Raw genomic sequence first — 50,065 nt, 5'->3', positions numbered from 1 at the left:
CCATACATTGCCTTTTGCCAACCATTAGCTTTTCTATATCAAATCTAGCCGATGAGCTTTGCTCAAACTTCGACATGCAACCCAGAATGGGGCATTTTCTTGCTAGCTGCTCTCCTAATAAGTGGTTTTGAAACGTTTAAAATGACTCCCCGAAAAATTTCATCGTTTATCCCTATCGATTCTATTGTTGTTTCCCATTAAACAAACTTAACCATTGAAGATATAGTGTTTTTGGGCAGAAAAGGGCTTTTGAGTAGCCGTTGACTACTTTATTGGTCAAAGGGTTAGCATGCATTGGAGAGCAGCCATGCAGATGTCAAAAATATCGTTATTAATTACAGTGGGCGCATTTAGCGCGTCGATACAAGCACAAACTCTAACAAGAGACAATGGTGCACCGGTTGGCGACAACCAAAATTCGCTCGTTGCTGGAGAAAACGGCAGCGTATTATTGCAAGACGTTCACCTTATCCAAAAATTGCAGCGCTTTGCTAGAGAACGTATTCCCGAACGAGTAGTGCATGCGCGAGGAACAGGAGTTCATGGTGAGTTTGTTGCCTCTGGAGATTTCAGTGACTTAACGTCTTCAGTGCCTTTTGCGGACAGTGGCAAGGTGACGCCAGTATTTGTTCGTTTCTCCACGGTTGTTCACTCAAAAGGCTCTCCTGAAACCCTTCGCGACCCACGTGGTTTTGCTACTAAGTTTTATACTGAGCAGGGCAACTGGGACCTGGTGGGTAACAACCTACCGGTATTTTTCATCCGTGATTCGATTAAATTTCCGGATATGGTGCATTCTCTGAAACCTTCACCTGTGACTAATGTTCAGGATCCAAACCGATTTTTTGATTTCTTTAGTCATGAGCCAAGCTCAACCAATATGCTGACATGGGTATATAGCAACCTAGGCACCCCAGCTAGCTACCGCACCATGAATGGCTTTGGTGTCCACGCCTATAAGTGGATTAATAAACAAGGTGATGTTAACTACGTAAAATTTGAGTGGAAGAGCAAGCAAGGGGTTGAAAGTCTTCGCCCGAAAGAGGTTGCTAAAAAGCAAAGTCAGGATTTTAATCACCTAACTAACGATCTCTATACTGAGATTAGTCGTGGTAATTACCCTCAGTGGGACTTGTACGTCAAAATACTCTCACCGCAAGAGCTTAGTCAGTTAGATTACAACGGCCTTGATGCGACTAAAGTGTGGCTCAATATTGCTGACAAGAAAGTCGGTACCATGACACTAAACCGGATACCCGAAAATTTCTTTTTAGAAACCGAGCAGTCAGCCTTTGCACCGTCGAATTTAATCCCAGGCATTGAACCATCAGAAGATCGCTTGCTGCAGGGACGTTTGTTTGCCTACTCTGATACCCAGCTGTACCGCTTAGGCTCAAACCTTTTTCAATTGCCAGTAAACCGGCCGTTGGCGCAGGTCAATAACCATAACCAAAACGGTGTCAGCAATAACGCTCTAAAGGCTAATGGCGATGTGAATTATGAGCCTAGCCGTCAGCTAGATTTGGCTGAGGACAAGCAATTTAAAGCAGTTGAAACCAAGCTAGCAGGCACTGTGATACAAAAGGCAATCAGTAACCCCCGTGATTTTTATCAAGCTGGCGTTTTGTATCGCAGCATGAGTTATCAAGATCAAAGTGACCTGATTGCAAACCTAGCGGGTGATTTAAATCAGGTTTTAGATAAGGAGACTAAGGAATCTATGGTCAGCTTCTTTTATCGCGCGGATAAAGACTACGGTACTCGCCTTGTCAAAGCGACTCACACCGATCTTGCGAGTGTAAAAAGTAAAGCCATGATGTAGCCAATAAATTTTGGCCTGCGGGAGATGTAACTGCTCTTTTCTGCCCGAAAACCAGGGTTCCCGTAGGCCACTTTTAACTAAGGTAGATAAATGAAAGCGTTAATATTACTTAGTTCAGTTGTTTTCTCGCTCAGCTTGTCGTTTAACTTGCTGGCAGCTAATGCCAATATCGAACAGGAATACCAATCTTTGGTTGGGCTATTTTTTGACGCGGCGAGGGTTGGCGACAATGAAGTACTTGAGACGTTTGTATCACAAGGCTTTCCAATCGATCAGCGCAATAATCAAAGTTACACCGCTTTGATGGTTGCGGCCTATCAAGGCAATAAAGACAGCGTTCGACTATTGCTTGATTCAGGTGCAAATGCCTGCTTGCAAGACAAGCGTGGTAATACAGCCTTGATGGGGGCACTAATTAAGCGTGAAATCAGTATTGCAAGAGACCTCTACCAAGCCGAGTGCTCGCCAGAGCTTCGTAACAAGGCAGGCTTAAATTTGCAAGAGTTTGCTCAAGTTTTTGGCCAATCTAAGGTACTGCAGTCTTTGCACAACTAACCCTCTATTGTTAATAATAACTTTAGCTGTACTTTTTCAAGCATATCATACGACACTGTTTGCCTGAGTCTCCGGATATTTTATGTATGATGAGGCACTGACAGTCGAGCAGTTAATCGCTTGTGCTTTGTTCTTGGTCGGTATTGGTTTGATCGTTAAGCCTGAATTTACTCTGAGTCGGACCAAGTGATCAGAATTATGGAGATAAAAGGATAGCAAGCGGGCACTTAGCCCGCTTGAGTGTTATGTATCTGGTTGGGAATGTGTTAGCGTTTAGGTTTAAAGTAACCTTGCGTGTAAGCATCAAAAATGCAATCACCTATTTCATTTCTAGGGCAAACATGAAAGTCATCTCTCTAAATTGCTGCTGTTTTACCAGATAGCAAACAGTCCTTATCGTCTTCTGAAATATATCAACTCTTCAATGATGTATTGTTGATAGCTGTGTCTTGAGCTCCAGCACTTATTTTTTTGTTTACACTGATTTCAATGCGCTTAGATTTCATAGCTTCAGATTTTTCTAGAGCGCACAGTCAGTAGTCCGTCTTTCATATTAAGTACTAGTTACTTCTGTACTCAGCGAGATTAAAACGTCGTTCAAATGAGCAATTTACTATGCCTTGTTACAAAAGCTTGTAGTGCTAGTGCTCATTCTTTAGATTTTTTACTGAGTATAAACTTATAAATTAGTTTTAAAATCAATCATTTGATGTTTTTATCATCCAATCGGTCGTTTGGTTGAGTACAAGCTCTAATTGGTAAATTGTCACGAGTAATAAATATTCTCTTTTTATCCAAGTAATTTATATAACTAATAATTATGATTTGGGCATGGTCGTCTAGACAGAAAGAGAGAATCAGTTTCAAGGAATTTCCTGTTACTAGACACAGAAACAATTCGGCCCTGAGCAATCATGAAGGAGGCCGATGGTTATCACATGTTGACTTTGTAACGAGGTAAAAATGGCAATGAATTACAATTCAATTGGAAATATTCACAGTTCTCTTGGACAAGCTAAAAGTGCGAGTCAAGAGGTCAGAGTTAAGAATGGAAAGGTCTATCTTAAAGATAAAAAAGCGTCTTTTCCCTTTGCTGTTTCACGGGTAAGAAACCGCCACATAAACGATTGTAAAAAATTACTTATCAGTACACTAACTAAACACCATAAGATGACAGAGCAGGATGCCAAAACAGTATTGAAAAGTGTTTTAGCTGATCCAAAAACAGTCCGAGCGGGCGATATCATGGCTCTAAATGAATACGTTAAGACAGCTAGTCTATCTGGATTGTTCGATCAGCAAAAAGAGCAACTACAGAAAGAGAAAAATAATTTGGTATCTCAGAGTGCTGTAGCAACTGCAAAAAACGAATTAGATAAAGATACTTTCACAAAATCTATGCTGGCTAAGTATCCACTGACGCAAACTGATTTTGACTCTTTAGTGAAGCAGTCTATCGGAGATAAAGCGCTATGGAAAGCAGAAGACAAAGGTCGAATTGAGCAAGCAATTAGTCGCTTTGTAAATATGGATAAGCTCTACAGTGCGAGAAAAGAGTCGACTAAGGCAGAAATTGATGGGTTGGCTTTTGCACGAAAGTCATCATTAGACCAAGCAAGTTTAAGACAAAAAAACACGTTAACTAACTTCTTTGTTAAAATTGGCCTAGCTAAAGTGGGTGAAGAGATTACATTAAACTCTTTGCATGAAACCAATCAAAAAAGAAAGGCAAGGAATGCGGAGCGCAACGCAAATAACCCTCAAAAGCCCGCTAAAAAAGAAGCGCAGAAAACCCATACTGACGATCCTACTATACCGAAAAGAACCAACTTTAGTAAGGCACTAGAAAAATTAGCAAATGCAGCATCTAAGGAGCTGAGAGGAGATCAGCCCGCCCAACTAGATGAAATGAGAGAGCTGTTTATCAGTGGGTTACACTCTTCTTCTGGTGAATCAATGCTTAAGAAGAGCTATGGTGCAACAGGGCTAACACCTTGGACTCAAAATGGTATTTTAGAGAAGATGTTAATTAATAAAGGTGGTATTTGCTTTGGCTTGGCTGCTAAGTGGGGCAAAGATACTGCAATTAATGATTCTTTCTTTCAAAGTATGGGTTTAAATAATGGCCATAGAGAAGGCTTGGATGAAGCAGTCTGTGTGTATGAAGGTCAACGTGTTGGTAAAGAGGAAATGATCGTCCGCCTCGGTCTTATCGGAATTAATACTGATAACATCGAAAGCAGAGGATTAAACTTCGACCAAGGTGAACTAAAAATACATGCTTTAAGGCATAATTTTGCAGAGAGTGGTTTAGCGAGTGGACATGCTGTAGCAACCTATTCTTGTTCCGAGCAAGGAAAGGAAAAGTATGCTTTCTTTGACCCAAATTTTGGGGAAGTCACCTTTAAAGATAAAGAAAGATTAGAGGTTTTCTCTAGAGACTTTATCAATATTGTCTATCCACATTTACCCGCTCAAGGTAGCATCAATTGTGATGTATTTATCCGTTAAACACTAAGTGCCAGTGGTAGCGGCACTCCTTTCATAACAGTAATATTATGCAAGGAGTGCTTATGCGTTATTTGATGATGCTATAGAAAATTACTCAATATGGCATCGTCCTTCTTAGATATTAAAATACCTTTTTAATTGCGCTTTCAGCACAGGCTGTATCTAAGTGACCACCCGGTGCGCCGCCAACACCTATAGCACCTATCATGACATTATTAACCTGAACCGGTACGCCACCAGCCAAAAATAGTAGGTTGTCATCCATGTTTTGCAGTGGTTGTAACAAAGGTTTGTCGGCAATCAGATTCATTAGGTTGCCAGATGGCTGTTTCATACTTGCTACTGTGAAAGCTTTTTTGCGCGAGCTTTCTAGAGTGTGAACACCTGCGCCATCGGAACGGAGCTGAGCAAGTACATTTCCTGATACATCCACTACAGTAGCGGTGACTTTATATCCATCTACTTCACATTTATGTACGGCTTCCTCTACGAGTGAAAAAGCTGCTTTCGATGAGATTTGGTTAATGGACACGGTTTGAGTCTGGTTCGCTGCTACGGAGCCAAAAGACAATGTGGCAGAGAATAGGCTCAGACTTGTGACTAGTGTGTTTTGTGTTAAGTTTTTCATAGAGACTCCATCTAGAACATTGTTGTTATCAACACAGTCAGATTACCAAGTGCACCATTACCATAAGCTTGCTCAAAGATTACAAAAATGTAATCTTAATTAAATTAGCCATCTATTGTTGATAAAGTAGATTGATATAAGGACTTTCTTTAAGTGAAGGGTAAATGAAGATACTTTTAATTGAGGATGATGTGCATATTGCCCGTTTTTTGCTTAATGGGTTTCAGCAAGAGGGATACTCAGTCACGCATACTTTAAACGGCGTGGACGGACTGCATGAGGCGAGTACGGAATCTTATGACGTTATTATCTTGGATCTTATGTTGCCCCTTAAAACGGGTTTTGAAGTGCTAGAACAATATCGAGGTCAAGGCCACGTTACACCTATTATCATTCTAAGTGCCAAACATTCGGTTGAGGAAAAGGTGCTGGGTTTAAGAGCGGGAGCGGATGATTACTTAGTTAAGCCGTTTGCTTTTCCAGAGCTTTTAGCACGCTGCCAATCTCTTTTTCGTAGAGGGAAACACAGTTTAACCCAATCTTATGAGCTGAAATATCAAGATCTTGCTTTGGACTTAATGAAGCATTCTCTAACGAGAGGGGGCGTAGTTATTGGTCTAAATCAACGCGAGTTTGTTCTGATAAAGCTCTTACTTGAAAACCCTGAAGTCGTATTGTCGAAAACCGCGATCTTAGAACAAGTCTGGGGACATCAATTTGATCCTCAAACCAATGTAGTGGATGTCCTTGTTTGCCGTTTAAGAAGTAAGGTTGATAAAGGATTTGAAAGCCAGCTTATCCATACATTGAGAGGAGTTGGATATGTCCTCAAATCCCAACATTAGGCAGGCTCTAGGTAGTGCGGAGAAGAAACTACTACTGCGTTTTATGGCGCTACTTTTGTTTTGTCTATTGTTAGTCGAATTGGCGGTGGGGATGCTTTTTTTCTATGACCTTTATCGTTCGGAGAGCAAAATACTTTCTTCCATGGCCTCAGAGTATCAGCGCATATTGCGATTTGACTCTGCTCAGCGCTTAGTCCATGTTCTTGAAGCTAATCCTGAGCGCTTAATCGATAATAATATTACCGCGTTTGTAACTAAGCCCAATGATCCCAGTAGCGCTAAGTTTGTTGCGGGTGATAGCCACCTTTCAGTTGATATGAGTACTATGCCCCATCTGAATAGTGGCAGCTGGATCAGTCGTTTTATTCTCAACCCTTACCTTGCCTTGCGAATTGGAGATGATACTCAGGATTTTTGGTTAGTTCTTGATAACCAAAAGCGCTATGTCATTGCATTTGAGAACTGGTTGACGACAGTGTATGCCATGGTTGTTATGGTGCTGATAACATCAATATTTACACAGCGGATTATTCGTAACTCAATGATCCCACTCGTGACATTAGGTAATTTATTGGAGAAGCTTCAGCAAGGCAAATTGGATGTTATTCAACCATCTGAGGCTCCACAAGGGCTGAGCCTTGTCAGTGCTACCGTCCAAGATACGATTGCTAGTTTGCATCATACAACAACGGTACTTAATACCACAGTTGATGCAATCGCCCATGATGTTAGAACCCCTTTATCCCGAATTATACTGTCTTCTCAAACGTCACTTATAAATGAAGACGGTAGTGAGAAAATGAAAGAGGCCTTAGCCTATTGTGCAGAACATGCAATGCAGGCGAGTAATATGCTCACTACCTTGATGAAGCTGAATGATGAACTGGTTGGGAAGCGAGAAATACAAAAGGTCACAACCAATGTAGGCGAGGTGGTAAAGAATGTATTGAGTTGGTTTGAAGATGTTGCTGACCAAAAAAATATTGAGTTTACTGCAGAGCCCAAAGAAGAGATCGTGATTAAATCAGATCCAGATAAACTGACCCAAGTGTTAGTCAATCTAGTCGATAATGCTATTAAATATACCCCCGAAGGTGGCCAAATTTCAGTGAATGTAGAACAGTGCGAGAGTGAAGGAGCGATTATTCATGTGATTGATTCTGGGATAGGTATTGATCCAAAATTTCAGACACTTATTTTTGAAAGATTGTATCGCATTGATACCAGTCGTAGTAATACTGAGGGCTATGGGTTAGGACTCAGTATTGCCGTTGCTATGATAGAAAATCTTGGTGGGAAAATTGAGGTAACTTCACGACTTGGTGAAGGGAGTCGATTTAGTATTTTCTTGTAACTAGCCTACTTTGTGGTGATGTTGATCTGTCTTTCACTTTCATTTAAATAGCGGGTGATGTCTAATTTTTATAATATATTAACCGCATTATTACCCTTAAAATAACTATTCTTTTTTTATGAATTAATCATCATGATTGATAATTTAAATATGATATCCATTGACTTATTCTGTTCATTTAAGAACATAATTCTACGTTATATTTAAATTTTTAATTTGATAGATTTTTATTTGGTGTATATTTTTATTTTAAAAGGGGAGGCTTGGTTAATTATTATTTACTTGGTTAGGATTGCATTTGGTTATTAATGTTAATCAATTATTTAAAGGGTGTTTTATGTTTAAGAAGCTATTATTAATTTCTTTTTTATATCCATGTTTAGCTTTTGCAAACGAAAACGTAGTTGCTAATTCAAATGTAGATAATATTGAATCCTCTGCGACTTCAATTCCTGGTGATTGGACAGAGTATCGTACGACTTTTAGTAGAAATGAATATAATGCCTTTTATCAAGCATTAGATAGTTTGGTCGGTGTATCTTATACCCCTTTTGCGGTTTCAACTAGTGTAACGGCAGGAATGAGCTATAAGTTTATGTGCAGCGTTCAACCCACATACCCAGATGCACCAAGCTATTCAGTGGTTATTGAGGTGTATCAGCCAATAAATGGTAGTTCAGAACTCATCTCTATTAACGAAATTAATTAAATTTAAATTTTAATATACAACATATTGAGTGATTATTATGAATAAAGTTATTATATCTCTATTGTCGATATTTTTATTAATTCCATCTATGGTTATGGCCTCCAATGGCACACTAGATAAAATTTCTAAAAGTTCAGAAGTGAATAATTTGATAGGTAATAGCTTCCTTATCCATGTTAAATACCTCAGCTCTGATTTTAGTAATGGTTACCATACTTATTACGAGTTAAAATATCAGGGGATGGATTCACCTAATTATTTTTGTGCAAACCTTAAGGTTAATGAAAGTGCCAATGGTGGAGTGGAAGTGGTCAACTATGCAAGTTGTGCTCAATAAATATTTTACCTGACAATTGTCTACACTTTAAAGTACTTTATAAACGGAAGAGTACTTATTCTTCCGTTTAATTGGTTAATCTAGTTTATAGAAGTGATGGTTAGTTCTGCATTGGTGAAACCAAGCATTTCAAGCTCTTGTTTGTTAAAGTTGCTTGACACATCAAGGTGGTCCACTTGCTGAGAGTGTGTATCTATATTTGAGTTGTGTTGGCTGTCACTCTTTATCGGTATAGCTTGACCTATCTCTATACTTCCCGCGAATTGAGATTCAGCGTAAAAGTCTCCAGATACATATGAGTGAAATGGTCGCAAGCTTGCTCCAGTCACATATTGCATGTTGCTAAGGCCATGTTCATTGATTGCCCAGCTCCAATCCCACCATTTTACTTCACCTAGAATGTAGCGATGATCCCACTGATAACGTAGATCGGCTGAGTTGTTACTGGCTCGGCCTATAGTGAAAGTATGTGTATGGTCAGGACGGTTTTCCAGATGAGTAGACCAAGCGTTGCCACTCCAGCGTAAAAATCCATTAAATTCGATGTCATAGCTTATATTAGCGCCAAAGCGATAGGGATAAGAGATAGTTGAGCGATATAGTTCAACTCGAATTGGGACTTCAGAGTTTGCAGGAATGGTTGGCCTCGCTTGAAGCATAACATGCTCACTAGTTGACCCACCATTGGTGCTGGAAAAGCTTTGATTGGCTTCAAGACTAATCGTTAATTTTGTATCACCAACTAAAGGCCATTTAAAGGTGTTTTCTGTGGCAACTTTTTGAGCAAAACCGAAACTATGAGACTTTGACCAATTGGTGGTTTCGTCAACTTTCAAGTCGACAACCACTTGTTGAGGAATATCGGTATAATTGCGTGCAACAGCCGTGATTGTTTTGACTAATTCTTGCTCCGATTCTGTTACCTGACCATGCCAAAAATTATTATCGTTCAGGGTATAGGCAAAATTTCCAATAGTGATTTTAGTTTTTTCATCACAGCGATAACCATTACATGTGCCGTCATTATTTCCTTGAATGACCCAGTGTTCATCCTCACGTCTGATGTTCATGTCTTCACCGATAAACTGACTATGGTTACCACCAACCCACGCATAACCTAAGTAATGAGCAAGGTAACTAATTGGCCTGACAAATTGTTCTTGATTGGTCACGAGTTGATGTTGGATATCAAGTTCATTGCCTTCACTGATAGACTTTGAAGCGTAGCGCGGGATTTCAGATATCGCTTGTTTGGGGTAGCACCAAGTTTGATGGTTTGGTAGGTCTTGCTTAATTTGACCATAGTAATTAGGCCCCATAATGACCCAATTATCCTCTAGGCCAGTGATTTGCCATTGACCCATCCGAGTCATTAGATAGTCCTTTTGTTGCGCTGCTTCAAAGCGATCAATGGGACGATAACCCGAGCGGCAGGTATCTTCACCAAGTGTATCGATAATGAGTTGATCAGGATAAATTTTTGCTTGCACGCTTGTAGTCAAGCCAGCGAGGACGATAGTCGCTAACATAGGCACGTTCACGAAAGACATAGATATTCCCCTTTATGTCTGGTGTTTGGGAGGTTGTGCTTTATTGTTGAATTTTTGTTAATACAACTTAGCTACCTTTCCACACTCATAAATAACGAGGTATTGAAAAGAATTGAATTTTATTCCTTAAATAAATCAATATCTTGTTTGGGTATTTTTGTTGATACTAAGACCATGGTGGAAGATGTGTTCTCAGCGATTGGCTAATAGTTTGACTCTGCCACTAAGCTTTTCACGAATGATGATGTAATCTTCCGCTGTGTAGAGGATGTCTATATCGAGCGTATAGGGGTCATTATTGAGCAGCAGGTAGGGTGAAATTATCGCATCATCTATAACAGGCCTTAGGCTTTGTATTGAAACTAGGTTAAGACTCCCTGCAAGAGAGAAACCGAATTGGTTGAACGACTTTGCTGTTCCGGTGAAGCGAATTACAATGGGTTTTTCCATAGCGCTGTCTTGTAATGATGCTAAGTGGACTACATGGTTATTTTTGATGCGAGTGATGCCATCAGAACGAAGGGTGCTGTGATCATCTTGGAGATAAATTTCAGTGTGTTGATAGTGGTTACCTTCAATTTGGCTGGACCAAGGTAGAGATAATACAAAAGCAAACACTATTATAGATAAAGTGATTGTGAAATAAGGGGTCATAACTGACTTTCTTTCATGAAAGCTGTTATGTACCCGGAAACTAACTTGAGCTGTCCCTTGGAGTAAAAAATATTTATTGAGCGATGATTGTTTCTATCCATCCATGATAGCTCTGAGTATCGGTCGTTTTGTTCTAGGTACACCACACAGTGGCATTGGTGTTGGGATAAAAATTGAGCAATTGGGGGTGATAGAGGCGTATTTTGCGCGCGAATAACTTCAATTTTTCCTACGGTTGTTATTGTAAGTGAGTACTTGCTATTTACATTATCCCAATGCCAGCCATATGATTTGCTCAATGCTAGTAGAACCGCAGCAAATAATAGGCTGAAAGTGGTTAGATAGCAGATAGTGGCTTTATAGTGATAAAGGGTAGCTCTTGATTCATGTGCAGCTGCTGTTGTTATTACTGGTGCTGATACTTTACATCCCACCTCCATCTGAGCTTGTGCCTGTTTGGGTTCTGGCATGTCATAGTCAATATGGTTAGCGACAAGTCGATAACCCACTTTTGGCACTGTGACTATCGGTGAGTCTTTTGTGCCGAGTTTTAGCAATGCATGTCGTAATGCACTAATACTTTTAGCAAGAGAGGTTTCGCCAATATATTGATTGCCCCAAGCATGTTGAATTATATCATCTTTTTTCACTACATTTGGAGAGTGCTGGATCAAGAGATCAAGGACCTGTGCCTCTCGATAGCCAATCTTAGCTGTTAAATGGTCATTTGAGAGTCTGTTATTAATGGAATTAAATAAAATCATATCATCAGGTTTACGCAGTGATTCCAACTTTCATTGATCATCACCAATGAAATGCTAACACAAGGTAAGTACATGAATGCATTTTGATCAATTGACGAATACTCGCTTTGAATGGGCATTGATCATTTGTGAGAACCCTACCAACAATATGAATTTAATTGCTTACCTGTTGCTATGTTGTTTCAGCATGAGGTGCCTGACTAATGGATCTCTCGGGTTATTTCTGTCCTATATTTAATGAGGAAGATGTTGTTTACGGAGGGAATACATGAGCTATAAAACCCTGATCTCAAGAATCAATGAACTGCCAAGGATCGAAAGTGTCCTTCAGGAACTTCTTGAGATGGTCAATAGTGATCAGATTGATTTTAGCGAGTTAGCAAAAAAAATGGCTATGGATCAAGTTTTGTTGGCTCGTGTATTGAGAATGGCTAATTCGGCCCAGTTTGGAGGCGTGAAGGGTGTCTCTAATATTAATGATGCCATTGTCCGGATCGGAATTGGAGCAATTCGTAATCTTATTTCTTCTTCAATTCTTGCCTCGACGTTTCCCAAGCTAGAGACATTAAATCTTAAGGACTACTGGGCGAGCACCTTTGAAGTGGCAACGATTGCCGGTGCAATAGCGAAAGATGTCAAAGTAGACCCTAACGAAGCATTTATTGCAGGTATTTTACACAATATTGGTGAGCTTATGATTCACTCGCTTGAGCCTGAAAAAGCTTTGGAAATTAACCGCCGAGTTGAAAAAGGAAGTAATCCCATCGAGGTGCAAAGAGATATTCTCGGTGCTGATGCTCAACAGCTTGGAGCCGTTCTAGCTGAGAGTTGGAAGTTTCCTGCGGAGTTGATTGATGCAATTGCAAATGTTAATCATCCTAGTAAAGCCATTGCATCCAAGAAGCTAGCTTGTTTGGTTTTTCTAGCTCGAGATATAGACAAGCAATGGGATTCTATGGCTAATGACAAAGAAAAACAAAGCTACTTGAGTAAACATAAAGCAGCCGTGGCACTAAATGTTACCTCTAACCTGACTGAAAAAATTGAGTCAGTGCGTGGTCAAGGGAGTGAAATGGCCCACCAGATGTTTTAATTTGGTTAGGGCGTGTTGACCTTTTGAGGAGATTGATATTGCTCCTTTTTCTTGAACTTTATCTGCTGGATCACTAGGCCAAAGACAATCAACATAAGTCCTATTAATGTTGTCGGATGTATTTGCTCTCCGATGATATTGGCTAGCAATACCAAAGAAATAAATGGTGAAGCAAAAATAAGATTACTGATTCGAGCGGTATTTTGAGTGAGCTTTAATGCACTAAGCCATAGTACAAAAGTTATGCCCATTTCAAATAAACCCACATAAGTAGCAGCAAGCCATCCTTGTGACGAAATACCGCTCCAGCTATTTCCTTCAATCCAGCTTAAAATAATTGTACATGGAGTCGCTACAATAAAGCCGAGTAAAATACTAACGATGGGGTCGGCTTTATTTCTAGTATTGAGGATCCAATAACCTGCCCACAATAATGTCGATAGTAGTGCTAGACCAACACCTAATGGGCTATCAAAGTTAATGCTTAAAATATCGCCTTTAGTCGCAATTACTATTACCCCAAAATAGCTTAAACAGCATGCCACCCAATCTTGTTTACGTATTTTTTGTTTGAGGAATATAGCGGCCATAAAAGTTAATGTAATAGCCCAACTATAATTGATCGCTTGAGCTTGAGAAGCAGGAAGAAGGTCATAGGCCTTAAATAAAATGAGATAATAAGATAGTGGGTTGATAGCCCCGAGCACTACATAGTAGAAAGGGTTAGCACAAAACACATTGCCGAGAGATGACAGTTTTTTCTGATAGGTACATACAAGAGTTAATGCGAGTGTCGATACTATACTGGCGACAGTTAGCATTTGGATTGGAGATAGCTCGGCTAATGTTAATTTAAAGGCAGTCGCCACGGTAGACCATAGAAGTACAGCAGATAGACCTAGACAAATAGCGCGACGTTCGTTCATGACATTTCCTTGCGTCAAAATATGTAACTCGTCACGCTAGTCTATCGGTTTGATATCTGACCGACAAACTGGACATTTATCCAGTAGTAAAATACCATTTAACTAATATCAAAAATATGAGTTAACTCCCTATTATGCAATGGATTCTAGATAACGCTGCTTTTTTTATGGCCACATTAAGTTGTATGGCTTTGAGTGGTATCTTGGTTGGCTGGTGGGTTCGGCAACAGATGCACTTTGAACATAAACTCTTAAAACAACAACTGGAATCGAGTCAGCAACTTTTGAACGGCCAAATTAGTCAGTTGCAAAAAGAGCTGACTCAGGCGAACCAAGAGCTAGAGATTCTAGATAGTGAGCGTGATAAGGCGGCATATGAACTACAACAATCGCACGGTCAACTTATGACGGCACTTGAAAAACTACGCTATCTAGAAACAATTAAGCAAGAACGCCAACATTATTCGACTCAGCTAGATCTTAGTCGAGAACAAAAGGCTCAACTTGATGCTCAATTAAGAGAGCAAGATGCTCGACATAAAGAAGCAAATAAATCTAATCAGGAAAAGCTGCAAATACTTGAGCAGGCAGAATCTAGATTAAAACAACAATTTGAACATTTAGCGCATCAATTGTTTGATGATAAAACAGCAAAAGTTGATCAACAGAATCGGCAAAGTTTGGAAGGGCTTTTGTCACCACTTAAAGAACAGTTGGAAAGCTTTAAAAAACAGGTTAATGACAGTTTTACCCTAGAAGCAAAAGAGCGCCATACTCTAGTTCATGAACTAAAGGGTCTTCAGAGATTAAATGAACAGATGACTCAAGAAGCTGTTAACTTAACTCAAGCTCTTAAGGGAGATAATAAGCAGCAAGGAAATTGGGGTGAAGTTGTACTAGCGCGTGTATTGGCTGAATCTGGCTTGCGGGAAGGGCATGAATACCAAACTCAGGTTAGTTTACAAGACGAAGCAGGTAAACGCTTTCAGCCAGATGTGATTGTCTATTTGCCACAAAATAAACAGGTTGTTGTGGATTCAAAAATGGCTTTGGTGGCTTATGAGCGATATTTTAACGCACAATCAGACCAAGTAAGAGACAAAGCATTAAGTGAGCACATACTATCAATCAGAGCTCATATTAAAGGACTGTCACAGAAAGATTACCAAAATCTTAAAGGGATACAAAGTCTTGATTATGTATTGATGTTTATTCCTGTAGAGCCTGCTTTTCAGATTGCAATTCAGGCTGACCCAAGTCTGATTAAAGATGCGCTAGAACAAAACATTATTGTAGTTAGCCCGACAACTTTATTGGTGGCACTGCGTACAATAGATAATTTATGGCGTAACGAACGTCAAAACCAAAATGCTCAAGTTATCGCAGATAAGGCCAGCAAATTGTACGATAAGTTACGTTTATTTGTCGATGATATGCAAAACTTAGGCGGTGCGTTAGATAAAGCCAATCAAAGTTATCAAGGTGCTATGAATAAGCTGGTTAGTGGGCGAGGTAACCTTATTCGGCAAGCTGAAAGCTTTAAGCAACTTGGTGTTGAGGTGAAAAGACCAATATCTCAAAATATCACTAGCTTGGCTCAATACGATAGCCCTACAGAAAATAACGTCATGAGTGAAAATGATTCTATCGCGCAAAGACAACAAGCAGAGGATAAAGTAAACTAATCTCTCGCAACACTGAGCTCGTATTTATTCATAGCGTTGCTTGAAGAGGAATCAGCATGACAGATAAAGGCGTGAAGTCGAACGCAGCTTTAGAATCAAATGAAACCACGCATTTTGGTTTCACCACAGTGGCAAAAGAGGAAAAAGTCGCCAAGGTAGCACAAGTTTTTCATTCTGTGGCTACTAAGTACGATATCATGAATGACCTAATGTCGGTGGGAGTTCATCGACTTTGGAAGCGATTTACGATCAATTGTAGTGGTGTTCGACCAGGGCATCGTGTTCTTGATCTTGGGGGGGGGACCGGTGATTTGACGGCTAAGTTTTCACGTATTGTTGGTGAAAAAGGGCACGTTATTTTAGCCGATATAAACAACTCAATGCTCAATGTCGGCCGTGATAAACTGCGTGATAGTGGTATTGTTGGTAATGTTCACTATGTTCAGGCAAATGCAGAAGAATTACCCTTCCCAGATAACTATTTTGATGCTATCACCATCAGCTTCTGTCTGCGCAATGTGACCGATAAAGATAAAGCACTAGCATCGATGTTTCGTGTGTTGAAGCCCGGTGGCCGGTTATTAGTGTTGGAGTTTTCTAAACCAATATTTGAGCCATTATCTAAGTTGTACGATGCGTATTCTTTCCATTTATTACCTAAAATAGGTGAGTTAGTGGCTGATGATGCGGAGAGTTACCGTTACTTAGCAGAATCTATTCGTATGCACCCTGATCAAGGTACATTGAAAGATATGATGGAAGAGGTTGGTTTTGAAAATACCAGTTACCACAATCTGACAGGTGGTATTGTGGCCCTTCATCGTGGTTACAAGTTCTGAGGTAAAAAGACTGCTATGCCATTTGAGCCACTTGTGACTGCATCAATAGAGTCCACTCTTAACACTTTGATTAATGATGACCCTGAGCTCGTAGTTCGCTTACATAGACTGAAAGGTCAGGTAATCCAAGTTCATTTAAAAGAACTCAACAAAACCATTACCTTTGTATTTAGTCAGCAAATCGACGTGCTATCTGGTTACGAAGGTAAACCTGATTGTTACCTCTCCCTCAATCTTGCCATTTTACCCGAGCTGCGTGAGCAATCGAATATAACTAAGCTGATTAAGCAAGATAAATTGACGCTGGAGGGAGATATTAAGTTAGCACAACAATTCTCCCAACTCATAATTGACTGTAAGCCTGATATTGAAGAGTGGTTATCGAAAATGACGGGTGATGTGGTCGCGCATAGTTTAGTTCAAAGCGCATCTGACCTAGGTCGATTTATCAAGACAAAAGCAGAAAAACATCGCCTCCATCTTTCTCAGGCCATGACTGAAGAGTGGAAGTTGGTTCCGGCACCTTTGGAGCTAGCGCATTTCTGTGATCAAGTGGATGATGTAGTCAGTTGGGCGGCTCGTATTGAAATGAAATTGAATAAATTGACGGAACGATTATGACTCGAGCCGAATTAAGACGTCTATACCGAATTATCAAGGTTCAGCTTGAATATGGTTTAGATGAACTCCTTCCTGATCATCAATTAACTAAAGCCCCATTGATTGCCAGAAAGGCCTTGTTCTGGATTAAAAATAAACATGTCGATAAAGAATTGGGGGAAAGGCTACGTTTAGCTCTGCAAGAATTGGGTCCGGTATGGATAAAGTTTGGCCAGATGATGTCTACACGACGCGATTTGTTTCCTGCCAATATCGCCGATCCCTTATCGCTTCTTCAAGATCAGGTGTCACCTTTTGACGGTCAGCTCGCCAAGGGACAGATTGAGCTGGCACTGGGTGGTCCGGTTGAAAACTGGTTTACAGAATTTGATATCGAACCTCTTGCTTCTGCGTCAATTGCCCAAGTGCACACGGCAAAACTTAAGTCAACTGGTCAACCAGTCGTGTTAAAAGTTATTAGGCCAGATATTCGTCCAATTATTGATGCTGATCTAAAGCTCATGTACCGAATGGCACGTACAGTCGCGAAATCGTTACCTGAAGCGCGGCGTTTAAAGCCGGTAGAAGTTGTTCGGGAATATGAAAAAACGCTACTTGATGAATTGGATCTGCAGCGCGAAGCAGCGAATGCCATTCAGTTAAGAAGAAACTTCGAAAACAGCAAAGAACTTTATATTCCTGAAGTTTTTACTGACTTTAGTAATAAAAATGTCATGGTTTCTGAGCGAATATATGGCATTCAAGTGTCGGACATTGATGGTTTAAAAGCGAATGGCACTAATATGAAGCTGTTAGCTGAGCGCGGTGTTAGTGTGTTTTTTACTCAAGTGTTCCGGGACAGTTTTTTTCATGCGGATATGCACCCAGGTAATGTATTTGTTAACCCAGAGCATCCTGAAGATCCACAATGGATTGGTTTAGATTGTGGCATAGTGGGTACATTAAACACGGAAGATAAGCGTTATTTAGCAGAGAACTTTTTGGCCTTTTTTAATCGTGATTACCGCCGAGTTGCTGAGTTACACGTAGAGTCGGGTTGGGTGCCGCAACAGACGAATCTGGATGAGTTTGAATGTGCCATCAGAGTGGTATGTGAACCTATTTTTGCTAAGCCATTGTGTGACATTTCTTTTGGCCATGTATTACTGAATTTGTTCAATACTGCCCGTCGTTTCAATATGGAAGTTCAACCGCAATTGGTTTTGTTGCAGAAGACCTTATTGTATGTTGAAGGGCTAGGCCGTCAATTGTATCCCCGACTTGACTTGTGGCAAACCGCTAAGCCATTTCTTGAGAAGTGGATGATGAATCAAGTTGGGCCTAAAGCTTTATTGAATGCAGTGAGAGACCGGGCGCCATTTTGGGCTGAAAAATTACCAGAGTTGCCTGAATTATTGTATGACAGTTTGCGCCAAGGAAAAATGATTAATCAGCGGATAGATCAGATGTATCATGGCTATCGTGCTAGTAAGCGGAGCCAGATGACAGGAAAGTTTTTATTTGGGGTTGGAGCGACATTGGTCGTATGCTCAGCCATATTGGTAACCAGCCCATACGAGCAGCTATCATTGGTCACGGCCAGTGGGGGTGTATTATTTTGGTTATTTAGTTGGAAAGCCTATCGTCAATAGGCAGTAGACTTTATTGGTTTGGATTAGCCTGAGGTATAGAAAATGGGTGGTATTAGTATTTGGCAACTTCTTATTGTTGCAGTCATTGTGGTTCTTTTGTTCGGTACCAAGAAACTACGAGGCATGGGAGGGGACTTAGGCAGTGCTGTTAAAGGTTTTAAGAAAGCCATGAGTGAAGATGAATCAGCGAAGAAAGATGCAGATTTTGAGCCTAAACATATCGATCAGCAGAAAGCAGATGCTACTGCCGAAAGTAAAAAAGATAAAGAGCAGGTATAACCAGTGTTTGATATCGGTTTTTGGGAGCTGGTATTAATCTCTGTCGTTGGACTAGTCGTTCTGGGACCTGAGCGTCTGCCCCATGCTATTCGTAGTGTATCTCGCTTTGTGAGCTCTGCGAAAAAAATGGCCAATAATGTTAAAGACGAAATATCACATGAGCTCAAAGTGCAAGAATTACAAGAAAACTTGCGCAAAGCTGAAAAAATGGGAATGGAAGATTTATCTCCAGAACTTAAGTCATCAGTTGATGAGCTCAAACAGGCTGCTCAAGATGTTCAGCGTCCATACTCTAAGACAAGGGAAGTGATGACAGAAGATGGAGATACGGAAGAAGTAGAGAATATACGGACATCTGATGCCAAGGAGCCTCATAGTCACGATCATTTAAGTGGTGAATCATTACCATTGGCAGATAAAAAAATTGAATAGTATTACTCTTAATGGGAGTTTTTGTAAGCGACTCCTATTGATATTTTCCAGTAGGGGTTTTCATGCCATCTGTTGAGCAAGCGCAGCCTTTGATTAGTCATCTTTTGGAACTGCGTAGCCGTTTGCTTCGCGCACTCATCGCTGTATTAATTGTATTTCTTGGATTGATCTATTTCGCAAATAATATTTATGAGTTTGTCTCTGCACCACTGATAGAGCGTCTGCCCGAAGGGGCGACCATGATAGCGACAGATGTTGCATCACCTTTCTTTACCCCACTCAAACTGACTCTAATAGCATCAATTTTTGTTGCGGTGCCTTTTATCCTATATCAAGTGTGGGCCTTTGTTGCACCGGGATTATATAAACATGAGCGCCGCTTAATTATGCCACTTTTGTTTTCCAGTTCCTTGCTGTTTTACTGTGGTGTTGCTTTTGCTTACTTTGTGGTTTTTCCATTGGTATTTGGTTTTTTTACTGCAATTTCATTGGGTGGAGTCGAATTTGCGACTGATATTTCTAGCTATTTGGATTTTGTGCTGGCTCTATTTCTTGCGTTTGGAATTGCTTTTGAAGTCCCTGTAGCGATTATTTTATTATGCTGGACAGGTGCAACTGATCCTAAAAGCTTAAGTGAAAAAAGGCCCTATATTATTGTGGGAGCCTTTGTGGTTGGTATGATGCTAACGCCCCCAGATATTATTTCCCAGACATTATTAGCGATACCTATGTGCTTGTTGTTTGAGGTGGGGCTGTTTTTTGCACGATTTTATGTTCGAAAACATGACCAATAGCCCTGCCGAAGAAGCTGGCGATTTTTAAGCTTCCTCGTTAAGGCCGCTATGCTAAATGAATCTATTTTATTTTTAATGTGTCTCGGCAATGTGAGCACTTATAAACTTCTTTAACACCTAATAATTTCTGCCAAAATGTTCGATGTTTCCTGCGTAAGCAGCCACTGTGATAAAACATATAAAGGTGATTCTTAATTGTTATTTTTGTTAGTAAATCAGCAGTGATGGATTTTAAATATGATATTTTTTATATCCTTTCCTCATTGTTTTATTGATAATGATATGAATTACCGAATATTTTAAATGCAAAACAAGCATTTAGCATTTTTGTTTGTGACGTTTATAACTTCTTCAAAAGTACTTTCACGCAAATCAGCGATCCGTTTTGCTACTAATGAAATGTAAGCTGGCTCATTGCGCTTTCCTCTATGCGGAACCGGTGCCAAATAGGGGCAGTCAGTTTCAAGCAGGATGTAATTCATATCTAACGACGGGATGACTTTATCCATGCCGCCATTTTTGAATGTACTTACCCCGCCAAGACCAAGATGAAACCCTAAGCCATTAATGGCTTTAGCTTGTTCTATATCACCACCAAAACAGTGAAATACACCAGAAAGTGAGCCATCTTGCTCCTGACTTAGCAAGTCTAGCGTTTCTTGTATGGAGTCCCGGGTGTGGATTACAACGGGCAGTTTCATCTCTTTGGCCCAGTTCAACTGAGTAGTAAAAGCTTTTTCTTGTTCAACTTTGTACGTCTTGTCCCAATAAAGGTCGATACCAATTTCGCCAACAGCAATAAAAGGATGCTTTTCAAACCAGCTATGAATTATTTGTAAAGTATGATCAATATTTGCATCAACATAACATGGATGAAGTCCCATCATAGAATGACATACATCAGGATAAGCAGCTTCGGTATGCAGCATGGGTTGGATAGATTCAATATCTATGTTGGGCAGCAAGATTTTATCTATGCCTTGGGCGAGTGCTCTTTCTACAACCTGATCGCGGTCATTATCAAATTCGCTGGCATAAATGTGCGCGTGAGTATCGATCATTGTTTGTCTCTTTAAAGCTTGGTTGGCCAGAGTATACGGCAGTGTGAGCATTTGGTCATTTTTTGTATTTTTATCACTTGCTGCTAGCCTAAGACCTCAGGAGTGATATTATGCAAATCAAGCACTTTCACCACATAAGGAGAATACAGTGTCCGTTTCCATTCAAGGCCAGTTTCCTGGTCGCCGTATGCGCCGTATACGCAAGCATGATTTTAGCCGCCGCCTTATGGCTGAGAGTCAAGTAACCGTCAGTGACTTGATTTATCCTATGTTCATTTTGATGGGTAAAGATCGTCGTGAGACAGTAGAGTCTATGCCTGGAGTTGAGCGCTTATCGATTGATCTGATGTTAGAAGAAGCGCAGTACCTTGCTAGATTAGGGGTACCTGCGATTGCTTTGTTCCCAGTGGTGAATCAAGATGCTAAAAGTTTATGTGCTGCAGAGGCTTATAATTCTGAAGGTTTGGTCCAGAGAGCAGTACGCTCATTGAAAGAACATGTACCAGAAATCGGTGTTATTACTGATGTGGCTTTGGACCCTTTTACTACCCATGGCCAAGATGGAATTATCGATGAAGAAGGCTATGTCCAGAACGATGAGACAACAGAAGTGTTGATACAACAAGCCTTGTCTCATGCCGAAGCGGGCGCTGATGTAGTTGCTCCATCAGATATGATGGATGGGAGGATAGGAGCTATCCGAGAAGCACTAGAAGACGCTGGATATATTAATACTCAAATCATGGCTTATTCGGCCAAATATGCTTCTCATTATTACGGACCATTTCGAGATGCAGTTGGCTCTTCGAATAACCTCAAGGGTGGTAACAAAAATAACTATCAGATGGACCCTGCTAATAGTGATGAGGCCGTTCATGAAGTTGCTATGGATATCAATGAAGGCGCGGATATGGTGATGGTTAAACCGGGTATGCCTTATCTTGATGTTGTACGTCGGGTTAAAGCCGAGCTGAAAGTACCGACTTTTGCGTATCAGGTGTCAGGTGAATATGCTATGCACAAAGCGGCTTTTCAAAATGGTTGGTTAAAAGAGCGTGAAACAGTGATGGAATCATTACTTTGTTTTAAGCGCGCAGGTGCTGATGGCATCCTAACTTATTTTGCAAAGGATGTGGCTGAATGGTTGACACAAGACAATGCTGAGCCAGCCAAGTTTATGCGAACAGTAGAATAGGCTTGTTTATTTGAGAAAAGGCTGACATTTGTCAGCTTTTTTTGGATTAGCATCGAATATCAAGAATTATGGGTTAAACAGCATGGCTATTTACAATTAAAGGTCAAACCTCGAAATTAACCCCCCATATATGATTAAGCAATTGATTGTTAATGGATTTTTTATCTAGTAGTTTGAAAGGAAACGACGATTAACAGATTCTCGAATCCATTTTATGAAACAAATGCAGCTATGAGATCAAAATAAATGAGATTTTTTCTCATTTACCTCTTGACGACTCAAATGAGAATAATTATTATTTATCTTGTCTTAGGGGATAAGAGAAGTTCACCAAGATGTAGATTTGCTTTTTTCAATGTGAATATGGCAACTATACAATATGCGTGAACTTGCACTCATTCAATTTGACACGACATTGCTCACATTGCTTCCAGTGTAATTTATAGCTTTATATTAAAGCATATTGTTCAACTTAGAATGCTTTAATAAATTTTTGCTAGGCGACATCAAATCGATGTCGCTTTTTTTATGCCTCGTATTCGATATCTTTCCTTGGGTTTAAAAAATATTCAACCAGATAAATTCACCTAAGGCTTGAATAAAAGGGCACCAATAGTCTTTTCCACAAGCAAGGATCTTTTGTTGATCTGTCCCATATCTACCGATCTTGTATTTTATTTATATAAATCAATATCTTATAAAGTTATATGCCATTTTTTCCACTGTATTAAATTGATAGACATAAATACTATGAACAGACTTATCCACATAGAATAGGAGAGAATGATCAAGCTTGTTAACAGATCTAGAGCAGATGTGATGAGTTAACATGGATCCACTGATAGAGTCGTGGCATCCTTAGCAGATCTTTTTTCCTTGGATGCTTAAATTATGGCTCGTATTCCTGAAAATCCATTGATTTTAATTGATGGTTCTTCTTACCTTTATCGTGCATTTCACGCCTATCCAGACACTATGACTAATGGTGATATACCAACAAATGCTGTCTATGGCGTAGTGAATATGCTGCGTAGTATGATGCGCCAATTTTCCTCACAACGTATCGCTGTGGTATTTGATGCTAAGGGAAAAACATTTCGTGATGATATGTATCCTGAATATAAAGCCAACCGCCCTCCGATGCCTGATGATTTGAGGTGCCAAATTGAGCCCCTTCACAAGGTCATTAAAGCAATGGGGTTACCGCTAATCTGTGTTCCAGGTGTTGAAGCTGATGATGTGATTGGAACTCTTGCCTCGCAAGCATCACAAGCTGGGATACCGGTTTTGATTAGCACAGGTGATAAAGACATGGCTCAATTGGTTGATGATAATGTCACCCTGATTAATACCATGACAAATGTGGTGATGGACCGAGATGGAGTTATTGAAAAGTTTGGTATCCCGCCTGATTTAATTATCGACTATTTAGCTTTAATGGGTGATAAGGTTGACAACATTCCAGGTGTCCCAAGTGTCGGTGATAAGACAGCGACGGCCCTATTACAAGGGATTGGTGGCTTAACAAAGTTGTATGAAAATCTTGATCAAATAACGGCCCTTGGTTTTCGTGGATCTAAGACCATGGCAAAAAAACTCATAGATAATAAAGAGAGTGCATTTTTATCCTATGATCTCGCGACGATTAAGTTAGATGTGGAGTTAGATAATTCGCATGATTCTTTATTTAAATCAGAGCCTAAGACTGATGAATTGATTGAACTCTATGGCCAGTTAGTGTTTAAGTCTTGGCTTAATGAAATATTGGAAGGTGGAAGTGGTGCTATCGTTGCAGATGATAAACCTAAGGCCGTTTCGGGTACTGGGCAATCATCTTTAGTCAGAGACGAAGGTGTATCGGCGGTGATAATTGATCGCAGCAGTTATGAAACCATTCTCGATCAGCAAGCATTCAATATTTGGTTAGAGAAGCTTAAAGCTTCTGATATTTTTGCTTTTGATACTGAAACGGACAGTCTTGATTACATGGTAGCCAATTTAGTCGGTGTATCATTTGCTACTGAAGAAGGAACTGCTGCCTATGTACCTATTGGTCATGATTACCTTGATGCTCCTCAGCAATTAGATCGCAGTTGGGTTTTAGAGCAACTCAAGCCGATTCTAGAAAATGACGCACTGGCTAAAGTGGGACAAAATCTTAAATATGATGCTAGCGTGTTAGCACGTTACGGTATTGAAATGAAAGGAGTAAAACACGATACCATGCTTGCATCTTACGTATATAATAGCGTTGGAGGGAAGCATGATATGGACAGTTTAGCATTGCGCTTCCTTCAACACAGTTGTATCTCCTTCGAGCAGATTGCTGGTAAAGGTAAGAAGCAACTTACATTTAACCAAATTGAGTTAGACGAGGCGTCACCATACGCTGCTGAAGATGCGGATGTTACTCTTCGCTTACATAATTGTCTTAGCGAGAATATAAATAAAGATGATAAGCTAAGAGTGATATATGAGCAGATTGAAATCCCTCTTGTTCCCGTGTTGTCTCGAATGGAGAGAACGGGAGTATTAATTGATGACATGAAGCTTACTGCGCAATCGCAAGAGATTGCTTTACGCCTTAATGAGTTAGAGCGGAAGACCTTTGAAGTCGCTGAGCAGGAGTTTAATATGAACTCACCAAAGCAACTGCAAGCTATTTTGTTTGATAAAATGGGCTTACCAGTCATCAAAAAAACACCTTCAGGTACGCCTTCGACTAACGAAGAAGTCTTGCAAGAATTAGCACTAGAATATCCACTACCGAAACTGATTCTAGAGTATCGTGGTCTAGCAAAGTTAAAGTCTACCTATACAGACAAATTGCCGAAGATGATTAATTCGCAGACGGGACGAGTTCATACCTCATATCACCAAGCGGTGACAGCAACTGGTCGTTTGTCTTCTACCGATCCCAACTTACAAAATATCCCTATCCGCAATGATCAGGGGCGGCGCATTCGTCAGGCATTTGTTGCACCGCATGGGTATAAAATTATGGCGGTCGATTATTCTCAAATTGAATTGCGTATTATGGCTCACTTATCTGGCGATAAAGCATTACTTGATGCTTTCCAGCAAGGTAAGGATATCCACTCTGCGACAGCAGCTGAAATTATAGGTGTTGATATCGAACAAGTTACAGCAGAACAGCGTAGGCGAGCTAAGGCGGTAAACTTTGGTCTTATTTATGGAATGAGTGCTTTTGGCCTTGCAAAGCAACTTGGGATTCCGCGCAATGAGGCTCAGCAGTATATGAATACTTATTTTGAGCGCTATCCCGGAGTCATGCAGTATATGGAAGATACGCGAAGTCTGGCGGCTGACCAAGGCTATGTAGAGACAATTTTTGGTCGTCGACTACATTTACCAGAAATTAAATCACGTAATGGCATGCGTCGCAAGGCGGCTGAGCGGGCGGCAATCAATGCTCCTATGCAAGGCACAGCTGCTGACATTATTAAAAAGGCAATGCTGCTCGTTGATCAATGGATTGAAGAACATGGCGATGGACGAGTTAAGTTACTTATGCAGGTTCATGATGAACTTGTTTTTGAAGTTGAAGAAGCAGCCCTTAGTGAAATTGAAAGTAAAGTACAAGAATTAATGGAATCTGCTGTGAATCTTGATATCCCTTTAGTTGCTGAAACTGGTCACGGAGACAATTGGGATCAAGCGCATTAGATAAAAAATCATTTAATATCATATAAATAAAACCAGCCAATAAGTTATTTGTTGGCTTTTTTATTCATATCAAAGTCGTTGTTAATCTAGTTTTTTGTAGTTAAATAAAATAATTGTGAAAATAAGTTACACAAATGGTTTTAATTAATGACCAATTGTTGTACATTACTAGACGTAGGGTACAGAGGTAAGATGTTCTATCTTATAGACCTTTTGTTTCACGTTATTGGATTAAGCTGATTCAGTCGCCCCAGCCAGTGTTTGGCCGGGGCGTTTTTTATCTGATTTAAAAAACCTTTTTACCGCAAATATAAATTTGGCTCTGGTTACCAGAAGTTTCTATTGTGCCTAGAAAATCTTGATTCATCTTTCTATCGTTGCGATGGTGTTTAGTAATTTAAACTAAATTTGTAATAAAGCTTCATTCCAACCCATTTACTGCCAACGGTAAAGCAAATCGTCATCATTGTTCAAATTAAGCAGTAAAAGCATATGATCGAGTATTTCAGAGCTTATGGTTCAATTTTTGTAATGCTAGGCGGGATGAAATATTAAAAAGTATTGAAAGGAATTCACGACCCCGCTTCACAAGTGAGGCCGCTTAAGGTGATAGCTATCTATAATGAATATTGAAGATATTTCGCTTACTCTTCATTAATTTGTGGTGTTACGGCAGGTGAAAACCATTGGTCAAGCTTATTGCTCAGAATGTCTACTCCAATCCCTTTTAGAGATGAAAAGGCTGCTACGCTGACGTCTCCACCAAAACTGATTGCCTCCTCTTTAATTTTTAAAACTTGAGCTTTACGTGCACCACTTTTGAGTTTATCTGCTTTGGTTAGAAGAACTTGTACTGGGATACCACTATCGACTGCCCAGTAAATTAATTGCTGGTCAAGGTCCTTCATTGGATGTCGAATGTCCATTAGAACGACGAGCCCTTTTAGACATTGCCGCTTCTGCAGATATTCACCCAAAGATTTTTGCCATTTCTTTTTCAATTCTAGCGGAACTTGGGCAAAACCATAGCCCGGAAGATCAACGATGTGGCACCCTTCCGTTACCTTAAAAAGATTAATAAGTTGTGTTCGGCCTGGCGTTTTACTCGTTTTTGCTAAACTTCTTTGGTTAGTTAATCGATTTAACGAGCTCGATTTACCTGCATTGGAACGTCCTGCGAACGCAACTTCGATTCCCTCATCTTCAGGCAGATGACGTATATCAGGTGCGCTGGTGATGAAATGGGTGTTTTGATAATGAATTTTTACGCTCACTGTTAACTCCATCTCGACTTTGTGTCGTCGATTGATTACTTTTATATGAAAGTGTGTAAAATAACCGTGCTCGGCATAAGGTCGCCTATTATATCATGAGTGACTACGCAGAGTGGTACTGGAAGCTTGATAATTATAATGGAATGTCATGAAGAAATTAGCGCTAATCTTGAGTCTTTTAGCCAGCTGCTCTGTATGGGCCCAAGGTAGTATCGAAGCTGGAAAAGAAAAATCTCAAACCTGTGTTGCTTGTCATGGTGCTGACGGCAATAGTCAACTCGCGATGTACCCTAAAATCGCAGGTCAACATGCCAAGTATATTGAGAAGCAGCTTAAAGACTTTAAGTTGGGTATGTCCAGCAGCGGTAAGCAGGGGCGCTATGACCCTGTAATGAGCGCTATGGCTATGCCTTTGTCTGAGCAAGATATGAAAGATATCGCATCATACTACTCCTCACTCTCGATTTCGAATAATACAACACCAGAAGACGTTGTGCAAAAGGGTAAGACCTTATATACAGCCGGTGACATGGATCGTGGGCTAACTGCATGTACTGCTTGCCATGGTCCCCGTGGTAATGGTACGGAACTTTCGGGTTTTCCTAAAATATCAGGTCAACATGCTGATTACATCAAATCCCAGTTAGAAAAGTTCCGTGCTGGTAAGCGTGGTAATGATATGAACGGGATGATGCGTGATATTGCGAAGAAACTTACTGATGAAGATATCGACAATTTATCTAAATATGTCGGTGGCTTACACTAGCTTTAATTCATTTGCCCTAACCAATTGTAAAAAAAGAAAAGCCCAAGAGATTTATTATCTTGGGCTTTTTTGTATGAGATGAATCACAGTAACTATGGTTCACGATCTGAGTATCTTTCCCATTACTTTGTAGGAGATCGTCATTTCTTTGTAAGTGGCTTTTCTTATATTTTTTCATAAATTCATGAAAATTAAATAAAAAATATTAATTTTAACGCGATCGATATTTTTTTTTGTTAGATAGATTGCTTCAAGTTTGTGAAAGGTTAGAGTGGTCATATCGACGGGGCGCTAAAAGTGAAATGTATGTACTAATAAATGTTTTAGTCATTAATTACGTTTAGCTTTCAGGAAGTAAAGTAAGTAGGAAGCTTACATGATAGGGATGATCACTTTGTCTGAGGGTTTAGACAATGAAAAGGACCAGGCTAAGGATGGGCCCAGAGGCAGGAAGTAAAAAGGATTATTAAAATTCACTAGGACGGTGAAAAAGAAACTCTTTAGCAGGGAAAGCGCGAATAACAAATGGATATTTAGTGCACGCTATGCGTGCAATATTTTTGGCTTCAAGGCCATTTTAATACTTTAGAAAGCGATAAGATCTTCTTATCGCTTTTTTTGTATTTTACTCTATACATTACAAATGCAGGCCTGCTCTAGCTTGTTGATTATCGACTATCTTTTGCGTTTAGTAGCAATATTTTTCTCAACTGATGATTATTTACCCAATAATGCTCCACTCTACAGTCACTTTCTGGTATGTTTCGCATCCCGGTTTGAGGATGTCGCTATGGATCACTGCCCACTTTGCAGCAGTTCTAAACTGCAATATTATTACGAAGATAAGTCTCGAGCATATCTTCAGTGCCAGCAGTGTGACTTAGTATTTGTGAGTTCTGTTCAAAGATTGGATGCAAAGGCCGAAAAAGCCCACTACGATCTGCATGAGAACGATCCAAATGATGGTGGCTACCGTACATTCTTGTCTAGGGTTGCAGACCCAGTGATAAAGCGTGTTGAGCCAAACTCAGAGGGGCTAGATTTTGGTTGTGGTCCTGGTCCGACACTGTCTTTGATGTTTGAAGAGCAGGGGCACAAGATGTCTTTGTACGATATTTATTATTATCCTGATACCGAGGTATTGGAACGTACTTATGACTTTATAACTGCCACAGAGGTGATTGAGCATTTATATCATCCAAATAAAATATGGCAGCAATGGTTGAATTTAGTTAAGCCAGGTGGCTGGATTGGTCTGATGACTAAGATGGTTATTGATGTTGAAGCGTTTGCTAGGTGGCACTATAAAAATGACCCTACACACGTCGTTTTTTATAGTCGCAACACATTTGAGTTTCTGGCCGAGCGGGATAAGCTCAAACTTGAATTTATTGGTAATGATGTAATTTTACTGAGGAAGCTCCAGTAATGAGCCGTAATAAAAAAATCAAATCAGGTAGTAATGGAGACCTGGTTGTCGTCCGTAATCGTACACAAGCTGACGTAGAAGGACGTTTGCGTAAAAAAGATAAAAAGCGTAAAGGGTTGAAAACGGGTAATCGCAACGTTGAAGGCAACGATCAAAAACACCAAACTGAAGGTCAAGTACGTGATCCGCGTTTAGGGAGTAAGAAGAAAGTCCCATTGATTGTTGAGGCTGAGAAAAAAACAACCAAGGCTGAGCGTCGCCGTAGTGCAGAGCAAGAGCTAGAATTGCTGGAAGCTGATGCTCAATTAAATGTGTTGCTCGATCGCCTTGATAATGGTGAAAGTTTAGGTGCTGGTTTACAAAAATTTGTTGATGAAAAACTTGCACGTATCGAAGCTTTGATGAAGCAATTAGGTATTTATCAAGAAACTGAAGATGAGCTAGCTATTGCTGACGATACTGTGTCTACTGAGAAGGAACCAGTAAAAAAATCAGCGAAGAAATCCTCTTCTGATGATGAGTTGCTCTCGCAGTTTGAAGATTTGGATTTGAATCAGCTTAAAGGGTAGGACAATTGATGAATGTAACCTTGTTGGCCATTATTGGTGGAGTGATTATTCTCACTTTAGCACTATATGCAGGTTACCTTCTGCTCCAATTGAAGAAGCAAAAGGATTTGCAGTACCAACATACTAAACTTGCGATTAACAAGCGTAACGCCAATATTTTTGAAAATGTACGTATTCTGTGTATGGCAGGTATTCAGGGGCAGTGTGATTTGTCGGAAATTAGCATCCGTGTTTACAATATTATGGACTACGTTCAGGGAGAAGATCGTGTCGATTTTGACAAAGAGTTTCCAGCCACAGCAGAGCTTTACCATATAGTAAAAGACATGGCTCGAAGTGAAGGTCGACAGCAATTAATAAAGAAAGAGCGAATGAAACAAAACCTTGTACGTCACAAGGCTGAATCTCGCCTAGAACAAACAATAATTGAAGAGCTAAAACAGCTACAGAAAAAAGTTCAACCTCTTAATAATCAAATCAATATTCAGATGGTCTAACGTTAATCATAATTTCCTCTCAATCGTTAAGTGACCAAGTTATCAATTTTAACTATTAGTGTCCTTAACGTGTCATGCATCTCTACGTTCTGCCACTGTGTGTGGCAAAATAGCCAGAAAAATAGCGCGGCTAACCAAGCCGCCTAGCAATGATAATCTTAACGGAAGGGCATCATGTCTCAGTTCGTCGCCGTGAGCCAGCAAATAGTTTGGGATCAAGCATTACTCGATAAATATAACTGTGCTGGTCCTCGTTATACGTCTTATCCTACAGCATTGGAGTTTCACGAAGTATTCACCATTGCTGATTATGATGCGGCTTGTACTGAGTACCCAGAGCGACCTTTGTCTCTTTATATCCACATTCCGTTCTGCCACAAGCTTTGTTACTACTGTGGATGCAATAAGGTCATCACACGCCATGCTCAGAAAGCAGAGCAATATCTGGATGTGCTTGAGCAGGAAATTCTTACTCGAGCGTCATTACTCCATGGGCGTAGGGTGACACAACTGCATTTGGGGGGCGGTACACCGACATTTTTGTCCAAGCATCAAATTTCTCGATTAATGAGTACAATACGAGCGGAGTTCGATTTTCGAACTGATGCTGAAATAAGTATTGAAGTTGACCCTAGAGAGATAGAGCTGGATATACTTGACCATCTTAAAGCAGAGGGTTTTAACCGCTTAAGCATTGGGGTTCAAGATTTCAATAAAGAGGTTCAAAAACTGGTCAATCGTGAGCAGGATGAAGACTTTATTGTTGCTATGGTAGAGCGTGCCAAAATACTGGGTTTTCGCTCAACTAACTTAGATCTGATTTATGGTTTACCTAAGCAAACCAAAGAGCGATTTGCTCAAACATTATCTCAAGTATTAGCAATGAACCCAGGGCGATTGTCTATTTTTAATTATGCGCACATGCCTCAGTTGTTTGCTGCTCAGCGTAAGATTAAAGACGAAGCTTTGCCAAGCGCGAAAGAAAAGATGGCTATTCTTCAAGAAACAATTTCGACACTGACTAATAATGGCTATCAATTTATTGGTATGGATCACTTTGCAAAGCCTGATGATGAGCTGGCTATAGCTCAACGCAATGGAGTTTTGCACCGTAACTTCCAAGGTTACACGACTCAAGGTGAATGTGATTTAGTTGGTTTTGGTGTATCCGCTATCTCAATGATTGGAGATGCGTATGCTCAGAACCAGAAAGATCTCAAAAGATATTACCAACAGGTGATATCTCAGCATCATGCTTTATGGAAAGGTTTATCTCTTGATAGTGATGACTTACTAAGACGTGAAGTTATTAAGCAGCTCATTTGTAATTTTAAACTAGATATAGCAATGCTTGAATCAGAATTTGATATTCGATTTAAGCACTACTTTAAAGATGATATTGAATTACTTCAGACATTCATTGAGGATCAGTTAGTCGAAATGGATGAAAAGGGGATTCGAGTGACGCTTCGCGGCCGTCTTCTCATTCGTAACATATGTATGTGTTTTGATAAGTATTTACGAATTAAGGCCCGCCAGCAGCAATTCTCAAGAGTCATATAGCCCCCTAGTTGTGACTTGTCTCTTATTTGGAGGCTACTAGGAGGCAATATAAGTGTGTAGTGCAACGTCCCACAAGGCTTTGATTAACGGGTTATCCCACTGTGAACGTTTGCAGCAGACTCCCAGCTTAAATGGCTTAATCGATGCAACTTTAAGCCGATGTATTTTTTCTTTTACCGGGCTATTGTTGATCACTACGTCAGGGGCGATAGCGACACCGCAGCCAAGTGCGACCATACTAACAATCGCTTCATGTCCTGAAACCTGAGCATAGATGTTTGGCTTGATTTTCATCGATTTAAACCAAGAATTGGCTCGCTCTCTTGCGGTGCCTGATTCTGGGACAATAAAGGGTATCGAGTTCCAATCAGTCTCACCCTTTTGTAATGCGTGAGTAAAGCTACTTATTCCAGCAGGTGCGATGACAGACAGTGGGATTTCGCCAATCGTTTCAAACTTAAGTTTGGCTGGTAGTGTGTCAGGTTGGGCTGAAATTGCGATGTCGACTTCATCGCTCAGCACCTTATTGATCGCTTGGGCAGGGTCCCCTGTGGAAAGTTTTAATTCTATAAATGGGTGCCGTAGGCGAAGCTCAGACAGTAACTCTGGAAGGTGGCTATAGCTGGCCGTAACAGAACAAAATAAACGAATCTCTCCTTTGAGTTCTTGCTTACCATTTTGCACTTGAGAGTAGAAGCTTTGCCACTCAGTTATTATTTTTAGTGCGACTGGCATTAGTTTTTTAGCTGCAGGGGTGAGTTCGACGCTGCGGTTATCGCGTACAAACAATTCTTGTCCTGTTTCCGACTCTAGTTTTTGTATTTGTCGACTCAAAGCTGATGGACTGACATGCATGGCTGAGGCCGTTTTAGCAAAGCTTTTACTATCACACAAATGGATAAAAACCTGTAAGCGCTTTATGTTCATAAATGAGTGGTCCTAAGTTGCAATTTTTGCAATGACTAATTGTGAATATATCACTTTAAGCAAGTTGGTGTCTGTTTTAGTATCGAGAGATTCGGTGATTAAATACCGACTTAGGTGGATAAATATTTAAAGGAGAGCCCTAACATGGCCAACTATTTCAATACATTAAACTTGCGTGAGCAGCTAGATCAACTTGGTCGCTGTCGTTTCATGGATCGCAGCGAGTTTGCAACAGAAGCTGATTACCTTAAAGGTAAGAAAGTCGTTATTGTTGGCTGTGGTGCTCAAGGTCTGAATCAAGGCTTAAATATGCGTGACTCTGGCCTAGACGTGTCTTATGCATTACGACAAGCTGCTATTGATGAGCAGCGACAATCTTTTAAAAATGCACAAAACAATGGCTTTGATGTCGGTAGCTATGAAGCGCTCATCCCGCAAGCTGACCTAGTTGTGAACTTAACACCAGATAAGCAGCATACTAATGTTGTGGAAACGGTTATGCCGCTGATGAAAGAGGGATCGGCACTTGGTTATTCGCATGGTTTTAATATCGTTGAAGAAGGCATGCAGATCCGCAAAGATCTGACGGTAGTTATGGTCGCACCTAAGTGCCCTGGTACAGAAGTTCGTGAAGAATACAAACGTGGTTTCGGTGTTCCAACATTGATTGCTGTTCACCCTGAAAATGATCCGAAAGGTGAAGGTTGGGATATCGCTAAAGCATGGGCAGCAGGTACAGGTGGACACCGTGCGGGCTGCTTAGAGTCATCGTTTGTTGCTGAGGTGAAATCTGATTTGGTGGGTGAGCAAACTATCCTTTGTGGTATGTTGCAAGCAGGCTCTATTGTCAGTTATGAAAAGATGGTGGCTGAAGGTATTGACCCAGGATATGCAGGTAAATTGATTCAATACGGTTGGGAGACAATCACAGAGGCGCTTAAGTTTGGTGGTATTACTCATATGATGGATCGCCTATCAAACCCAGCAAAAGTCAAAGCATTTGAACTCTCTGAGCAACTTAAAGATCTAATGCGTCCTTTATACAATAAACATATGGACGATGTTATTACTGGTCACTTTTCTAGCACTATGATGGCTGATTGGGCCAATGACGATGTTAACTTGTTGGGTTGGCGGGAAGAAACCGGTGAAACTGCATTTGAAAACTATCCAGCCAGTGATGTTGAAATTTCTGAGCAAGAATACTTCGATAATGGCATTTTGTTAGTCGCTATGGTGCGTGCTGGTGTTGAATTAGCATTTGAAGCCATGACTGCGTCAGGTATTATCGATGAGTCAGCGTACTATGAGTCTTTGCATGAGCTACCACTGATTGCAAACACAGTCGCACGTAAGCGTTTATACGAAATGAATGTCGTCATTTCAGATACAGCTGAGTATGGGAATTATCTGTTTGCTAATGTTGCAACGCCGCTTTTACGTGAGAAATTTATGTCCTCAGTTGGCACTGATGTTATTGGTAAAGGTTTAACTGAAACATCTAATCACGTAGACAACGCGACTCTGATTGCTGTCAATGAGACTGTTCGTAATCATCCAGTTGAGTACATTGGTGAAGAACTACGCGGTTATATGACAGATATGAAGCGTATCGCGGTAGGTGGCTAGACCACTTAATTAGAGGTAATGATTTAAGTATCTTCCAGTAGTAGAAACTCCAGACAGACTGGAGTAATAAATACAAGACGAATACACAACATCTCAAATAAAAGGCCTGGTCTCATCGACCAGGCCTTTTTATTTTGGGTAGTGGGCGTTGTGGTACGGTTTATTTCTCCGCTAGCTTATCTTCCAGAGCGGTTAGCTTTTGCTCCATGACGGTCAGTTTCTCGCGAGTACGCATAAGAACTTGAGTCTGAACATCAAACTCTTCACGGCTGACAACGTCAAGCTTGTTAAGCTGGCCTTGAATAACTTGGCGAATTTTTTGGTCGACGTCTGCACCCAACTCTTTGACTGGAGTTGGCATGGAGTCATGAATTTGTTTCGCTATTTGTTCTAATTTTTTTGGGTCAAACATGTGAAAAACTCCTGTACGTTTGTTTCTATTCTATGTAATTGCTTGGAGAAAGTCGCTATTGGGTCAAAATTATTAGCTGATAGAAGCAAGAAAGGCCACCTTGAAGGGTGGCCTAGTATTCGAGTGCGAATTTACTTTTTGTCTGTTAGTTGGCGATGAGCCGCTTTTGCTTCATCGATACGAGCCAGTTTTTCCAAATCTTTGTCTTCTACAAATACTGGAAGTGGCTTATGTTTCTCTGCAAGGTAACTGTATATGACAGGCAAAACAAATAGAGTAAACAAAGTACCGATTGCAAGCCCTGCAACGATAACAATGCCTATACTAAATCTCTGGGCAGCGCCTGCTCCTGAAGCGTACATCAGAGGTATGAGGCCTGCTATCATCGCTGCTGTGGTCATTAGAATTGGACGCAGACGCACTTTAGCTGCTTCCATAACGGCGTCTGTTTTACTGAGTTTGTTATGGAGCTGCTCTTCTTTGGCGACCTCACAGATTAATATACCATGTTTCGTTATCAGACCAACTAAGGTAATCAAACCAACCTGAGAGTATATATTCATCGATGCAGCTCCCCATGCAAGAGAAATTAGAGCGCCACAGATCGCTAGAGGAACCGATACCATAATGACCATAGGATCTTTTAATGACTCAAATTGAATTGCTAGCACCAAGAAGATGATTGCCAGTGCTAACCCAAAGGTAGCGTAGAGAGCGCTGCCTTCAGTCACATACTGGCGAGATTCGCCCATATAGTCGTGGTTGTAGCCGCTTGGAAGCTTGTTGTTTGCCGTGTCCTCGAACCAGTTAATGGCATCACCCATCGCAGTACCCGGAGCGGGTGCTGCACTAATAGTTGCTGAATTAAGTTGGTTGAAGTGAGGCAAAGAACGAGGCTCGGCGACTACATCAATAGTTATCAGATTTCCTAGAGGCAGTGCTTTCCCATCAGCGCCTTTAACATAGTAGTTATTCATTGATTCTGGATTTAGGCGCCATTTACGTTCTACCTGAGGGATCACTTCATAAGAACGACCGTTAAGGTCAATGCGATTGACATAGCCATCAGACATCATGGTGCTAAGTGTGGTACCAATATCTTGCATGGTTACGCCATAAGCGCCCGCTTTGTCTTTATCAATATTGATCTTGATGGTGGCTGAATCGTAGTTGAGATCTAACTCCGAGTATACGAACATTGGATTAGTACTCACTTCCGATAGAACATCAGAGGCGATAGCAAACAAGCTTTCAAAGGCATTGGGTGTAGTGATCACAAACTGAATTGGTAACCCTGAACCTGCTCCTGGCAGCTCTGGCATTTGGAATGCGATTACTGCCATTCCAGGTACCTCTTTAACCAGCTCGGTCACTCGGTTTACTACTTCATGCTGTCCTGCTTCACGCTCACTCCAAGGTACTAAAGAAGCAATACCAAAGGCTTGGTTTGAGCTCGGTACGCCAGTAAATACTTGTGCATACGCTACTTCCTTTTGATCTGAAAGAATGGCGTTAACATCATTCATGGTATTTTGCATAAAATCCAAGTTGGCATTAGATGGTGCCGTACCCATTAGCATGACAACGCCCTTATCCTCCGATGGTGCCAGTTCACTTGGGATAAACTTAAATAACAGAGGTAAGCTTGCGAACACAATTATTGCAAAGCCAATCATCACAGGGCGGTGCTGCATAACAGCGCCGAGCATTTTTTCATAGCGCAGCGTCATATTATCCAGTACATGGTGAACTTTTTGCTCAAACTTACTTGGTACCTCATTAGCTCTAAGCATCTTAGAGCACATCATAGGTGATAGTGTTAGGGCTATAATACCTGATACAAATACAGCCCCTGCAAGCGTTAAGGCAAATTCCTTAAACAAGGAACCCGTAATGCCTCCCATAAGAGCTATCGGAGCATAGACGGCGCCTAAAGTTAACGTCATGGCGATAACAGGGACAGCGATTTCTCTTGTTCCTATGATAGCTGCTCTAAATGGTGATTCACCGAGTTTGATATGACGGTCTACGTTTTCGAGTACCACGATGGCATCATCAACAACTAAGCCGATAGCCAGTACCATGGCGAGTAGTGTCATTAGGTTCCAAGAAAAACCTATCGCTTGCATTACCATAGCCACGCCAATCAAAGATAGGGGAATGGTAATAATCGGAATGAGAACCGCGCGGAAGGAGCCTAAGAACAAGGTAATAACCACAAGTACAATTAATGCAGCTTCAGCAATAGTATGAATAACCTCATTAATTGATTCATTAATGGCGATGGTTGAATCGTACATTACGTTCATTTTGATGTTGCTAGGCAGATCTTTCTCTAATTGAGGAAGCATCTGATGAACATCAGCGGCAATATTGATAGGGTTGGCAGTTGGGGCCGCATTGATTGCGGCAACAACGGCTTCTTGGCCATTGGCACTGGCGCGGTATGTATCGTGGCTCTTTTCTAGCGTAACTTTTGCAATATCACCCAAGCGAGTGACTTTACCCACATCAGAGCTAACTACTAAATTCTTGAGCTCCTCTTCATTAGAGACTTGGGTATCTGCGCTGCCGTTATAGAGAACAAACTCACCAACCGCCTGACCTGCTGCTGATTGATAATTATTGGCATCCAAAACGCCCATGACATCATTTGCGGTTAAGCCAAATGCGGCCATCTTAGCAGGGTCAAGCCAGACACGCAGCGCGTATTTAAGCCCGCCATAAAGGTCGATTTTAGAAACGCCATTAACAGTAAAAAGTTGTGGGTTGACCACACGCTCAAGATAGTCTGTGATTTGGCTGGATGAGAGTTCGTCGCTGGTAAAACCAATATACAAAACCGCGGTCGTTGAACCTGTCGACATGGTTACGGTCGGATCCTCAGCTTCTTTGGGGAGCTGAGAGCGGACCGAATTGGTTTTTGCCAGAATATCAGACAGTGCTGAGTTTGGATCGGTATTCAACTTCATATTAACGGTAATAGTTGAGGTACCGAGCTCAGAAGATGAAGTCATGTAATCAATATTGTCTGCTTGTGCTACGGCTTGTTCCAAAGGCTGGGTAATAAAGCCTTGGATCAAATCAGCACTTGCCCCGTAGTAACTAGTCGTAACGGTCACTACGGTATTTGTCATTTCAGGGTATTCGCGTACTTGCATTTTGAACACTGCTTGTAAACCAAGCAGGGCGATCAAAAAGCTGATCGATACCGCTAAAACTGGACGTTTTATAAAAACATCAGTAAAGCGCATGAAGCCTCCAGATTAGAGCATAGGTGTTTCAGCTGGTGGAGTAGTTGCATCACTTTCTACTACACGCACTTTTGCATCATTGCTGAGACGCACCTGGCCAGATGTTACGACCATGTCGCCTGGCTTAACGCCTTCTAAGATATGAGCTATGTCTCTTACTCGCTCACCCACTTTAATTACTTGCTGTTTGACTCGCTTTTCACCGTCATTTTCAGCAATGATATACACGTTGTCACCGTAAAGCGTGAAGGTAATGGCGGTTTGTGGAAGCGTCACCTGATTTTTTATGGTGGGCAATATAATATTTGCTCGGGCAAACATACCGCTGCGCAGTTTTCCATCACTGTTTGGGATATCCGCTTGAACTTGGATTAAACCGCTTTGTACACTAACAGCAGGTTCGATAGCAGTAATCGAGCCTTGGAATGAAGTTTCTGGATAAGAATCAACAAAAATATCGACTTGTTGGCCTAAGCTGATGCGTGAAATATCAGTCTGCGGGACAGTAAAACGCAGGCGCATTACGCTAGTATCTTCTAAGCGCACAATATCAGTACCAATTTGCAGATATTGTCCTAAGTAGACATTACGTATACCAACAACACCAGCAAAAGGCGCTTTAATTTCACGTCTATCAATAGTCGCTTTTAAGCTGTCGATATCAGACTTGAGCGAGAAGTAGCTCGCTTCAGCATCATCAAGAGTTTCTTTCGACACAGAGCCTTTTTTGTAAAGACCTTGGTAGCGCTTATATTTTGCTTGTGCGGCGGGTAATTTTGCTTGGGCACTTTTGAGATCGGCCTTTTCAACCGATGAATCTAGCATGACCAGAGGCTGGCCTTCTTTGACATTGGTGCCTGAATTAAAGGCAATCTTGTCAATTATTCCTGCCGACTGGTTGGCTAAAGTGACACCTTGATTTGGCTCAATAAAGCCAATTGCTTCAATCATAGGAACCCAATCAACAGATTGGACTTCGGTGGCAGTAACAGGGAATTCTGGCTCAGGGCGATTAGCTAGAAATTCTTCTATCTTATGTTGCTTGAAAACATTAAAACCTATCACACTACCAAATAGCAGTATTGCAATAAGAAGCATATAAAAAGTCCACTTTTTCATTCTAACTAGAACTCCAAATTAGTGTTTGATAATTGCATCCCAACTGGCCTCAATCGCCGCATTAATGGCTGCTTGATCCAATTGATAATATCCAAGAGCTTGTTTGCGTGCCAAAGTGACACTGACCTCTAGGCTCAGCGCTGCCAACACTGAATTATCTAGTGGTTTAAACAGTCCTTGCTCTCGGCCTTCAGTAAAAAGCTTATCTACCTTGCTAAACATTTCGCGCTCCATTTCCTTTGTTTCATGGTTTCTCATGCAGGGCAAGGAGTCGTATTGAGCGCGATTTTTCAAGTTGTCTATATTCGACCTTGAGAGGTCGAATATGTTTAGCCACATAGTTTGAAACTGTTCTTTAATCGGCATAGTGTTGTTTACGCCACGTTGAACAACTTCGGCATTTCGTTGTATTACCGCTAGTCTCACTTGCAGCAATAAGTCTTCCTTGTCTGAGAAGTAGCGATAAATAGTTCCTGCTGCAACGCCAGCTTCCTTAGCTAATTTATGCATTGAAAAGCCTTGAAAACCTGAATCTGCGATTAGGTTTTCGGCGGCATCTATGATTTGCTGTTTTTTATCTACCATAGAATTAGATCCAGACACTTACATATTGTGGGTGAATGAACATTCATTCATTATAGCTTAAAACGGCATCAGATATGCAACAAACTTTATTATAATTTATGAAAAAACATCCAATTTATTTTTTTAGAAAGATTTAGCTTCAGCATCATCTCGACTAACCATGGCAATCTTCTTATTGCACTATTATGATATGGCCTTTGATTTGTATCCCTGAGATGGCCATGAAGCTTAACCCCAACCAAGATGAAGCCGTGAGATACGTAGCAGGCCCTTGTTTAGTCCTTGCGGGGGCTGGCTCGGGTAAAACACGTGTTATTACCAACAAGATTGCCTACCTAGTGAAACAATGTGGTTACAAAACACGTAATATTGCAGCGGTAACCTTTACTAATAAGGCTGCGCGCGAAATGAAAGAGCGCGTAGGGCAAACGTTAGGTAAAAATGAATCTAAAGGGTTAATGGTCTCCACATTTCATACCTTGGGCTTGAACATCATCAAGCGTGAGTACAAGGCTTTGGGACTCAAATCTGGTTTTTCTTTGTTTGATGACCAAGATCAGCTGGCGTTATTAAAAGAGCTGACAGAAACTGAACTTGATGGTGATAAAGATCTGTTGCGTCAGCTGCTCAGTACTATTTCAAATTGGAAGAATGATCTGCTGACGCCTGAACATGCAATAGCAAAAGCCCAAGGAGAGCAGCAGCAATTATTTGCTCAGTGCTTTTCACTGTATCAAAAACAGATGAAAGCTTATAACGCGCTAGATTTTGACGATCTGATTTTGTTACCCGTTTTGCTGCTAAAGGCGAATCCGGAAGTTTGTCAGCGTTGGCAGAATCGTATTCGTTACCTACTGGTTGATGAATACCAGGACACCAATACCAGTCAGTATGAACTGGTTAAATTGATTGTCGGCGAGCGCGGACGGCTAACAGTGGTTGGGGATGATGACCAGTCGATTTATTCATGGCGTGGTGCTAAACCACAAAACTTGGTGTTGTTAGGACAAGATTATCCCAAATTGCGCCTTATTAAATTAGAGCAAAACTATCGTTCAACCAGTCGTATCTTACGTGCAGCGAATATATTGATCGCAAATAACCCTCATGTGTATGAGAAATCCTTGTTCTCAGAAATTCCAGATGGTGAAAAACTAAACGTTTTATTGGCCAAAGATGAAGAGCATGAGGCTGAGAGAGTAACGGGAGAAGTAATTGCGCACAAATTTCTCAATCGAACTGAATATCGTGATTATGCGATTCTGTATCGAGGCAACCACCAATCTAGATTGATTGAAAAGTCTTTGATGCAAAACCGTGTGCCTTATAAGCTTTCAGGTGGAACGTCTTTTTTTGCTCGTTCTGAAATTAAAGACGTTATGGCTTATCTTCGTGTGTTGGTGAATCCAGATGATGATAATGCCTTTTTACGTATAGTAAACACACCCCGTCGAGAAATTGGCCCAGTGACATTAGAGAAGCTGGGCAGCTATGCCAATATGCGAGGTAAAAGCTTATTTGAGTCAAGCTTTGAAATTGGATTAGAGCAGTATTTGTCTGGACGCGGACTGGAAAATTTACGCCGATTTACTCACTGGCTGGTTAAGATTGCTGATCAGTCTGAAAGGGGAGATAAGGTAGAAGCAGTGCGTTCGCTGGTGCGTGATATTAACTATGAAGACTGGTTGTATGAAACCTCCACCAGTGCAAAAGCTGCAGAGATGAGAATGAAAAATGTATCAGATCTGTACTCATGGATAGCTTCTGACTTAGAGGGCGATAATTATGATCAGGAAGAGAAAAGCCTTAAGGAAGTGGTTCAGCGTCTGACACTGCGTGACATGATGGAACGTAGTGAAGAAAATGAAGATACAGATGCAGTACAGTTAATGACCTTGCATGCCTCGAAAGGTCTTGAATTTCCTTATGTGTATTTAATTGGTTCAGAAGAGGGAATTCTACCTCATCAAACCAGCATTGATGAAGACAATATCGAGGAAGAGCGCCGCTTGATGTATGTAGGTATCACTCGTGCTCAGCGTGAGCTGACGTTTACTATGTGTAAAGAACGCAGGCAGTATGGTGAATTAATCAAGCCAACTCAGAGTAGGTTTCTTGATGAACTGCCTTTTGATGATCTTGAGTGGGAAGTAAATAAAAAGCCCCAGACTCAGGAGGAAAGAATGGTGAAAGGCCAAGCACATATTGCCAATATCCGCGCCATGTTCAATAACAAGTAGCTCGATTAGGTCCAGTTAAAATGAGCTTGGTTTATCACTAAGCTCTTTTAGCTATTTGGGCTCTATAAACCCGCAATCATATGCTCAATAGCCGCAACAATTTCATCATCAGAGCAGTCCATACAAGTGCCTTTGGCTGGCATAGCATTGAAGCCTTTGATAGCATGATTTTTTAGTATGTCTTTACCCTGAGCAATACGCGGAGCCCAGTCATCAGCGTTGCCCGTTTTAGGGGCGCCGCTTACACCTGAAGAATGACAAGCAATACAAAAAGTGCCATAAACACTAGCGCCATCTCGCGGCCCCGTTGGCTCGGCTTTTACGGGCTCAGAGCCAGCTAAATAGACATTCCCAACAGGTTTGATGCGTTCTGCTATCGCATCGTATTCTTGTTGGCTGATATTTGCTGCAAAAGAGGTGCTTGAAAAAGTAACTGCAGCAACCATAGCGGTTAAGATTTTTCGAGACATATCCATGTAACTCACTTTACATTCCTAACGGTAAGTACGTGCTCACCTATTTATTAGATTATTAGAGTGTGGTTTGATTTACAGCTTTTTGCCGAGAAATCAATGTAAATATTAGGTGATTATATCCTGATAACTTGTTGCAATAAACAGCAATAGCCCTGCTTGTATGTGGTTATATAACTGGAAATAGGGGTTTATCACATTTTAATTGCCCAAAAAGACATCAAACGATAAAAAAACTTTAAAAAGTACTAGACGACATAGTGTGATATACGTATTATTCCACTCCGCCGATAGGGCATGCGCCCGTAGCTCAGCTGGATAGAGCGTTGGCCTCCGGAGCCAAAGGTCGAAGGTTCGAATCCTTTCGGGCGCGCCATTCCGGACACTTATTTAATAAGTGATAATTGGCATTAAATAATGGTGGCTATAGCTCAGTTGGTAGAGCCCTGGATTGTGATTCCGGTGGTCGCGAGTTCGAATCTCGTTAGCCACCCCATTATTTAGAAAGATAAAAGTTCGGTGAATAGCGCAGCTTGGTAGCGCATCTGGTTTGGGACCAGAGGGTCGGGGGTTCGAATCCCTCTTCACCGACCATCATTTAGTTTATGGCTTCAGTTTAAGCGGTAAACATTAAGAATACTGTGGTGGCTATAGCTCAGTTGGTAGAGCCCTGGATTGTGATTCCGGTTGTCGCGAGTTCAAGTCTCGTTAGCCACCCCATTAATTTCTCAGCAAGATTAATGCTGAGATTAGAGAAAGATAGAATAAGTTTTTCTCGTTAAAAAATTCGGTGAATAGCGCAGCTTGGTAGCGCATCTGGTTTGGGACCAGAGGGTCGGGGGTTCGAATCCCTCTTCACCGACCACATTAAAAAGCCTGCTTTACAGCAGGCTTTTTTTATGTCGTTTAATTAGCCTTGTCCCCAATTATCTCTATATATCTTAGTTATTTTTACAACCTGCCCAATTAAGCATGACGGTTTTCACTCGCCTATTAACTAAATGTCACATCACATCACACCAAACCTTGGTAGGATGAATATTGGTGTTATTGTTATTTTTAGATTATTCATTCCATAGACATAATCACTATGTTGCATTTGTGTTTCTAGGGTTTGGGTATTATTAGCTTAAAATGGAGGTTTTAGTGGTTTGTTTGTTGCTTTTTTGTGAATTATTTGCAAAATTGATGAGCTTATAAATTGTCAGGATGGTAACCCCAGTTTTTTCTAAACTGAAAGGTTCGCTGGCTTGAATGGATTCACTTTCAGACAGAGCAGGAAGCTGCCGGAGTATTAGAGGTCTGGTCATGTCACTTTTAGAAGTTAAAAACCTTCGTATTGAATACCCATCGCGTCATGGTGTTCATGCTGCAGTTAAGTCATTATCCTTCAACGTTGAGCGTGGGGAGATTGTTGGCGTTGTTGGTGAGTCTGGTGCTGGTAAATCAACAGTTGGCAATGCTGTTATCGACTTACTTAGCCCTCCTGGGCGCATTGCTAGTGGCGATGTTTACTTAGATGGTAATCTAGTCTCTGGGTTGTCGGAAGAAAAAATGCGACAAGTAAGGGGCTCTAAAATCGGGTTTATTTTTCAAGACCCTATGACTTCTTTAAACCCACTCTTTACCGTAGAGCAACAGCTAACTGAGACAATTCACGCCAATATGAATGTCTCACAAGATGAGGCCTATCAAAAAGCTTTGTCTTTGATGCAGCAAGTGGGTATTCCTCAACCAGAAAATCGTCTTAAGCAGTACCCTCACCAGTTTTCTGGAGGTATGCGTCAGCGAGTAGTGATTGCTATCGCTTTAGCTGGTGAGCCTGATCTTATTATTGCTGATGAGCCAACAACCGCTTTAGATGTATCAATACAAGACCAAATTCTCAATCTCATCCGTGAGTTATGCGTTAAGAATAATGTCGGTTGTATGTTGGTTACGCACGATATGGGCGTAGTATCGAATGTGACTGACCGAGTAGCTGTGATGTATCGTGGTGATTTGGTTGAGTTTGGTGAGACTAGTAAAGTGCTTGGCGATCCCGATCACTCTTATACTCGAAGTTTGATTTCTGCTGTACCGCGCTCTGATGCCAAGCTCGAACGTTTTCCTCTGGTGAGTTACATTGAACAAGCGCACGAGATGGAGCCTCTGGATGTCAAAAACCACTGGCTTGGCCAGAGCCAAGATCATCGTAATTATGCCGGCTCATTACTTACCGTTGAAGGTGTCAATCTACGTTTTGTAACCAAAGACTCACTGTTTGAAAATAGGCGCGAGTACGTTCAAGCATCGAATAATGTGAGCTTTGATGTCTTTGAGGGTGAAACCTTTGGCTTGGTTGGAGAATCTGGATCTGGAAAATCAACTATTGCCCGTGTGATTGCAGGACTGTATGAGCCAAATTCAGGAAAAGTGACTTTTGAAGGTATTGATTTAACGGCACTCAAATCGGAGAAAGAGCGTCGTCCTATGCGCCGTCAAATGCAGATGGTGTTCCAAAACCCTTATACGTCAATGAACCCGAGAATGAAGATATTCGATATCATTGCTGAGCCGATTCGTTTTCATAAGTTAACTGAGAATGAAAGCCAGACGAGACAGATTGTCTATGATCTGCTTGATCATGTTGGCTTGGGTAAGATGGCGAGCGTTAAGTACCCGCATGAATTCTCGGGCGGGCAGCGCCAACGTATTTCAATTGCTAGAGCGCTAGCTACTCGACCAAGGCTACTGATTTGTGATGAACCGACTTCTGCGCTTGATGTGTCAGTGCAAGCGCAAATACTGAATTTGCTTAAAGATCTGCAAGATGAACTTAATCTCACGATGTTGTTTATTAGTCACGATTTACCCGTTATTCGCCAGATGTGCGACCGCGTTGGGGTGATGCAAATGGGGACTTTGCTTGAAGTAGCGCCGACAGAACAGCTGTTTAATACACCTCAACATGAATACAGCAAACAATTGATTTCCTTAATGCCTGAGTTTAAAGGGTTAAGAGAAGCGATATAGATGGCGAAAGCCACAGATACGACCCGAACTAGGGTAAATAGATAAAATACAACAGTAGGGATTAATCCCGCATAAGGAGTTATGCAATGAAAACCATTAAAAGCAAACTAGCCCTGGCTTTAATCACAGCTGGTTTGAGCTTTAGTGCGGCTGCAGCGGATATAACAGTCGGCTATGCTTCTGATCCTGTTTCTCTTGACCCCCATGAGCAGCTATCGGGTGGTACTCTGCAAATGTCTCATATGGTATTTGATCCGTTAGTGCGGTTTACCCAGGAGATGGAGTTTGAGCCCCGTTTGGCCGAATCATGGGAGCGAGTAGACAATGAAACCATGCGCTTTCATTTACGAAAAGGCGTGAAGTTCCATTCAGGCAATGCGTTTACTGCTGACGATGTGGTGTGGACTTTTGAACGCCTGAAAGAGTCCGCTGACTTTAAAGGGATTTTCGCGCCGCTTGTCGCGCTCAATAAAGTGGATGACTATACCGTTGAAATTAAAACGGATGGTACTTATCCCTTGATTGAAAATGTTGCGACTTACATTTTCCCGATGGACAGTAAGTTTTATACTGGTAAAACAAAGGATGGTAAAGACAAGTCTGAGATGGTTAAGCATGGTAATTCTTATGCCTCTACTCACGTCTCTGGGACTGGCCCTTTTACTATCACGTCTCGTGAGCAAGGTGTTAAAGTCAATTTTGAGCGGTTTGATGGTTATTGGGATAAGGGCTCAAAGGGTAATGTTGATAAGCTGACGCTTGTGCCAATCAAAGAAGATGCAACTCGTGTCGCTGCTCTACTTTCTGGTGATGTCGATATGATTGCGCCTGTAGCGCCTAATGACTACAAACGAATTAAAAGTGCAGATGGTGTTGATCTCTATACTATGCCAGGTACTCGCGTTATTACCTTCCAGATGAACCAAAACAGCAACCCGGTACTTAAAGACCCTCGAGTTCGCCAAGCCATTGTTTATGCGATTAATAACGAAGGCATAGTGAAAAAAATCATGAAAGGAGCGGCGACCCCAGCGGCTCAGCAGAGCCCTGTAGGTTATGCAGGTTATAATGATGGTCTTAAGCCTCGTTATGATCTTAAGAAAGCCAAAGCGTTAATGAAACAGGCAGGCTATGAAAAAGGCTTCTCGTTGACGATGATGGCGCCAAATAATCGCTACGTGAACGATGCTAAAATTGCGCAAGCTGCGGCGGCAATGTTATCAAAAATCGGAATCAAGGTTGATTTGAAGACGATGCCGAAAGCTCAGTACTGGCCTGAGTTCGATAAATGTTCCGCTGACATGTTGATGATCGGTTGGCATCCGGATACTGAAGACTCTGCAAATTTTACTGAATTCTTAGCTATGTCACGCAATAGTGAAACGGGCAAAGGTCAATATAACTGTGGCCACTATGGTAATGCAGAGGTTGATAAGTTAGTCAATCAATCAAATACTGAAACCGACTTAGGTAAACGTAGTGAGATGCTTAAACAAGTGGAAGCAACGTTATATGATGAAGCAGCCTTTGTTCCCCTGCATTGGGAGGACCCTTCTTGGGCGGCGAAAAGCAATGTTAAGGTTGGTCCAATCGTAAATGGTATGAACTTCCCTTATTTTGGTGATTTGGTGGTTAACTAGCCAGCTATGACGCTTAACCAAGTGCTTGTTCTCGCAAGTGCTTGATTACTTAGGGTGCTGCCTTTGTTTCAGTCAAGGTCAGCACCTTTTTGAATACTCTACTTGCAGGGCTTAGTGGGACTGCAGACTGAAATCTATGGAAAGCAAAGGGGCAGGGAATGTTTTCGTTTCTGGTCAAGCGCCTGTTTCAGGCACTGATAGTGATGTTTGTGATCAGTTTGGTGGCGTTTGCCATTCAGGATAATCTGGGTGACCCGCTGCGTGAGCTTGTGGGGCAATCGGTTTCCGAAGCAGAGCGTCAAGCTCTTCGTGATGAGCTCGGCCTCAACGATCCTTTCATAACAAAATACACTCGCTTTGTTGGCTCTGCACTTCAGGGTGATTTAGGCACATCTTATTTTTTTAAGCGTCCGGCCGTTGACGTTATTTTAGATAAATTAGTGGCGACGCTAGAATTAGTGTTTGGAGCGACAATTATTATAATTGCCTGTTCAATTCCTTTGGGGGTTTATTCAGCAATTCATCCTAAAAGTATCTTTACTAAAATGATTATGGCTTTTAGTAGTATAGGTATTTCGATTCCAGTGTTTTTGACCGCTATTATGCTGATGTATGTTTTTTCAATTGAGCTTGGCTGGTTGCCTTCCTTTGGGCGGGGTGAAACGCTGAATTTGTTAGGCTGGGATTCTGGTTATTTTACCCTCGATGGTTTGGCGCATCTTGTGTTGCCTTGTATATCACTTGCATCAATCATGTTACCTCTCTTTATTCGCCTAGTACGATCTGAAATGCTTGAAGTGCTGAGTTCAGAATATATTAAGTTTGCTAAGGCGAAAGGCTTAGCTTTAAATAAGATTTATTATCAGCATGCTTTAAAAAATACTCTATTGCCGGTTTTGACTGTCGGTGGTGTGCAAATTGGTACTATGGTTGCCTATACGATTTTGACTGAAACAGTATTTCAGTGGCCTGGTACGGGTTTCCTTTTTCTCGAAGCCATTAATCGCGTTGATACGCCACTTATTACAGCTTATGTGATTTTTGTTGGTCTCATATTTGTAGTGACCAATACCATTGTCGATCTGCTGTATGGCATTATCAATCCAACCGTGAACCTAACTGGAAAGGGAGCATAATTATGAGCCAGACCACAACAGCTCCTTCTCTATGGGATCGATTTAAACAATCGGATTTCCTGTACTATTTCAAGCGCGATAAAGTGGCCATGGCCAGTTTTACTGTGTTCATGCTCTTTTTGATGATGGCTATCGCTGCTCCAATATTATCACCGACTGACCCATATGATTTGGTATCGATTGATATTATGGATTCAGAATTACCTCCTTCTTGGATGGAAGAGGGTGATGAACGTTTTGTATTGGGTACGGATGAGCAAGGGCGAGATATTTTATCCACGATTTTGTATGGTTCACGCTTGTCGTTAACGATTGGCTTTTTAGCTGTCGGTTTACAATTGGTGTTAGGAATTATTATCGGTCTATCTGCGGGGTACTTTGGTGGCCGTATCGACAGCTTATTAATGCGCTTTGCCGATATTCAGCTCTCGTTTTCTACCATGATGGTGGCAATAATAGTATCTGCCATCTTTAAAGCCAGTTTTGGAAGTGATTTCTATAGTCAATATGCGGTGATCATGCTAGTAGTCATTATTGGTGTTGCTGAATGGCCGCAATATGCTCGAACCATTCGTGCTTCTGTGTTGGCTGAAAAGAAAAAAGAGTACGTAGAAGCTGCGAGAGTAATGGGCTTTAAAGCTCCGCGGATTATGTTTCGCCATATCCTACCTAATTGCTTATCGCCTATCCTGGTGATTTCGACAGTACAAGTAGCAAATGCCATTATGTCAGAAGCGGCTTTGTCTTTCCTTGGGCTTGGTTTGCCAGTCGACCAGCCATCATTAGGCGCTCTGATCAGTATAGGGTTTAACTATATCTTCTCTGGTGCATGGTGGATTACAGCTTTTCCTGGTGTGGTATTAATTAGTCTTGTGCTTGTCATCAATCTGTTAGGTGACTGGCTACGTGATGTATTCAATCCTAAAATATACAAAGGGTGATATAAGTCTAAGATTTAATTATATAATATTCACTAAACTAAGAGCCGTAGTTAGTTACGGCTCTTTTTTTGCATTAAGTTTTAATCGTGACGAGTCGCCACAAATGTCATCAAGTTATTAAATAATAAATTTAAGGTTTAAATGAGGATAAGAGAATGGCTGTAAAATCCAAACGTTCTGTGGTTGTGCTCATGAGCCTTGCCACGTTGGGTTTATCTCTATCACTTGAGAGGGCTTACGCTAAAGAGTTTTTATGTGATGCAACCCAAGCCTCAAATGGTAACCTCCCTTTATTGGATAGCAGTTGTCCAATTGGTACAGGGATGTGGGGTAAACTTAATCCTCAAGTTCGAGCATCTTATTTTTGGATTCAGTGCGGTATATATACTGAGCCATTAGCATTGAGCGAAGCAAAGAAAATTTATCCTTATATTGAATCTGATGTATGGGCTAAACCTGAAGGTAATGTTTATCGGTGCCTCATAGGGCCATATAAAGATTTTGCCAAGGCTGAACATGATTTAGCCCAAGTGAAACAACTTCCAGAGTATGAAGAAGCCTTTATGAGGCAGATATTGCATGATAGTCCGAAGAAAAACACTACACCTCTATCTGTTGCAAACG

At 41.1% G+C, this 50,065-nt stretch carries 42 protein-coding genes, 5 tRNA genes and 1 pseudogene; 35 read left to right on the top strand and 13 right to left on the bottom strand.

The features are described 5' to 3' along the window. Nucleotides 1-307 precede the first annotated feature (307 nt). From KO511_RS18235 to KO511_RS18225, 4 genes and pseudogenes are all read left to right on the top strand, one after another. Nucleotides 308-1,822 carry a catalase gene (locus KO511_RS18235; protein WP_215988829.1) on the top strand — a complete coding sequence of 505 codons (1,515 nt, stop codon included), beginning with the start codon at nucleotides 308-310 and terminating at the stop codon, nucleotides 1,820-1,822. Between the two features lie 90 nt (nucleotides 1,823-1,912). After that, nucleotides 1,913-2,377: an ankyrin repeat domain-containing protein gene (locus KO511_RS18230; protein ID WP_215988824.1), complete on the top strand. Its 465-nt coding sequence runs from the start codon at nucleotides 1,913-1,915 to the stop codon at nucleotides 2,375-2,377. A 67-nt stretch (nucleotides 2,378-2,444) separates the two neighbouring features. Further along, nucleotides 2,445-2,567: pseudogene (locus KO511_RS22640) on the top strand (EamA family transporter); the annotation flags it as partial. A 779-nt stretch (nucleotides 2,568-3,346) separates the two neighbouring features. Beyond that, nucleotides 3,347-4,888 carry a YopT-type cysteine protease domain-containing protein gene (locus KO511_RS18225; RefSeq protein ID WP_252724443.1) on the top strand — a complete coding sequence of 514 codons (1,542 nt, stop codon included), beginning with the start codon at nucleotides 3,347-3,349 and terminating at the stop codon, nucleotides 4,886-4,888. 121 nt (nucleotides 4,889-5,009) lie between these two features. Here KO511_RS18225 and KO511_RS18220 read toward each other — a convergent pair whose 3' ends face one another. Next, a complete protein-coding gene (locus KO511_RS18220) occupies nucleotides 5,010-5,516 on the bottom strand; it encodes a GlcG/HbpS family heme-binding protein (RefSeq protein WP_215988822.1) in 507 nt (168 codons plus the stop codon). A 164-nt stretch (nucleotides 5,517-5,680) separates the two neighbouring features. On the opposite strand from KO511_RS18220, the gene KO511_RS18215 reads away from it, so the two are divergent. The 4 genes from KO511_RS18215 (at nucleotide 5,681) to KO511_RS18200 (ending at nucleotide 8,761) form a co-directional block, all read left to right on the top strand. Continuing rightward, a complete protein-coding gene (locus KO511_RS18215) occupies nucleotides 5,681-6,361 on the top strand; it encodes a response regulator (protein ID WP_215988821.1) in 681 nt (226 codons plus the stop codon). Then, entirely contained in the window at nucleotides 6,339-7,715 is a 1,377-nt protein-coding gene (locus KO511_RS18210) for a sensor histidine kinase (protein WP_215988820.1), read from the top strand. Before KO511_RS18215 ends, KO511_RS18210 begins: the two co-directional genes overlap by 23 nt. A 337-nt stretch (nucleotides 7,716-8,052) precedes the next feature. Further along, the gene (locus KO511_RS18205; RefSeq protein WP_215988819.1) at nucleotides 8,053-8,424 is read left to right on the top strand and encodes a hypothetical protein; all 372 of its coding nucleotides are present in this window, start codon (nucleotides 8,053-8,055) and stop codon (nucleotides 8,422-8,424) included. A gap of 37 nt (nucleotides 8,425-8,461) precedes the next feature. Then, on the top strand, nucleotides 8,462-8,761 hold the full coding sequence (locus KO511_RS18200; RefSeq protein WP_215988818.1) for a hypothetical protein: 300 nt from the start codon (nucleotides 8,462-8,464) through the stop codon (nucleotides 8,759-8,761). An 80-nt stretch (nucleotides 8,762-8,841) separates the two neighbouring features. On the opposite strand, the gene KO511_RS18195 is transcribed toward KO511_RS18200, so the two are convergent. From KO511_RS18195 to KO511_RS18185, 3 genes are all read right to left on the bottom strand, one after another. Beyond that, nucleotides 8,842-10,311 carry an aerolysin family beta-barrel pore-forming toxin gene (locus KO511_RS18195; protein ID WP_215988817.1) on the bottom strand — a complete coding sequence of 490 codons (1,470 nt, stop codon included), beginning with the start codon at nucleotides 10,309-10,311 and terminating at the stop codon, nucleotides 8,842-8,844. Between the two features lie 192 nt (nucleotides 10,312-10,503). Continuing rightward, complete coding sequence (locus KO511_RS18190; RefSeq protein ID WP_215988816.1) at nucleotides 10,504-10,965, bottom strand: hypothetical protein; 462 nt, start codon at nucleotides 10,963-10,965, stop codon at nucleotides 10,504-10,506. Next, nucleotides 10,962-11,756 carry a winged helix-turn-helix domain-containing protein gene (locus KO511_RS18185; protein ID WP_252724442.1) on the bottom strand — a complete coding sequence of 265 codons (795 nt, stop codon included), beginning with the start codon at nucleotides 11,754-11,756 and terminating at the stop codon, nucleotides 10,962-10,964. The genes KO511_RS18190 and KO511_RS18185 overlap by 4 nt, the downstream gene beginning before the upstream one ends. Before the next feature lie 241 nt (nucleotides 11,757-11,997). Here KO511_RS18185 and KO511_RS18180 point away from each other — a divergent pair, with 241 nt between their 5' ends. Further along, nucleotides 11,998-12,822, top strand: coding sequence for an HDOD domain-containing protein (locus KO511_RS18180; RefSeq protein WP_215988815.1), 825 nt, complete (start codon nucleotides 11,998-12,000; stop codon nucleotides 12,820-12,822). Between the two features lie 5 nt (nucleotides 12,823-12,827). Here the strand turns inward: KO511_RS18180 and KO511_RS18175 are convergent, their stop codons facing one another. Beyond that, nucleotides 12,828-13,748, bottom strand: a complete 921-nt coding sequence (locus tag KO511_RS18175) for a DMT family transporter (RefSeq protein ID WP_215988814.1) — start codon at nucleotides 13,746-13,748, stop codon at nucleotides 12,828-12,830. Between the two features lie 134 nt (nucleotides 13,749-13,882). On the opposite strand from KO511_RS18175, the gene rmuC reads away from it, so the two are divergent. From rmuC to tatC, 7 genes are all read left to right on the top strand, one after another. After that, nucleotides 13,883-15,433 carry a DNA recombination protein RmuC gene (gene rmuC, locus KO511_RS18170; protein ID WP_215988813.1) on the top strand — a complete coding sequence of 517 codons (1,551 nt, stop codon included), beginning with the start codon at nucleotides 13,883-13,885 and terminating at the stop codon, nucleotides 15,431-15,433. A gap of 56 nt (nucleotides 15,434-15,489) precedes the next feature. Continuing rightward, on the top strand, nucleotides 15,490-16,272 hold the full coding sequence (gene ubiE / locus KO511_RS18165; protein ID WP_215988812.1) for a bifunctional demethylmenaquinone methyltransferase/2-methoxy-6-polyprenyl-1,4-benzoquinol methylase UbiE: 783 nt from the start codon (nucleotides 15,490-15,492) through the stop codon (nucleotides 16,270-16,272). A gap of 15 nt (nucleotides 16,273-16,287) precedes the next feature. Further along, complete coding sequence (locus KO511_RS18160; protein ID WP_215988811.1) at nucleotides 16,288-16,893, top strand: ubiquinone biosynthesis accessory factor UbiJ; 606 nt, start codon at nucleotides 16,288-16,290, stop codon at nucleotides 16,891-16,893. After that, nucleotides 16,890-18,524: a ubiquinone biosynthesis regulatory protein kinase UbiB gene (gene ubiB, locus KO511_RS18155; RefSeq protein WP_215988810.1), complete on the top strand. Its 1,635-nt coding sequence runs from the start codon at nucleotides 16,890-16,892 to the stop codon at nucleotides 18,522-18,524. Before KO511_RS18160 ends, ubiB begins: the two co-directional genes overlap by 4 nt. Nucleotides 18,525-18,566: 42 nt before the next feature. Further along, complete coding sequence (gene tatA, locus KO511_RS18150; protein WP_215988809.1) at nucleotides 18,567-18,803, top strand: Sec-independent protein translocase subunit TatA; 237 nt, start codon at nucleotides 18,567-18,569, stop codon at nucleotides 18,801-18,803. A 3-nt stretch (nucleotides 18,804-18,806) separates the two neighbouring features. After that, nucleotides 18,807-19,235, top strand: a complete 429-nt coding sequence (gene tatB / locus KO511_RS18145; RefSeq protein WP_215988808.1) for a Sec-independent protein translocase protein TatB — start codon at nucleotides 18,807-18,809, stop codon at nucleotides 19,233-19,235. 62 nt (nucleotides 19,236-19,297) lie between these two features. Further along, on the top strand, nucleotides 19,298-20,029 hold the full coding sequence (gene tatC, locus KO511_RS18140) for a twin-arginine translocase subunit TatC (RefSeq protein WP_215988807.1): 732 nt from the start codon (nucleotides 19,298-19,300) through the stop codon (nucleotides 20,027-20,029). Between the two features lie 299 nt (nucleotides 20,030-20,328). On the opposite strand, the gene KO511_RS18135 is transcribed toward tatC, so the two are convergent. Further along, complete coding sequence (locus KO511_RS18135; RefSeq protein ID WP_215988806.1) at nucleotides 20,329-21,090, bottom strand: TatD family hydrolase; 762 nt, start codon at nucleotides 21,088-21,090, stop codon at nucleotides 20,329-20,331. Between the two features lie 148 nt (nucleotides 21,091-21,238). Between KO511_RS18135 and hemB the strand changes: the two genes are divergently transcribed. Next, complete coding sequence (gene hemB, locus KO511_RS18130) at nucleotides 21,239-22,285, top strand: porphobilinogen synthase (protein ID WP_215988805.1); 1,047 nt, start codon at nucleotides 21,239-21,241, stop codon at nucleotides 22,283-22,285. Between the two features lie 891 nt (nucleotides 22,286-23,176). After that, nucleotides 23,177-25,972 (top strand): DNA polymerase I, encoded by a 2,796-nt coding sequence (gene polA, locus KO511_RS18125; protein WP_215988804.1) that lies wholly within the window; start codon nucleotides 23,177-23,179, stop codon nucleotides 25,970-25,972. 644 nt (nucleotides 25,973-26,616) lie between these two features. Here the strand turns inward: polA and yihA are convergent. Continuing rightward, complete coding sequence (gene yihA / locus KO511_RS18120; RefSeq protein WP_215988803.1) at nucleotides 26,617-27,246, bottom strand: ribosome biogenesis GTP-binding protein YihA/YsxC; 630 nt, start codon at nucleotides 27,244-27,246, stop codon at nucleotides 26,617-26,619. Nucleotides 27,247-27,394: 148 nt separating this feature from the next. On the opposite strand from yihA, the gene KO511_RS18115 reads away from it, so the two are divergent. The 5 genes from KO511_RS18115 to hemN all read left to right on the top strand — a co-directional run bounded on the left by KO511_RS18115 (nucleotide 27,395) and on the right by hemN (nucleotide 32,070). Further along, nucleotides 27,395-28,012: a c-type cytochrome gene (locus KO511_RS18115; RefSeq protein ID WP_215988802.1), complete on the top strand. Its 618-nt coding sequence runs from the start codon at nucleotides 27,395-27,397 to the stop codon at nucleotides 28,010-28,012. Nucleotides 28,013-28,802: 790 nt separating this feature from the next. Beyond that, nucleotides 28,803-29,441 carry a class I SAM-dependent methyltransferase gene (locus KO511_RS18110; protein WP_215988801.1) on the top strand — a complete coding sequence of 213 codons (639 nt, stop codon included), beginning with the start codon at nucleotides 28,803-28,805 and terminating at the stop codon, nucleotides 29,439-29,441. Continuing rightward, on the top strand, nucleotides 29,441-30,010 hold the full coding sequence (gene yihI, locus KO511_RS18105) for a Der GTPase-activating protein YihI (RefSeq protein WP_215988800.1): 570 nt from the start codon (nucleotides 29,441-29,443) through the stop codon (nucleotides 30,008-30,010). Before KO511_RS18110 ends, yihI begins: the two co-directional genes overlap by 1 nt. Before the next feature lie 8 nt (nucleotides 30,011-30,018). Beyond that, entirely contained in the window at nucleotides 30,019-30,507 is a 489-nt protein-coding gene (locus KO511_RS18100; RefSeq protein ID WP_215988799.1) for a DUF2489 domain-containing protein, read from the top strand. 174 nt (nucleotides 30,508-30,681) lie between these two features. After that, nucleotides 30,682-32,070 (top strand): oxygen-independent coproporphyrinogen III oxidase, encoded by a 1,389-nt coding sequence (hemN, locus tag KO511_RS18095; RefSeq protein ID WP_215988798.1) that lies wholly within the window; start codon nucleotides 30,682-30,684, stop codon nucleotides 32,068-32,070. A gap of 36 nt (nucleotides 32,071-32,106) precedes the next feature. Here hemN and ilvY read toward each other — a convergent pair whose 3' ends face one another. After that, nucleotides 32,107-32,997 carry an HTH-type transcriptional activator IlvY gene (ilvY, locus tag KO511_RS18090; protein ID WP_215988797.1) on the bottom strand — a complete coding sequence of 297 codons (891 nt, stop codon included), beginning with the start codon at nucleotides 32,995-32,997 and terminating at the stop codon, nucleotides 32,107-32,109. A gap of 144 nt (nucleotides 32,998-33,141) precedes the next feature. On the opposite strand from ilvY, the gene ilvC reads away from it, so the two are divergent. Further along, complete coding sequence (gene ilvC, locus KO511_RS18085) at nucleotides 33,142-34,626, top strand: ketol-acid reductoisomerase (protein WP_215988796.1); 1,485 nt, start codon at nucleotides 33,142-33,144, stop codon at nucleotides 34,624-34,626. 160 nt (nucleotides 34,627-34,786) lie between these two features. On the opposite strand, the gene ubiK is transcribed toward ilvC, so the two are convergent. The 4 genes from ubiK to KO511_RS18065 form a co-directional block, all read right to left on the bottom strand. After that, the gene (ubiK, locus tag KO511_RS18080; RefSeq protein WP_125320121.1) at nucleotides 34,787-35,038 is read right to left on the bottom strand and encodes a ubiquinone biosynthesis accessory factor UbiK; all 252 of its coding nucleotides are present in this window, start codon (nucleotides 35,036-35,038) and stop codon (nucleotides 34,787-34,789) included. A gap of 131 nt (nucleotides 35,039-35,169) precedes the next feature. Continuing rightward, nucleotides 35,170-38,292, bottom strand: a complete 3,123-nt coding sequence (locus KO511_RS18075; protein WP_215988795.1) for a multidrug efflux RND transporter permease subunit — start codon at nucleotides 38,290-38,292, stop codon at nucleotides 35,170-35,172. A gap of 12 nt (nucleotides 38,293-38,304) precedes the next feature. Continuing rightward, entirely contained in the window at nucleotides 38,305-39,411 is a 1,107-nt protein-coding gene (locus KO511_RS18070) for an efflux RND transporter periplasmic adaptor subunit (protein WP_215988794.1), read from the bottom strand. Nucleotides 39,412-39,429: 18 nt separating this feature from the next. After that, on the bottom strand, nucleotides 39,430-39,996 hold the full coding sequence (locus KO511_RS18065; RefSeq protein ID WP_215988793.1) for a TetR/AcrR family transcriptional regulator: 567 nt from the start codon (nucleotides 39,994-39,996) through the stop codon (nucleotides 39,430-39,432). A gap of 221 nt (nucleotides 39,997-40,217) precedes the next feature. Here KO511_RS18065 and rep point away from each other — a divergent pair, with 221 nt between their 5' ends. After that, nucleotides 40,218-42,236, top strand: coding sequence for a DNA helicase Rep (rep, locus tag KO511_RS18060; protein ID WP_215988827.1), 2,019 nt, complete (start codon nucleotides 40,218-40,220; stop codon nucleotides 42,234-42,236). Between the two features lie 62 nt (nucleotides 42,237-42,298). On the opposite strand, the gene KO511_RS18055 is transcribed toward rep, so the two are convergent. Further along, nucleotides 42,299-42,712 (bottom strand): c-type cytochrome, encoded by a 414-nt coding sequence (locus tag KO511_RS18055; protein ID WP_215988826.1) that lies wholly within the window; start codon nucleotides 42,710-42,712, stop codon nucleotides 42,299-42,301. Nucleotides 42,713-43,008: 296 nt separating this feature from the next. On the opposite strand from KO511_RS18055, the gene KO511_RS18050 reads away from it, so the two are divergent. The 10 genes from KO511_RS18050 to KO511_RS18005 form a co-directional block, all read left to right on the top strand. After that, nucleotides 43,009-43,085 (top strand) — tRNA-Arg (locus tag KO511_RS18050). 44 nt (nucleotides 43,086-43,129) lie between these two features. After that, a tRNA-His gene (locus KO511_RS18045) sits at nucleotides 43,130-43,205 on the top strand. Nucleotides 43,206-43,226: 21 nt separating this feature from the next. After that, nucleotides 43,227-43,303, top strand: a tRNA-Pro gene (locus KO511_RS18040). A 50-nt stretch (nucleotides 43,304-43,353) separates the two neighbouring features. Continuing rightward, a tRNA-His gene (locus tag KO511_RS18035) sits at nucleotides 43,354-43,429 on the top strand. A gap of 68 nt (nucleotides 43,430-43,497) precedes the next feature. Then, nucleotides 43,498-43,574 (top strand) — tRNA-Pro (locus tag KO511_RS18030). A 443-nt stretch (nucleotides 43,575-44,017) separates the two neighbouring features. Next, nucleotides 44,018-45,724, top strand: coding sequence for a dipeptide ABC transporter ATP-binding protein (locus KO511_RS18025; RefSeq protein WP_215988825.1), 1,707 nt, complete (start codon nucleotides 44,018-44,020; stop codon nucleotides 45,722-45,724). 86 nt (nucleotides 45,725-45,810) lie between these two features. Beyond that, the gene (locus KO511_RS18020) at nucleotides 45,811-47,364 is read left to right on the top strand and encodes an ABC transporter substrate-binding protein (RefSeq protein WP_215988792.1); all 1,554 of its coding nucleotides are present in this window, start codon (nucleotides 45,811-45,813) and stop codon (nucleotides 47,362-47,364) included. Between the two features lie 158 nt (nucleotides 47,365-47,522). Then, nucleotides 47,523-48,500, top strand: coding sequence for an ABC transporter permease (locus KO511_RS18015; RefSeq protein ID WP_215988791.1), 978 nt, complete (start codon nucleotides 47,523-47,525; stop codon nucleotides 48,498-48,500). Nucleotides 48,501-48,502: 2 nt separating this feature from the next. Then, entirely contained in the window at nucleotides 48,503-49,441 is a 939-nt protein-coding gene (locus tag KO511_RS18010; RefSeq protein ID WP_215988790.1) for an ABC transporter permease, read from the top strand. Between the two features lie 155 nt (nucleotides 49,442-49,596). Next, on the top strand, nucleotides 49,597-50,065 hold a 469-nt coding region (locus KO511_RS18005; protein WP_215988789.1), incomplete at its 3' end, for an SPOR domain-containing protein.

It is taken from the genome of Vibrio hepatarius, from assembly GCF_018860525.1.
Lineage (GTDB): Bacteria > Pseudomonadota > Gammaproteobacteria > Enterobacterales > Vibrionaceae > Vibrio > Vibrio hepatarius_B.
This window is presented reverse-complemented; position numbering and strand designations above follow the sequence as displayed.

Excerpts from the sequence above, each read along its gene's own strand:
- KO511_RS18075 (WP_215988795.1), bottom strand. The coding sequence starts at position 38,292 with ATGCGCTTTACTGATGTTTTTATAAAACGTCCAGTTTTAGCGGTATCG.
- KO511_RS18110 (WP_215988801.1), top strand. The coding sequence starts at position 28,803 with ATGGATCACTGCCCACTTTGCAGCAGTTCTAAACTGCAATATTATTAC.
- KO511_RS18205 (WP_215988819.1), top strand. The coding sequence starts at position 8,053 with ATGTTTAAGAAGCTATTATTAATTTCTTTTTTATATCCATGTTTAGCT.
- KO511_RS18065 (WP_215988793.1), bottom strand. The coding sequence starts at position 39,996 with ATGGTAGATAAAAAACAGCAAATCATAGATGCCGCCGAAAACCTAATC.
- KO511_RS18015 (WP_215988791.1), top strand. The coding sequence starts at position 47,523 with ATGTTTTCGTTTCTGGTCAAGCGCCTGTTTCAGGCACTGATAGTGATG.
- rep (WP_215988827.1), top strand. The coding sequence starts at position 40,218 with ATGAAGCTTAACCCCAACCAAGATGAAGCCGTGAGATACGTAGCAGGC.
- KO511_RS18175 (WP_215988814.1), bottom strand. The coding sequence starts at position 13,748 with ATGAACGAACGTCGCGCTATTTGTCTAGGTCTATCTGCTGTACTTCTA.
- ilvY (WP_215988797.1), bottom strand. The coding sequence starts at position 32,997 with ATGAACATAAAGCGCTTACAGGTTTTTATCCATTTGTGTGATAGTAAA.
- KO511_RS18195 (WP_215988817.1), bottom strand. The coding sequence starts at position 10,311 with ATGTCTTTCGTGAACGTGCCTATGTTAGCGACTATCGTCCTCGCTGGC.
- ilvC (WP_215988796.1), top strand. The coding sequence starts at position 33,142 with ATGGCCAACTATTTCAATACATTAAACTTGCGTGAGCAGCTAGATCAA.
- polA (WP_215988804.1), top strand. The coding sequence starts at position 23,177 with ATGGCTCGTATTCCTGAAAATCCATTGATTTTAATTGATGGTTCTTCT.
- KO511_RS18100 (WP_215988799.1), top strand. The coding sequence starts at position 30,019 with ATGAATGTAACCTTGTTGGCCATTATTGGTGGAGTGATTATTCTCACT.
- KO511_RS18200 (WP_215988818.1), top strand. The coding sequence starts at position 8,462 with ATGAATAAAGTTATTATATCTCTATTGTCGATATTTTTATTAATTCCA.
- rmuC (WP_215988813.1), top strand. The coding sequence starts at position 13,883 with ATGCAATGGATTCTAGATAACGCTGCTTTTTTTATGGCCACATTAAGT.
- KO511_RS18235 (WP_215988829.1), top strand. The coding sequence starts at position 308 with ATGCAGATGTCAAAAATATCGTTATTAATTACAGTGGGCGCATTTAGC.
- KO511_RS18070 (WP_215988794.1), bottom strand. The coding sequence starts at position 39,411 with ATGAAAAAGTGGACTTTTTATATGCTTCTTATTGCAATACTGCTATTT.
- hemN (WP_215988798.1), top strand. The coding sequence starts at position 30,682 with ATGTCTCAGTTCGTCGCCGTGAGCCAGCAAATAGTTTGGGATCAAGCA.
- yihI (WP_215988800.1), top strand. The coding sequence starts at position 29,441 with ATGAGCCGTAATAAAAAAATCAAATCAGGTAGTAATGGAGACCTGGTT.
- KO511_RS18210 (WP_215988820.1), top strand. The coding sequence starts at position 6,339 with ATGTCCTCAAATCCCAACATTAGGCAGGCTCTAGGTAGTGCGGAGAAG.
- KO511_RS18010 (WP_215988790.1), top strand. The coding sequence starts at position 48,503 with ATGAGCCAGACCACAACAGCTCCTTCTCTATGGGATCGATTTAAACAA.
- tatC (WP_215988807.1), top strand. The coding sequence starts at position 19,298 with ATGCCATCTGTTGAGCAAGCGCAGCCTTTGATTAGTCATCTTTTGGAA.
- ubiB (WP_215988810.1), top strand. The coding sequence starts at position 16,890 with ATGACTCGAGCCGAATTAAGACGTCTATACCGAATTATCAAGGTTCAG.
- KO511_RS18135 (WP_215988806.1), bottom strand. The coding sequence starts at position 21,090 with ATGATCGATACTCACGCGCACATTTATGCCAGCGAATTTGATAATGAC.
- KO511_RS18160 (WP_215988811.1), top strand. The coding sequence starts at position 16,288 with ATGCCATTTGAGCCACTTGTGACTGCATCAATAGAGTCCACTCTTAAC.
- KO511_RS18115 (WP_215988802.1), top strand. The coding sequence starts at position 27,395 with ATGAAGAAATTAGCGCTAATCTTGAGTCTTTTAGCCAGCTGCTCTGTA.
- KO511_RS18220 (WP_215988822.1), bottom strand. The coding sequence starts at position 5,516 with ATGAAAAACTTAACACAAAACACACTAGTCACAAGTCTGAGCCTATTC.
- KO511_RS18230 (WP_215988824.1), top strand. The coding sequence starts at position 1,913 with ATGAAAGCGTTAATATTACTTAGTTCAGTTGTTTTCTCGCTCAGCTTG.
- KO511_RS18180 (WP_215988815.1), top strand. The coding sequence starts at position 11,998 with ATGAGCTATAAAACCCTGATCTCAAGAATCAATGAACTGCCAAGGATC.
- KO511_RS18190 (WP_215988816.1), bottom strand. The coding sequence starts at position 10,965 with ATGACCCCTTATTTCACAATCACTTTATCTATAATAGTGTTTGCTTTT.
- ubiE (WP_215988812.1), top strand. The coding sequence starts at position 15,490 with ATGACAGATAAAGGCGTGAAGTCGAACGCAGCTTTAGAATCAAATGAA.
- KO511_RS18025 (WP_215988825.1), top strand. The coding sequence starts at position 44,018 with ATGTCACTTTTAGAAGTTAAAAACCTTCGTATTGAATACCCATCGCGT.
- KO511_RS18020 (WP_215988792.1), top strand. The coding sequence starts at position 45,811 with ATGAAAACCATTAAAAGCAAACTAGCCCTGGCTTTAATCACAGCTGGT.
- KO511_RS18215 (WP_215988821.1), top strand. The coding sequence starts at position 5,681 with ATGAAGATACTTTTAATTGAGGATGATGTGCATATTGCCCGTTTTTTG.
- ubiK (WP_125320121.1), bottom strand. The coding sequence starts at position 35,038 with ATGTTTGACCCAAAAAAATTAGAACAAATAGCGAAACAAATTCATGAC.
- KO511_RS18225 (WP_252724443.1), top strand. The coding sequence starts at position 3,347 with ATGAATTACAATTCAATTGGAAATATTCACAGTTCTCTTGGACAAGCT.
- KO511_RS18055 (WP_215988826.1), bottom strand. The coding sequence starts at position 42,712 with ATGGATATGTCTCGAAAAATCTTAACCGCTATGGTTGCTGCAGTTACT.
- tatA (WP_215988809.1), top strand. The coding sequence starts at position 18,567 with ATGGGTGGTATTAGTATTTGGCAACTTCTTATTGTTGCAGTCATTGTG.